Below are 54,964 nucleotides of genomic sequence, written 5' to 3'. Positions count from 1 at the left end.
ATCGAGAGCCGGGTGCCGGGCGGGCACACCTCGCCCATGGGCCAGCTGATCGACGTTTCCTACGCCACCGAGTTTGGATTGGATTCAACGGCGCAGAGCTCGCTCAACATCGTCTACCTGCTCGGCTTTCAGCCGAAGCCTGTCAAGTTCTCCATCTTCGGCACGTCCGACGAGCGCTTTCACATCACCGGAGGAAATCAGCAGCTTCCGGTGGCCATCGCCAATCTGCTGACCACCCGGTCGCCGCAGTGCACGATCAACCTCAACACCAAGATGACAGCCGTCGCGCTGAACGCCGACGGCACCTACACACTGACTTTTGCTCAGGGCAACACCACGTTCACACAGGTCTTCGACCGGGTCATCCTGAGCCTCCCGTTCTCCGTGCTGCGCGGGCTCAACTTCGGCGCTGCCGGATTCGACCCCCTCAAGACCAACGCCATCAACAATCTCGGCTACGGGACCAACTCCAAGCTCCATCTCCAGTTCAACTCGCGCCTGTGGAACCAGTCCGGGCAGCCATGGGGCATCGCCAACAATGGCACCACTTACGTCGACACCGGCTACCAGACCAGCTGGGACGTCACGCGCGGGCAGTCAGGCAGCACAGGCCTTCAGGTCCAATACACCGGAGGGACGATCGGGACCTCCTTCACCAGGGACGATTCTGCTTCCCTTGCGAGCTACGCCAAGAACTTCCTGTCCCAGCTCGAGCCGGTCTACCCCGGCATCACGCCTCTGTGGAACGGGCGGGTGACCCTGGACACTCCCTGGCGCAACCCCAACCTTCTGGGCTCCTACGCGTGCTACAAGGTCGGTCAGTACACGACGATCACCGGCTCGGAGAAATTGCGCTCCGGCAAGTGCCACTTCGCCGGCGAGCACTGCTCCCTCAACTTCCAGGGATTCATGGAAGGCGGCGCGGAGGAGGGCAAACGAGCCGCCCAGGAGATCCAGAGCGACTACGCGTCGAACATTTTCCCGTAAGCCCTTCGTGACCGAGGCCAGGAGCGGGGGCCGGCGGCCTCCGCTCCACGGAATCAGGGGCAACGATGGAGGCGAGGAGGGCAAACGTCAACTCTGCCCCGAAAGACGTTCGCCTGCCTAGACTGGTGACGTCCGGCCAACCCGTGAAATTGGGGGTATAGCGATGTTCGGCACCGTCGCACGGATGCGCGTCAAACAGGGGATGGGATCAGCGCTGGATGACCTGAGCCGGAAATTCGAGAGCCGGCACGTCGACGGCTGGATGGCCACCAACATCTACCGCAGCAAGAATGACCCTGAGGAGTACTGGATCTCGGTCGTCTTCCGCGACGAGTCGAGCTACAAGAAGAACGCCGACGACCCGATCCAGAACGAATGGTTCGGCGAGCTCGTGAAGCTGCTCGAATCGGAGCCCGAGTGGCACGATGGCGACGTCGTGCACAGCGCCCACACCCACTGAAAGGATCACGGCGGGCGGCGGAGAGCGGTCGGGTCGGGCGCGCCGAAGGGTGCTGACCAGCTCGGCAGCCTGAACCAGAAAAGGGTCTGGCCCGGCCGCGACTCGACGCCGACGCGCCCGCCGGCCGCCTCGACCAGCTCCTTGACGACCGCGAGACCGATCCCGGCGCCACCACGGTCGAGATCGCGCGACTTATCGACTCGATAGAACCGTTCAAACACGTGGATCAGATCTTCTGACGGGATGCCGTCTCCGGAGTTGGCGATCGACACGAGAACGCTGTCCTGCTCGGTCTGGGCATGCACCAGGACGGTTCCGCCCTGCGGTGTGTAGCGACCCGCGTTCTGGAGCAGGTTGCTGAGGATCTGCGCCAGCGCGTCGGCGTTGGCGCGCGCCCGCAGCCGGGGTGGCAATCGTGTCTCCACATGGAGGCCGCGGCCGGCGAACGCCGGGCGATGCAAATCGACGAGGCCGGTGAGAATTGGGATCAGGTCAACCTCGACCAGATCGGCGCTCGGGCGACCCCCATCCGCCAGGATGTCAAGCGAGCGTGAGAGCCTGCGTAAGCGGTCGACCTCCTCCTGCAGGGAGGCATAGGAGCCGGGCCCCGCGGCGACCACGCCTTCGCTCATCGCGCTGAGGTAGCCATGAAGGTTGGTCAGGGGAGTGCGCAGCTCATGGGCGAAGTTGAGGATCAGATCGCGGCGGTGCCGCTCCTGGTCCTCGAGGGCGGCGGCCATCTGGTTGAACGAGTCGGCAAGGGACGCGAGCTCGCGCGATCGAGGCCGGGTAACCCGGACGCCGAAGCTGCCGGTCGCGACCCTTCGAGCTGCTTGGGCGACCTCGGCCAGCGGTTGTTCGATCAGTCGCGCCGCCACAAAGGCAAGCGCCAACGCTCCCACCAGGGCGATCGCCGCGGCGATGACGACGACTCGGGTGACCGATGCGTCGAACATCGCATACGAGGTCGCGGCGGCGGTACCGTGCTGCGCCATGAGCGCCTCGAATGTGGCCCGGCCGATTAGGAGCACGCCGCCCACCACGACCCCGGCCACCAGGACGGCGATGGCGATAGCCGCCAGCGCGATGCGGGCCGCGATGGTGTTGATCCGCGCGGGCATCAGCCCGTCCCCGCGCGGTAGCCCACGGCCCGCACGGTTTCCACGAAACGGGGCTCCGTCGGGTCGTCGCCGAGCTTGGCGCGCAGTCGCTTTATGTAGACGTCGATGCTGCGGCCCTGGATCCCGTCGCCGTGGGGATGGAGGCGATCGACGAGCTGGTCGCGAGTCAGAACACGTCCCTGGGCGATGACCAGGGACGCCAGCAGTTCGAACTCGACCGCACTCAGCTCGACGCCCAAGCCGGCGACCTCTACGCGGTGGCGATCGAGATCCAGAGCCAGCCTGCCGCGGCGGAGCCCACCAGAGGGCGCGGGCGGGCGCGCTCGACGCAGCACGGAACGAACCCTGGCCACGAGCTCGGAGGGCGCGAACGGCTTGGCGACATAGTCATCGGCCCCGGCCTCAAGGCCGGATACCCGGTCCGCGATCGAGCTCAACGCCGAAAGCATCACGATCGGGATATGAGCTTCCTCGCGCGCGACGCGAGCCACGGCGCGGCCGTCGAGCTCGGGAAGCATGAGGTCCAGGACGACCAGCGCAGGCTCGCTCTCGCGCAGCAGCCGCACAGCGGCCCTGCCGTCGCCCGCGACCGCAACCCGGTACCCGGCGCGAGTCAGATAGAGCTCGACCAGGACTGCGATCTTCGGGTCGTCGTCGACGACCAGGATCAGCTCCTGGAGCGAGGCCCCCTCGGTCACGCTGTCATCAACCACCGTCTCTCGCCGCACTCAAGAGTGCCACGGCGGAAGGCCGGCTGAACGCCGGCCCCCCCTCGGATCAGTTCCTCAACCGGCTGTGATCGGACACCGGAAGTCCTGGCCCGGCTGGCGCTTGACCATCACGTCGCCGGCAGTCGCCGCCGACGCAACGGCTGCGGCCGAGGTCAGCAGATAAGGCGTGTGCCCGGCGTTGAACGCGACGGTGAAGACCTCCCAATCGCCGCCGTGATACTCGCCTTGCCCCGGCCCCACCCCCGCGATCCCGAGCTGACCAGTGGCGCCGTTGGTGACCTCGTAGAACGGGTCCCGCCCGCTTCCAGGCTCAACGTGTGCCGGCGGAATAACGGTGCCGACGACGATGCCGTTGAGGTACAGGTGGCCGAAGCTTGGCTCGGCCGCGATTGCGCTTTGAGCGCCGGCCGTCGCCAGGGATGCCGCGGCCACGGCCCCCGCGGCGGCCAAGCGAGCCGCGGTGACGATGCTTCGGGTCATGGCCCCTTGCTGGGTTCGAAAAGGAAAGTCCATCGAGTCACCTCCAATGACTGGTTTCCAGATGAGGTGACCGTAGCGATGCAATGTGACAAAGCTGTTACGTTGGGCCAGGCGTGGGATCGGACGTTGGATGAAGGTCGACCTTGCCTTCGACCTTCGGACCCTGGATGGAGATGTCTTTGCCGCGCGCCGGCTGCTGGGCGCTCCGACCATCCTGGTCCTGCTCCGCTACCTGGGTTGACTGTATTGCCAGGAGCATCTCTCGCAGTTGCGGGAATTCGACCTCGAGATCGCCAATTTGAAAGGACAGGTCGCGGTCATCTCGTTTGCCCGTCCTGATCACCTCAAGCGCTTCGCGGAGCAGCTTAGGCATCCCTATCTGTGGCTGGCCGATCCCGAGCGCCGAAGCTACCGAAGTCTCGGGTTCGGACGCAGGGGTCTTTCAGCCATCGCGCCGCCGCGCGTGGTCTGGGACTACATGCGCTTCGCGTTGCAGGGAAAGATCTGGCATCCCAGGCAGTTGGACATGGCCCAGATGGGAGGTGACCTGGTGTTCGATCGCCACGGTAACCTGACGCTCAAACACGCCGGCTCCAGCTCTGACGACCGGCCGTCGGTGGAGGCGGTGATGTCCGCCTTTCGCCGGGCGGCGAGCGCTCCCGACATCGCTGAAAGCTAAGGTGCAGTCTCGCGCCGGCAGCATTCGCAGCCGCGAAACCGCCGGCGCGACATGCTGTCAGGCGCTCTGGGCGAACACCTCTTTCAACGATTTGCCGTAAGGCCAGAAGCGTGCCTTGTCACCCTTCTCCCACTCCTCGCGGAGCCCAGGCGCGCCGAGGTCCCAATCCAGCCGAACCTTGCGGGCGACCTCGCGCAGGTCGTGGCGCAGGTCGTCGTTGGAGGGCCGGCCCCAGTACCAGTAGCCGTTGTACACGCTGTGGATCACCAGGCCCGGCTCGAGCACGAAGGTGTAGGGGATCATGGGGTTGTGGTGAGGGTCGGTGTATTCCTGGATGTCGAGGTCCTTTTGGATCCGCCGGCCCACGTCAGACAGGAAGGGCCAATGCGCACCGACCCCGTCCCGCATCTCGTTGAGTTCCATGAGGCCGTCGGTGGAAATGGTGACGATCTTGGTGTAGGCGACCCGGATCTCGGGTTCGAGCTCAACCAGCAGCCGGTGCTGCTGCCGATCCTTGGGGCAATACGCGCCTCGGGAGAGCACCAGGATCATCGGGTCGGCGCCTTGTAGATCGGAAAGCTTGCGACGAATACCGCGGTGGTCGGGCAGTTCAAAGTCCGGGAATATCGCCCCGGGGCGAATGTCGTCTCTCATACCAATGGGAACGTGCGCGACGGGCCGCTTCTTCCAACCTTCGCCGGTTTCAACAATCAGCTCAGACCGCGGCCGGATGCCGAACGGCCAGATGCACTGATCTCGCGCCGGCGGCCGCGGAACTCGAGGGCCCACGTCCACTCGCTGCCGTCGGCGCTGTGCTCGAAGCGCAACAGCCTGCCTTCCTCGCCGCCCGGCAGAAGAACTGGGAGTCCGCGGTGGGTCTCCTCCGGCCACAGCTCTCGTCGTGATGCCGGATCCAGCGTGATCAGAGCAACCGGGTGATCGCCGGTCCTCTCGAGCGGCGGGGACCACTGGTCGGCACCATCCCGCCTGAAGCGGAGGAAGGCCGGCAGTCCGTGCACCATCAGCGACTCGCCGGGGCGCACCCACGCCTTGCCGAAGAAGCGCCAGTTTTGGCCGTCCCGCGAGGTCTCGACGATCCAGGCCTCGTCGGCTCCAGGTGGGGTCATTTCGGGTAGGCTGCGCCACCGGACCGCCGGCTTTGGTGACGGAGATCACATACCTCGCCGGCCGGCGGGGGGAAGTTTATGCCTGGTGCCGTGTTATGCAGGCAATGGCCCTGGCCGGAATTGACCCGACGCGACCCCGAAATGCCTGTGAGTCGGTATTCTCGGCTCGAACGTGGGAGGGGCCAGGTGCCGTGAGCGAAAGGAACGTCGAGGCAGGAGGTGATCTGGCGGGCCAGATCGCGAGCTTGCATCCGCGCCTGGTGCGCTTCGCCCGGTCGCTGACGCACGACCGAGAGGCGGCGGCAGACCTGGCGCAGGAGACGATGGTCCGCGCCCTCGCCTCGCAATGGCGCTTTCAGCCCGGCACGAATCTCAAGGCCTGGCTCTTCCGGATCATGCGCAACATCCATTTGAACGTCCTCCGTGGGGCCGGGACGCGGCCCGGCCTCGTCTCGATCGAGGAGCTCGTGGTCGAGCCTGCCAGCACCAACCATCACAACCTCAATCCTGTCGAGGCGAGGGTCATCGCGCGTGCGGACCTGAGGCGCATTGCCGAGGCCTATCGAACGCTGCCGCCCGCGTTCGCGATCCCCGTGTACCTGACGGCCGTGGAAGAGCTGAGTTACGCGGAAGTCGCGTCCATCCTCGGCATTCCTCTCGGTACCGTCATGTCTCGCATTTATCGCGGCCGGCGGCTTTTGATTTCCCGGCTGGCGGGAGGCAGATAGGTGAGCGCCTGCGACCCGTATCGCCAATTCGTGGCGGCGCTGGCGGATGGTGAGGCCGAGCTTGTTCCCGCGGCGACGCTCGACCACGTGGAACACTGCGCGGACTGCTCGCGGGAGGTTCAGGCGCACCGGCTGCTCACGTCGAGGCTTCGCGAGGCGAGCGAGCACCTCGACGGCGCCGCTCCAAGACGCCCGCGCGTCTGGGTCCGCACCAGACGATCAGCCGCGATCGCCGCGGCTGCCGCGGCTTTGCTGGCGGTTGCGGCCGTGGCCGCGGTCTGGTCGGGGCTCTCGCGTCCGGATCCGGTGCAGGCTGCGGTGGCGGCCTCATCGCAACCGCTCCAGATCCAGTCAACGGATCCTTCGCAGGTTGGGGAATGGTGCTTCAGGGCCTCGGGCAGAGGGCTACCGGCGATCCAATTGGACGGGATGCGGGTCATCGGGGCGCGGATGGACCGGGTGCCTTCGACTGACATCGTGACCGTGGTGTACTCGGCGCCGGCGGGCGAGCGGGTGAGCGTGAGCTGGCTCGAAGGCCAGGCCCCTGTAGGCTCGGGTGTCGAGACCAGGAGCGCATCCGTCCACCCGGTGCTGATCGTCCACTCAGCCCTGGGCACCGCGGTGATCACCGGGTCCTCGAGCGCGGTGATGTGGAAGGCCGCCGCCGCGATCGAATCGACGGCGACATGGGCCCAGCTGCTGGCCTCAAGGCCCCAGCAGCTGGTCGATCAGCTGCTGTAGGAGCGCGGCATCGAGCTCTCCGCTGTAGACCTGCCGCACGGTGCCGTTCCGATCGATGAACGCGGTCACCGGCATGCCCTGACCTCCCAGGGAGGCATAGAGGTCCGCGTGGCTGGTGTCGAGCAGCAGTGGATACGTGATGCCAAGCTGGCGAGCCAGCGCGAGGCCGACCGCCGCGGTGTCCTGGCTGTCCACGCCGACGACCACGAGCCGCCCGGCGTAGTCGTGCGAGGCCTGCTCGAAATTGGGCATCTCGGCGAGACAGGCCGGACACCACGAGGCGAAGAGGTTCACAACCACCGGCGTGCCGTGCCAGTCGGATAGGCGTGCGCTACCCGAGCCATCCAATCGGGCAAGCTCGAGTGCGGTCGCGGATGGGTTGGGTGCCGGCTGCAGATGACGGTAGCCGAGAACGCCGCCCACCGCGGCGGCGGAGAGGACAAGGGTGAGCAGGACCCCAGCCCGCCACTGACTCATCGGAGGGGGCCGGCGACGCCGCCGATCGGGACCACTCCCAGCACAACACCAGGCGGCGGCGGCTATTCCTCAGTTGCCGGAAATCACAGTGCCGCAGCGGTGTTGAGACTATTGAAACGCCTATGCGGACCAATGGCCGGACCCGGGCGATGGCGGTTGCCATCGCCATCCTCTTTGGGATGGTCGCGCTCTACGTGACGCGCCCGGCCCCCCCGCCCGCGACCACCGGTCCAGGGTTCGTAGGCCAAGATCATCCCAGCCTGCAACCGCCCGACCCCCTGACACCAGACGAGATCGGTTATCAGGTGCCCAGGGACAGGATCAAAGCCATCGACGCCCCCTCCTTCGTGGTCGCCGCCGCCGCCCGGTTCGTCCCCGATCGCACACCTGTGATCGGCGTCGCTCTCGGCGGAGAGTCGAGGGCCTATCCGATATCCGTCCTGAGCCGGGTGGAGATCGTCAACGACCAGATCCGCGGCCGGGCAATCGCCGTCACCTGGTGACCGCTCTGCTACACGGGCATCGTGTATGCCCGAAGCGTCGGCAACCGAACGCTCACGTTTGGCGTTTCGGGCCTGCTGGTGCGCAACTCGCTGGTCATGTACGACCACGAGACGGGCAGCCTGTGGAGTCACCTCACCGGCCGGGCCCTGGCGGGACCAATGGCGGGGGAGCATCTGCAGCTGCTCGCCTCCACTCAGGCGAGCTGGGCGGCTTGGCGCCGCGTGCATCCCGACTCGCTGTTGCTTGAATTCGACCGCGCATTGCTCGGCGATCCTTACGGCCCGTATTACCGGAGCCCCAAGCTCGGCGTCGACCGCGACCAGACCGACTTCGTGGTCGACCCGCGGCTGGGGCCGAAGGAGAAGGTGATCGGGCTGCGGCTGGCGGGCCGCGTCAAGGCGTACAGCCTGGCCGCCCTGGCCAAGCAAAAGGTCGTGAACGATCTCGTCGGCGGGATTCCGCTGGTGATCGTGTTCGACGGCGCCAGCGAGTCCGGGGCAGTCTTCAGGCGTGACCCCGCTGGTGCAGTCCTGAGGTTCCGGCCTGGGCCCGCCCCTCTCGACATGGTGGATGAAGAGACCGGCTCGAGATGGGATGGCCTCGGCGGCCAAGCGGTCCTTGGCCCGATGCGTGACACGGCGCTCCAGCAGATACCGATCACCTACGGGTTCTGGTTCGCGTGGTCGGACGTCTACCCGGAGACCGACCTCTTCGCGTGATGGCCAGCCTCACCGATACACCTGAGTCTGGGGATAGAAGTCGGCCCACCCGAACCAGAAGCTGTAGGTGATGGGCACCTGATCCAGCTGGATCCCGGCATCCGCGCCAGCGGTCGCCCTGCCGGACAGGCCGTCCCACGTTGAGCCGGTCTCGGTATCCAGCATGGACAGCGCCCCCGGACCAGGGGCGAACGTGAGGAGTTTTCCGCCAGGGTCCCTTCGATAGACCGCACCGGACTGCGATGAGCCGTCGAAGACCACCACGAGAGGAACACCTCCGACCGTGTCGTCGACCACACGATCCCGTGCCAGGGCAGTGAACGAGTAGGCCTTCGCCTCGCCGCCCAGGCGGACCCCGAGCACCTTTTGCTTGATCGGCAGCCGGTCGTCCGCGCGCTTGCGTCCGAGGACGCCGGCGTCGGAGGTTTCGTAGTAGCTCTGGTAAGGATCGAACCTGAGCTCATCGGGGTCGACCTCGAGCATCCGGGTCTGGGGGTGCTCGGCTCGCCAGCGGCCCCATGTCGTCTGCTCTGACAGCACCTGCCGCAGGCGCTCCCCGGCCAGCGGTCCCTCGAGCGCCTCGCCGGTCAGGTGGCTCCAGAGCGTACCGGTCTCGCGGTCGAACATGACCAGCGAGTTACGGATGAGCTTGCCGGACACACCGAACGTGAGCGTCTTGCCGTTCACGTCTCGGGCATACACGATGCCCGTGTAGCAAAGTGGTCACCAGGTGATGGCGATGTTGGTCCCGCCCAGACGGTCGTTGACGATCTCGACCCGGCTCATGAAGGCGATCGGGTAGGCGTGCGCCTCGCCTCCAAGGTCGACACCGATCACGGCCGAGTTCGCGCGCACGCCGGCCGTACCGGCAGCGACGAAGCGGGGATGGTCGACCGACTGTATGGCGTCGGGCTCGAGAATGGTTGTGATCTCGGCGCTGCTGAGCTGATCGGGAGTTCCGGGTGGGGCCGCTGTGGGGGCCGGGGGTCGCGTGATGTAGAGCGCCGCCGCGCCGGCCGCGACCGCCACCAGCAGGCCGGCCAGCAACTGGGCTCGCGAGGGTGCGATCACGGCTTCACAGCCCGAACGGATCCACGCTGGGGAGAACGCGGCTCGCGAAGTCGGTGAGGAGGGTGAGGCTGTTGGTCAAGAGCAGGAGCCCCATCGCCGCGAGCACGCCCGCGGAAGCGAGATCGATCGGCCGCCGCCACCGGTTCAGTCTTCCCACCATCGCCGACGCCCTGCCAACCCCCAGCCCGAGCAACACGAACGGAAGGCCCAGACCAACGCAGTAGGCGGCGACCATGATCAGCCCCCTGCCGGTCGTGCCGGTGGTCGCGCCTGCGGTCAGCACCGCCCCCAGCACCGGTCCGACGCATGGAGTCCAACCGGCGGCAAAGGCCAGCCCAAGCAGGAAGCCTCCGATCGGCCCCGAGCGGACGGGAGCCGCCTTGAACAGCCGGTACTCGCGGTCCAAGCCTGGAATTCGAACCAGGCCCGCCACGTGCAGAGCGAACACGATGACCAGGGCGCCGGCGATCGGAACGATCGCCCCGCGAACCGGCTGCAACAGCGTCCGAAGCGCGTAGAAGAGCGTGAGAAAGACCAGGCTGACGCCGGCCACAAAGGCCACCGCGTTGACAGTCCCTGAGGCTCGCGACGTGCGGTGAGCGCCAATGCCGGCGGCGGAGCGGACGAGGTAGGAAACGTACACCGGTACCAGCGGAATTACGCAGGGCGACAGGAACGAGGCGGCGCCGGCCGCCAGAGCGAGTGGAACGGTGACGTTGTCCAAGGTCATCGGTTCAGCTGAGCTTCTGGATCTCCTGCTCGAGCAGCTCGGGGGTGAGGGCTCCGAGCTGAATGAGGTCGACGCGGCCGGTCTTGTCCAGGAAGACGGAGACCGGGAGGCTGGAGGTGACGTTGTAAGCGAGAGAGATCTTGCCGGGATCGCCCGGGTCGTAGACGGCCGGGAAGGTGAGCCCCAACCGATGGTAGAAGCCAACTCCGTCGCCAGTTTCCAAGCCGTTGACGCCGACGATGACGAACCCGTCAGCCTGATGCCGTTCGTACGACTGCTCCATGAACACCAGCTCATGCGCGCACTGCGTGCACCACGAGGCGAAGAAGTTGACCAGCACCGGCCGGCCCTTCAGGCTCGACAGGGTGAGTTGGTGGCCGTCGAATGTGGTGGCGGTGAAATCGGCCGGCGGCTGGCCGCGCACCAGAGCGCCCTCCGCGACCGTTGGAATCGGCAGCGGTGGTGCCTGGTGGTTGATGCCGCTTGCGATCAGCAGCGCCACGGCCGCGACCGCGACCGCCAGTCCGCCGCAAATCCAGGCCAAGGATCGCCACTTGAACCTTGCCCGCAGGGCGCGCCTTTGGGCTGGCCTTGTTCGCTCGCCCACGGGGTGAGCGCCCCCGCGATCTCGATGGGCCCGAGCCAGGTTTTGCTTGCGCCGACGCGCCATACCCCTGCTAACACCCCTGCAAGTCGCGGATTCCCCTCCGAGCACCGGCGGCGCCGGCAGCCGCGCCCTTGCCACCCTTAAGGGGCAGGGAGGAGCGCTCCCTGCTGGCCGGCGTCTCGGTGGTACTTGCAGAAGAAGTGAACGGGTTTGCCCGCGACGGTGACCTCGACCTTCACCGTCTGGCCTGGCGGTATGTCGACGTCGATGCTCTGTTCGGGCACTGAAAAGTTGTGTAGGAGGTGCCCGCGGTTGTGCAGGGTCAAGGTGACGGTGCCCTTCGCACCAGTGAGGCAGGTGGGGGAGAAGTACTCGTCATCGACAGTGATGGTTCCGGCCGCGGCCAGGGTGGCGGTCCCTTTGTCATTCACTGCTCCCGGTAACCCGGCCACCGCCGCACACGTGGGAGCGAAGGAGGACTGGCCGGCGGATTGCCCTCCCCCGCATGCGAGTGTCGCGAGCAGCGCGGCCCCGAGCACGGCGCCGGCCCGCAGGTACGCGATCAGGGTCACGAGGCGACCGTCACCGCAACCTGAGCGTTCACATCAGGATTGAAGGGAACGTGGCCGTTGTCGACCAACAGCGCGATCAGGGTGTGCTGGCCGGGGGTCATGCCAGCCGTGGTGGCGTGGAACGTCTGGGTGCAGTTCATGGCCAGCATCGTTCCCATGCCCATCATGGCGCCCATGTCGGAATCCACATTCAAATGCCAGTGGCCGTAACCGGCGACGTCAGGCTTGCCAAAGAGGTCACAACTGAGGTTGAAGTTGGTGACCTGAACGGTTACGTCGAACGCGCCCTTGAGCACACTCCCGGCGGCCGGGCTCAGGATCTTGATCGACTTCGGGCCGCTGAACGTGGCGTCGGTGATCGCCGGAAGCGGGTTGGTGGGTTCGTAGTCGAAGGTGATCGACTTGGCGTTCGCGGTGATCTCGGAGTGGTCGTTTTGCGCCGGGATCACGGTCAACGTGTGCTTGCCCAGCTTGACGTTCTGCATGGAGATCAGGGCGGCGGCGGACGTGCAGAACATGTTCACGAGTGACTTGTCGAGTTCGATGTGGTAGTGGCCAAAGCCCGCCACATCCTTGGTGCCCGCACCGTTGCACGTGTTGGTGAAGCCGGTTGCCTGGACTTGGACGCCAACGATGTTTCCGGTGACCACAGCCCCGTCGGCTGGTGAGAGGATGTCCACCTGCATGCTCGCGGCGCCCGGCTGCATCATCATGGCCTCGCCGCTGGCCATCGGGCTCATGTGCTCCGAGGATGAAGAGGATAAAGAGGAGGAGCTCCCGCCACAGGCGGCGATGAGCAGCGGCGCGGATAGGATCGAGGCGATCAATCGGCGGGACACTGGCATGGGCAGTCCTCCAAACACGCGGCCAACAACGCGGCATGCGCCGGTCTTCGAAGGACAACACGCCGGCGCCGGGTCCATTCCCGGGTCAGCTCAGGCGGCGAATCGTGCGCAGGGCGTGGCCGCGAATGCCGGTGGCGGCGGCTTCAAAGGCAGCCTCCGCGGCCAGCTGCTGAACAGCGGAGCCGAAGGTGGGGTAGGCGTGGATGGTCGAAGCAAGATCGGATACGGTCAGTCCGCGGTCGATGGCGAGTGCCAGCTCGTTGATGGTTTCTCCCGCTGCTCTCGAGACCGCCGTCGCCCCGATGAGCCTCCCGCCCGCCCGTGTAACCAGCTTGAGGAAGCCCTCGCGCCCATCCTCGGTCTGCGCCCGATCGACGAGCTCGAGCTCCAAGCGGTGAACTTTGACGTCGCCGAGCTGGGCGCGCGCCTCGGCCTCGCTGAGGCCGGCCTGTGCGACCTCCGGATCGGTGAAGACCGCCCATGGGATGTTCGAGCGCAACCCCTCCTGGGCTCCTGGGAGGAGCGCGTTGCGCGCCGCCACGTACCCCTGCCAGGCGGCGTAGTGGGTGAACTGGAAGCCTCCAGTGACGTCGCCCGCCGCGTACACATGTGGATTGGTCGTGCGCAGGTTCCTGTCGACGCGGATCGCTCCCTCGTCTACCTCGACGCCGGCGTGCTCCAGGGCCAGGGCGGCGACGAATGGTCTGCGTCCGGTCGCCAAGAGCAGGGCGTCGGCTTCGAGCCGCGAAGCCCCGACCTCAACCACCACCCCTGCGGCTTGTGCCGCCACGCGGGTCACAACCGCAGACGTCTGAACGGTGACTCCCTCCGAATCGAGGCGGCGCCGGATGACCGCGCCGGCTTCCGGGTCCGCATCCGGCAGCACCGAACCGCGCTGGTCGATCACGGTGACCCGGGAGCCGAATCTGGCCAAGGCCTGTGCGCTCTCGACGCCGGTCGGGCCGGCTCCGACGACGATCAGGCTCGCGGGCAGGCGCTCGAGGTCGAACAGAGACTCGTACGTGAGGTAGGTGACACCGCCGAGTCCCGGAATCGGCGGGATGGTCGGGTGCGCGCCCGTGCAGACGACGAAATGTTCACCGTGCACCCTGCGATCGCCGACCTCCGCCGTCTCGCGGTCGAGGAAGCGGACCGGGCCGATCGCGACCTCCACTCCACGCTTCGCCAGCGCCTCCGGCGTTTCGTACGAGTAGACCCGGGCGATGACGGCGTGCACCTCGGCCATCACGCGCGCGAAGTCCAACCGGAGTTCTGGAGTCCCGATACCCATCGCGGCGGCGCGGCGCCCTTCGTGAGCCAGTCGGGCGGCGCGGATCAGGGCCTTGGAGGGAATGCAGCCGGTCCAGGTGCAGTCGCCCCCCAGCCGCTCCGCGGCGATGAGCACCCTGGCTCCGATCTGGGCGGCGAAGCCCGCGGCGGTCAGGCCGGCCGACCCGCCGCCGATCACGACCAGGTCGTAGCGATCGGCTCTTGAGACACCGGCCACGACCCCATCATCGATGAAACCCCGGCGGAGAACGTGATCTCCGTCACGCCTCACACGCAGGCGGCGACTATCGTGGCGGCGTGGTTCGCCGAGCGGACGGAATCGGCCCGCCAGTCACTCCCATGCCGTGGCTCGCCACGCGCAAGGCCATCGTGCGACCCGATGCCGGTCGCCAGTTCGTGGACGATGTCCTCGGCGAGCTGGCCGCCCACAGGTTTGGCCCTCTCGCGTGGGTCCGCTTCTTCGGCCGCAGCCTCGTCCGTTCGGCCGGTCAGATTCGGATCCGGCCGGCCGCCGCGATCGAGGTGACCGCTCTTCATCTGCTCGCGGGTGCCGGCGGCAGCCGGCGGTGGGCGCTGGCGTCCTGGTGGCTGTGCATCACTCACCTCGGCCTACTCGGCGAGCGTTCCTCTTTGGGGTGGCCGAATCGACTGACCCTGCTCCGAGCCCTGCTACCCGCGCTCCGGCCGGATTCTCGCTGGACGTCGCTGGTCGCTTTGGCGACCGACCTCGCTGACGGCCGCATTGCCCGACAGGGGAGCGAGTCCGCGTTCGGGGCCTTCGCCGATCCGATCGCCGATGGTGCCTTCTGGTGCTGGTTGGCGTTGCGCTGGGAGTCGAACCGATGGCTGCGCTGGGCGCCGATCACTCTGTTCGCGGTGTCCGCGGCGGGAATTTCGGCCGCGTATTTCGGGCGCGGCCGCGCCATCGACTACCCCAGACCGATCGCAGTTCGCTACGCGTCGGCCGCGGCCCAGATCCTGCTCACGCTCCGCACGCTGCGTTCAGCCGGCTCGTGAGCAGCGCCTTTCATCATCGACCGGGCCAACCTGGTGCCGGCTTGGCCGCCAACAGCAGGGCGTAGCCGAGGCGGCGGTCTTCGATGGCCCGTGCCGCGCCCCTGGCCAGCGACGTTGCGGCCGCCAGGTCGATCCCAGGCAGATCCAGCTTGCCCAGAGTCGACGCGAGCTGAGCCCCGACGAGCCGGCGGCGGATGCCGTCAACCAGGGTGGCGAGCGCGGTGTCGTGATGCTCGACCAGCTCGACCACGAAACCGCATGCCTCAAGCGTCGAGCGGTATTCAGCGACCGGCCGAGCGTCGGCGATGCAGGCCACCCAGCCGAGCAGGCCCACGAGCTCGGCCGGTAGCGGCCCCGATCGGACCAGGTCGGCGAGGCCGAACCTGCCGCCCGGACGGAGCACCCGGAAGATCTCCCGCGCGGCGGCGAGCTTGTCGGGAAATGTGCAGAACGAGCACTCACAGATGACGGCGTCGAACGACGAGTCGGACAACGGCAGATGCTCGGCATCCGCGGACAGGAAGCGCGCCCGCGCCGGCACCGCGCTTGCAGCGGCCTCACGCCGTGCCGTGGCGATGCTCGGCTGCGCGTAATCCACGCCCGTCACCTCGCAGTCGAGTTCGCCGGCGAGCCATAAAGCCGAGCTGCCGTAGCCGCAGGCCACGTCGAGCAGCGCCCGGCCCGGGCCGAGGCCGAGAAGACGGCCCAGGCGCCGGGTCAGCTCGAGGCCGCCAGGATGCAGCGATTCGCCGGCCAGGGTCCGGACCCAGTCGTTGGAGTACAGCTGCGCGCAGCAGGCCTTGAGCTCCCTGGCTTCGACCATACGAACGCCCTCGTTCATGTGGACCGCTCCGAACTGAAGTCGAACCTGATCGGCGCCGGCTCGAAAGCCATCCCGCGGCGGGCTGCTTGCCGCCTCCCACGCTCGCGCTCCGCCAGCTGGGCGCGCGCCTGCTCGCGGTAGCCGACGTTGTTGTAGGCGCAGAAGGGGATCTGATGGCCGCCGGGGAGCAGGATCTCCTTGCAGCACTTCATCACGTTCTTCTGGTTGAAGGTCCAGGGGTCCATGAAGTCCTGGAGCATGACCATGAACATCCGCTCCCGGACATCCTCCCAGCCGGCGCCGGGCAGGCCGCAGGCCGCGCAGGCGGTGGCGAAATTCTGGGCGGCCCTGTCCCCGCCAGGAACGGCGGAGCTGCTCCAGAGTCCCTCCAGAGCCTGGCGGATCGCCTGCTCGTCGGGAAGGACCCGGTTGGCGATGTAGTCGAGGTAGTCGTCCACGTCGAGCAGGCGGGTGATGGGAGTCACCTTGTCGCCCTCGACCACGGCGTAGGTGACCGAGTTGCAGGTCGGAAAACAGCAGGGCACCGGCACGAAATCCGAGATCTTGAAGAGACCTTTGGTCTGCTCCTCCAGGCCCCGCAGGATGTCCGGGATGGTGAGGCGGCAATTGGGGTCGTGGTCGAGGTGGCGTCCCGCATGGAAGGCGGGCTGGAAGTTGACGCCGAAGACCGCCGGGTGGGCGATGGCGAATTCGACGATCCGGCCGACCTCGTGTTCGTTCACCCCCCGCTCGACCGCCGGGACGAGCACGACCGGACAGCGGGCTTCGGCCAGGCGGTCGAGCGCTCTCAGTTTCTCGGGCAGGATGCCGGCTTCCCCGCGCAGCGCCTCATAGGTCCGCTCTTCGAAGCCGTCGAACTGGAAGTAGATCGCCGGCCTGATCTCGGCCAGCTCGGCCAGGAAGCGGTCGTCGCGGGCGATCCGCTTGCCGTTGGTGTTCAGCATGACATTCCGGATGGGCCGCTCCTTGGCCGCGCGCAGCATCTCCACGATCTGGGGATGGATGCTTGGTTCGCCGCCCGAGAACTGCACCACCTCGGGGGCGCCCTCGGTCCGCACGAGGTTGTCGAGGATCTCCTCCACCTCGGCGAGCGTCAGGTTGAAACCGTGCCCGGCGTTGGCGAAGCACAGCGGGCAGCTCATGTTGCAGGCGCTGTTGACCTCGATGATGCCGAGGCAGGTGTGCTGCTGATGCTCCGGACAGAGGCCGCAGTCGTGCGGGCAGCCTTCGCGGACCTCGGCGTTGAAGGCCAGGGGGATGGTCCCCGGTTTGTTGAAGCGCGCGAGCCGGACATAAGCATCCGAGTCGCCGTAGACGAGCGCCTCGAAGGTCCCATGCTCGGGGCAGCGCTTGCGCATGAAGACTTTTCCGGAGCGCAGCAGCACCTGGGCATCGATGACCCTCCGGCAGGTGGGACAGATGCTTCGTGTGAGCTCCAAGAAGACGTGGTCGGCGTCCTTCTTCACCCCCGAGACGACCACGTCGGCCATGGGGCTTAGCTTATGAGGTCGAGCTGGGTGGCACCGTGACGGGCATCACGGTCGGCTTGAGGCGCTCCATAACCTTCCGGGATCCAAGCCCGAATGCGCGACGCCGATCAGCCTTCGCCGGCCAGCAGCGCGGCGCCGACCAGCGCCACAAGGAGGCCGGCGAGCTGCCGGCGCCTCAGCCTCTCCTTGAGCAGCACCACCCCGAGGATTCCGGCCAGGGCGGGGCTGGTGGAAACGAGCGGAACGACTACGGCGGCCGGGCCTGAGGCCAAGGCTGAAAGGTATCCGATCGTAGCGATGCCGGCGATCGAGTACGCGAACACGGTGTAGAGGGCCGGCCGGCCGCTGAGCTCCTGTAGCGTCCACCGCCAAGGAGGCGCCAGTGCGAGTCCGACGAGCACCTGCACACCGGCGCCCATCAGCAGCAAGGCGGAGGGACCGGCGGGCGTCACGACCAACTTGGCGACGAAGGCTCCCAGCCCCTGCAGCACGAGCGATGCAATCGCCAGCGCCATCCATCCCGGCTTCTCCACGTCCGTCTTGCCGCCGGGCGCGCTGAGCAGCGCGACCCCGGCCGGCGCGATTGCGATCCCTGCGTAGGCGAGCCAGCCGGGGCGCTCGCCGATCAGTCCGATGGCGAGCGCGGCGGTCAGTGCCGGGCTCAGAGCGGTGACAGGGGAGACGACTCCCAGGGGTCCACGGCGGATGGCCTCGGTCGTCACCCAGAAGGTGACCGCCATGAGACAGGCGAGGCCCAGCGCGGGGAGCAGCTCGCTCGCGGCGGGCGGGTGGAACAGCAGGTAGGGTAGATACACGAACAGCGAGATCGTCGCGCTGAGCAAGTAAAACTTCGCCGTCGTCAGGGTCTTGAGCGCGATCTTGCTCAAAAGCCGCTGCAGCGACCAGGCGACAAGCGCCATAGCGGCCAGCGGCAGCCAGACATGCATTCCGCTCTCGACCTTAGGTGCTCGGCGCCCTTGCTGGCCCTGGATCAGGCCGCCGTGACCGTGGAAAGGCGGGATCGGCCGTGACCGATCCCGCCAGTGCGTCAGCGGCTATGCGGCCACAGACGGCCGCGCCGCCTGGTAGCGAAGAGTGCGCAGGGGGCCGTATGCGGCCAGCGCGCCGAGCACGACTCCGAACATCAGGTGGGCGACCACCCACGACCACTCGGGGTTGGCCGAGAGGAACGAACCACTGGTCCCGCTCAACACGCCCCGAAGCAGAACCCAGTACATGGCCGCGTAGACGATGACTCCGTACGCCATGCCACCGACCACGGCGGCGGGACCGTGAAGACGGATCGCTCGGGCGATGGCGATGAAGACGGCACCGATCACGACCGAGTTCATCATGTGGCCCATCAGGCCGGCGAGCAGCGGCACCAGCTGAAGGTTATGACCGGGCGACCCGATCCCGATCGATTGCGCGATGCCTTGTGGCGGCGCCCAGAGCGTGCTCGTGAACAGCCCGACCACCATCGCCCACATGGCGAAGACCAGCCCGGCGATGAGGCCGGGCAGAACCCACTTGAGCACCGTCCGGGTGCCCGACTCCTGCGACATCTTGATACGTCCTCCTTGCCCTGAGGGCCTGTGATGTCCCCAGCATCAGACCGGTCCCAGGTGGTCTTCCGTGATGCGCATCACGGTTGGCCGTGACCGCACCATGGATCCTTGGTAGGCATGCAGCCGGCACCGACAGGGAGGACCAGTACGCTGGTCGGCATGGGCGACAAGCTCGGCTTCATGCGGCGGCTCAACCTCTTCGAACAGATGAGCGAGGCCGAAGTCGAGCAGATCTCACGAGAGCTGAAGATGCGTCACTGCCGCGCCCACGAGACGGTCTTCGAAGGTACCCCCGACCGCGTCTACCTGCTGAAGGCCGGTCACGTCCGCCTCTACCGCCTTTCGTCGGAGGGAGAGGACGTCACGACGGCCATGCTCGAGCCCGGTCAGCTGTTCGGGCTGAGCGCTCTGTTCGGCGGCGGCAACGAGGATCTGAGCGCCGAGGCGCTCGACGATATCTATGTCTGTGAGGCGGGCGCCCCGGACTTCCTGGCCATCCTCGCTCGCCATCCTTTGTTGATGGCCAAGGTGATGATGGCCATGGCCAAGCAGATGTTCCGTCTCGAGCGGACCATCGAGGGCCTGGCCCGAGAGCCGGTCGACAGCCGGCTCGCCCGCCTCGTCGTGGACATGCTGGGCGCCGCCGAGAGGTTGCCGGAGGGCCAGCTGTTGCCGGTCCTGGGCCGCGAGGAGATGGCGAAGATCGCCATCACGACCAGAGAATCGGTCTCCAGAACCCTTTCCGCCTGGTCGAAAAAGGGCATTGTCGAGCTGCGCGGGCGCCGCATCCTGGTCCGCGATCCTGAGCGCCTTCGCCGGCTGATTCACATCTCCGATGATTGAGCACGCGGCTCGCCTCGATCCGGTCCCGGCGGTCACCATTTCGCATCGCAAGGAGTTGATGAATGGCGGACATCAAGGTGTATGGGGCGCCGTGGTGCCCCGACTGCAAGCGCTCCAAGAGATTCCTCGCCGAGCACCGGGTGCCCTACCAGTGGATCGACATCGATGACGACGCCGAAGGTCTGCGTTGGGTCGAGGAACTGCAGAACGGCGGCCGCACCATTCCCACGATCGTGTTCCCGGACGGCGGCCATCTGCTCGAGCCCTCAGACGAGGAGCTTGCGCGCAAGCTCGGGCTGAAGCTCGAGGCCGACCGCGAGTTCTACGACCTCGCCATCGTCGGCGGTGGTCCAGCCGGCCTGGCAGCGGCCATTTACGCCGCCCGCGAGGGCATCGACGCCGTCATCATCGACCGCAGCGCGCTGGGCGGGCAGGCCGGCGTGACCGAGCGCATCGAGAACTACCCCGGATTCCCGGAGGGAATCGGAGGCGCGGAGCTGGCGGACCGGTTCGTCGCGCAGGCGCGACGCTATGGGATCGAGCTCGTGGCGGCGGTGGGCGTGGAGGGGATCGCCCCGGAGGAAGGCGATGTGCTGCTTCGGCTGAGCAACGGCCAGCAGGTCTGCGCACATGCGGCTCTGCTCGCCACCGGATCCTCGTATCGCAAGCTGGGCGTCCCCGGGGAGGAAGGCCTGATCGGCGCCGGCGTCCATTTCTGCGCCACGTGCGACGGCCCTTTCTACAAAGGCGCGGAGGAGCTGCTCGTGGTCGGCGGCGGCAACTCGGGGCTGGAGGAGGGGTTGTTCCTCAGCCAGTTCGCCAAGCGGATCCGCATCGTCGAATTCGCCCCCGAGCTGAAGGCCTCCAAGCTGCTGCAAGACAAGGTGCGGTCGCATCCGCGGTTTACGGTCCACACCAACACGCAGGTGGTCGAGCTCAAGGGCGAACCCAAGTTGAAAGAGGTGGTGGCGCGTGATCGCGCCACCGGAGCCGAACACCACTGGAATCCGGCGGCCGCCTTTGTGTTCATCGGGCTCGATCCCAACACCGGCTTCCTCGAAGGCGCGGTGGAGCTCGACCGTTGGGGTTTCGTGGTCACCCAGGAGCACCGCACGTCGATGACAGGCGTCTTCAGTGCCGGGGACGTGAGAGCCGGCTCAACCAAACAGCTGGGCGCCGCCGTCGGTGAGGGCATCGCCGCTCTGCTCGACATTCGCCAGTACCTGCAGGAACACCATCACGTCATCCCGCACACGGTCAACGCGTAGGACGAAATGTGATCCGCGTCACATGGTGTGTATCGTTGGCGACATAGGCTGGCCTCATGGCATTCCTGAGCCGGCTCATCTCTCCAAGGTCCCAGCCGCCGGCGGCGAGGCTTTATCGCGCCACCTGGAATGGCGCGGTCCTGGCCGAGAGCGCCGATACGGTTGTCGTCGAGGGCAATCACTACTTCCCGCGCGCTGACGTGCGCGCTGAGAATCTTCGACCGAGCACGACCCACACGACCTGCCACTGGAAGGGTGTCGCTAGCTATCACGACGTCGTCGTGGGCGACAGGGTCAATCGAGACGCTGCGTGGTACTACCCCAAACCCAGCGCGGCCGCCGATCGGATCAAGGACCGAGTTGCGTTCTGGCACGGCGTCACAATCGAGCCGGTCGCGGGATAATGACGTCATGGCTGCGATCAGGGGCTTTCAGCTCGAGGCCGACGCCAGCGCGCGTGAATGGCTGAAATCGCACCCCTCAGCCGAGCCGCGGGTCATCGCATATGACGTCCATCGGTGCTGCGGAGGCGGCAAGATCTGCCAGGTGAGCGTCCGCGGGCTGTCGCCAAAGGATGATCCCAGGGAGTTCGTGACCGGCACCCTGGAAGGCGGCGCCCGGTTCCTGATCGATCGCAGGGCGGCGGCCCGGTTGCCGTCGCGCTTCGGCCTCACGGTGCGCGGGCTGGGTCCCTTGAAGCACCTCGACCTCAACCTCGACGGCGAGCAGTGGGGAGAGCTTCTCTATCGCTGATCCGGGGTCTCAGCCGGTTCCGCCTCGCTCGCGCCGGGCCCGGAAAGTCGCGATTGCCGCCTGGCGGTAGCGCTCGGCCATCTCAAAGTAGCGTGCGGCGTCATCGACGATGTCCGGGTCGTGTTCCTTATGGCGCCGGCTCAATGCGAGGACCGCGAACTTGGCCCCTCTCATATACGGCTCCAACTGCTCCAACGGCAGAGGTCGGTCTCCGCGCGCCATGTCAGTCACCTCCGCGAACGGAATCGAGCAACTCGTCGTCAGCCGGCCGGTCGGCGTAATCGTTGCCGACGTATCTCCACGCCACGCGGCCGTCACTTCGGACTGCAAAGATCGACGGCCTGGCGATGCCGCCCTCGCCATCGGTCCACACGCCCCATGCCTTGATCACGCGACCCTCGGGATCACTGAGCAGCGGAAACGGCAACAGCAGCTTGTCGACCATCGCGCGGTTGTTCTCGACCGGATCGACCGAGATGCCGGCGAGGCTCACGCCCTCATTGACGAAGCGGTCCCAGGTTCTTGCGTACGAGGCCAACTGCCCGTTGCAGTAGGGTCACCAATCACCGCGGTAGAAGACGAGCAGGACGGGTCCACGGGCAAGGTGATCGGCGAGGTGCCAACTCTTGCCGTCTTGGTCGGATAGCTCGAAGTCGATTGCCTCGTCCACGTCACTCCTTTTTCCCGCTCGCCGGATCGACGACGATCGGGTCTCCGATCGCTCGTGCTTGGTCTAAGCCTAACCGTCCAAGCGCCACGCTCATTCACTGGGGTAGATTCCCACTGCCATGGCCGGTCGCGACCGCAAAGACATGCTGCTCGAAGCCGGGCTCACGCTGGCTTCTGAGCTGTCGCTGCCGATCGTGCTCCAGAGGATCGTCGACATCGCCGCCCAGGTCACGGACGCCCGCTATGGGGCTCTGGGTGTGCTTGGAGAGGGGGGCACGCTGAGGGAGTTCATCACCACCGGGCTCTCGGATGAGGAGAGGCGGCTGATCGGCGCCCTGCCCCGTGGCCGGGGCGTGCTCGGGTTGCTCATCCATGAACCGCATCCGGTCCGCATCCGGAACATCGGGGACCATCCACGATCGGTTGGGTTCCCGCCGAATCACCCGCCGATGCACTCGTTCCTCGGCGCGCCCGTCCAGGCGATGGGCCGGGTGTTCGGCAACATCTACCTGGCCGAGAAGCGCGGCGCCCACGAGTTCAGCGCCGAGGACCAGGAGTCCCTGATTGTGCTCGCCACACAGGCGGGCGTCGCCATCGCCAATGCGTTGCTCTATGAAGAGGCACGCACTCGAGAGCGATGGCTCCGCGCTCTGCGTGACATCACCAACGAGATCTTGGCCGGGGCTGGAGCCGACTCGCTGCTGGAGGACATCGCGGAGCACGCTCGCGATCTCGCCGAGGCCGACGCCGCCACCATCGTGAGCGTGAGCCACAGCCCCGGCCAGCTGATCGTTGCCGCCGCGGTCGGAGCGTATTCGAGCGAGTTGAAGGGACAACGGCTGCCGGCTGCGCGGTCGATCTCGGGTGAGGTTATGCGCACCGGCAAATCGCTGGCTTTCGATGACGTCAGCGCCGACCCCCGCGCGTATCAGCCGACCGTCCGACTCGGACGCCATGGGCCCGCCCTTTTCGTCCCCCTTCGAGTGCGCGGAGGCGCCACCGGCACGTTGCTGGTCGCCAACCTGAAAGGCGGGCGCGGCTTTGACGACCGGACGGTCCGTCTCGTAGAGACGTTCGCCGACCAGGTTTCCGTGGCCATCGAATACGCGCGGGCGCAGGCGGACTTGAGGCGGCTGGGGCTGATGGAAGAACGGGAACGCATCGCCAGAGAGCTGCACGACGGGATCATCCAGTCGCTGTTCGCGGTCGGCATGGGTCTTCAGGGGACAGGGCAGCTCACCGGCTCGCCAGAGGTGACCGCGCGCATCGAGGGCGCGGTGGGGGAGCTCGACCGCTCGATCAGCGACCTGCGCAACTACATCTTTGGGCTGCGGCCGGGAATCCTCGCCGACCGTCAACTCGACCAGGCGCTGCGCGCGTTGGGAGAAGAGGCCCAGGCCCGCTCGCAAGGTCAGGTCGAGGTCGAAGTGGACGCCGGGCTCGCGGCGAGTCTCTCGGCGAGTTCCCATGAGATCGTCCAGCTGACGCGCGAGGCGCTGTCCAATGTCGCCCGGCACGCCCAGGCCAAGCGCACCACCATCCGCCTGGCGCGGCACGGGTCCAATGCCGTTCTTACAATCGAAGACGACGGCGTCGGCTTTGACACCGGCGCCGAGTCCCGGGGCAACGGCATGGCCAACATGCATGGACGCGCCGCAGGGCTGGGGGGGACCATGCGGATCACCAGCGAAGTGGGAAAGGGCACCCGGTTGCGCGTGACGTTCCCGGCTGCGAACCGGGGAGCCGAACGGACTCCTTCTCGCGGGACCAAAGACCGTGCGGTACGGCGCCCCCGGTTGCGAGCATAGGGCGATGGCGTCGAATCGCATTCGCCTCCTGCTGGTGGACGATCACGAGGTCGTCCGAGATGGCGTCAAGGCGCTCATCGCCGCCCATGACGACCTTGCCGTCGTCGCCGAGGCCGCCTCGGTGCGTGAGGCGATCGAGCAGGCGGAAAGGACGAAGCCTGACGTGATCGTGATGGACGTCCGGCTGGCCGACGGCAGCGGGATCGAGGCCACGCGCGAGATCCGCGCTCGCCTCGAGAACACCCAGGTCCTGATGCTGACATCGTTCGCGGACGACGAGGCGCTGTTCGCCTCGATCATGGCGGGCGCCGCGGGTTACGTGCTCAAGCAAATCAGGGGCGGCGAGCTCATCCGGGCCATCCGCCAGGTGGGGGAGGGTAAGAGCCTTCTGGACCCGGAAGTCACGCGAACGGTGCTGGAGCGGCTCCGCAGGGGCAAGACCATGCGCGATGAGAAGCTGGCGCGCCTGTCGGCGCAGGAAGAGCGCATCCTCACCCTGATCGCGAAGGGTAGGACCAATGGGCAGATCGGCAAGGATCTGAAGCTCGCCGAAAAGACCGTCAAGAACTACGTCTCGACCATTCTGTCCAAGCTGGAGGTGGCGCGCCGGGCGGAGGCGGCGGCCTACCTGGCTCGGCATACGATGACGCCAGGCTCTTAGCCAGGCGGAGCGAGGCCCTCCGATGGCGAAGCCAGGCGGCACAGCGGCGTTTCGAGGCGCTTGGCGATCGACTCGGCCAGCTCTTGGACCGTGCCTTCCGCGACGTTGTGCATGAGCACCTCGTCCAGGTGCTCGCCGAAACGGCCGAGGGGCGGTTCATAGACGCCGCTGACCGTCAACCTCGTCACGTGCCGATCCAGCGGCGCCAGCTCGATCCTGCCCACGAGTGAAGGAAAGAGCCTCCACGGAAAGGTTGCACTCCAGCTGAGTGGGATGACCATCCGATCACCGGCGGTCACGGGGCCACCCAGGTCGACCGCGACCGTCTTGCGAAGGGGCAAGCCGGCGATCCACGGCCCGACTGGGGACCGGTTCTGATCGTCAAGGCGCGGGAACCATCTGCGGGGCCCGCCGGCCAGGACGGCGCTGCACACTTCCACCGGACGGCCGACGTGGACGGAGTGCTCAACGAACATGACCTGAGTATCCAGGCGTCGGGATCGGACGTCAGGTGCCGGAGGTCCCGGCGTCGCTGGGCCGAAGGGCCCACACAAGGCTCGGTTTACTCGCCAGCCTTGCGGTTCGCGCCCGAAAAGCGCTGGATCACCGAACGCACCGGATCGAAGTAGACGTCGTCCATGCGCTCCTTGAGCGGGATGATCGCGTTGTCGGTGATCTTGATGTGCTCGGGGCAGACCTCCTGGCAGCACTTCGTGATGTTGCAGTAGCCGACGCCGGCCTTGCCCTTGAGCAGCGGCCGGCGGTCGAGCACGTCCTTCGGGTGCATCTCCAGGCTTGCGATCCGGACCATGAAGCGCGGGCCGTAGTAGACGCCCTTCAGGTCGTGGCTGCGCAGCACGTGGCATACGTCCTGGCACAGGAAGCACTCGATGCATTTGCGAAACTCCAGCGAGCGTTCCACGTCCTTCTGCTGCATGCGCCACGGCTCGCTCCCGGAGGCGTCCTTCTCGGATGGAGTGAACGGAGGGATCTGCTTGTTGACCTCGTAGTTCCAGCTCACGTCGGTGACCAGGTCCTTGACCAACGGGAAGGCCTGCATCGGCCGGACCGTCACCTGGTCGCCGTACTCCGCGATCGGCGTCTTGCACATGAGACGTGGGAAGCCGTTGATCTCGGCCGAGCAGGAACCGCACTTGGCGGCTTTGCAGTTCCAGCGCACGGCCAGGTCCGCGGCCATGTTGGCCTGCACCCACAGCACCGCGTCGAGGACGACCATGCCCTCCCGTACCGGGACGCGATAGGAGACCAGCTCGCCACCGGCGGCGTCGCCGCGCCAGATCTTGAGGTCCAGGTTCGTGAGCTCCATCTACTCGGTCTCCTCGGGCGTATAGGTGGCGTAAGAGCGCTGCACGGCGTCGGCGAGATAAGCCGGCAGGGGTGGTTTCGGCTCGGCCTGGACGTGCATGCCGTGAGCTGTCTTCTCGACCACGAAGTTCACGGCGGCGAGCTTCTCGTCCGTCTTCGGAAAGTCGGAGCGGGCATGGGCGCCGCGGCTCTCCTTCCTTTCCAGGGCGGACCGCAGCAAAGCCTCGGCGTTGAGCAGCATCGACACCAGGTCATGCGCGGTGTGCCAGCCGGGGTTGAATGCCCGCGTCGTCGAACCTCCCGTCCCGCAGCTCTGGGCACGCGCACCGAGTTCCTCGATCTTCTCCAGGCCGGCTTGGAGGCCCGGCGCATCCCTGACGATCGGTGCGTGTTGCGTCATCACGTCCTGGATCTCCGCCTGCAGCTTGAACGGGCTCTCTCCGGCGGGGCGGTCGAAGGGCGCCATGAGGGCGGCGATCGCGCTCTCCACCTGCGCCGGGTCGATCTTCGCTTTCGCCGTCTTCGGATTCGCCTTGGCGGCGGCGGCGGCCGCGTCGCCGGCCCGCTTGCCGAAGACCAGGAGGTCGCTGAGGGAGTTCCCGCCCAGGCGGTTGGCTCCATGCAGCCCTGACGCGACCTCGCCGGCGGCAAACAACCCGGCGACCGTGGTGGCGCCGGTCTCGGGATTCACCCGCACGCCGCCCATCGCGTAGTGGATCGTCGGCGCCACCTCCATGGGTTGCTTGGTGATGTCGACCTTGGCCAGCTTGAGGAACTGCTCATACATCGAGGGGAGCTTGCTCTTGATGAACTCGGGCTTCTTGTGCGTGATGTCGAGGTACGCGCCACCGTGGGGAGTCCCCCGGCCGGCCCCGACCTCTGAGTTGATCGCGCGCGCGACGATGTCCCTGGACGACAGCTCCATGCGCTCGTGGTCGTAGCGCTCCATGAAACGTTCCCCGTCCTTGTTGCGCAGCACGCCGCCTTCGCCGCGCACGCCCTCGGTGACGAGGATGCCTCGCACCCCGGCCGGCCAGACCATCCCGGTCGGATGGAACTGGACCATCTCCATGTCGCGCAGCTGCGCGCCCGCTTCGTAAGCGAGGGCGGTACCATCACCCGTGCTCTCCCACGAGTTGGACGTGACGCGGTACATCTTGCCCGCGCCGCCGCTTGCCAAAAGGAGCGCCGCGCAGCGGTACTGAATCAGCGAGCCGTCTGCTCGCCTGTAAGCGAGCGCCCCGGTCACGCGCCCGTCGGACGTCAGGAGCTTGAACACGTTTGTCTCCATGTGGACGTCCACTCCGCTGGTGTGCACCGCGCGGTCCTGGAGGGTGCGGATCAGCTCCAGCCCGGTTCGGTCGCCGATGTGGGCGAGGCGTGGATAGGTATGGGCGCCAAACGGTCGCTGGTGTATGCGGCCCTGCCAGGTACGATCGAAAAGGGCGCCCCAGCGCTCGAGCTCGATCACCCTCTCCGGTGACTCTTTGGCGTGGAGTTCGGCCATCCGCCAGTCGTTGATGAGCTTGCCGCCCTTCATCGTGTCCGCGAAGTGAACTTCCCAGGTGTCCTGGTAGGCCACGTTGTGCAGGGCCGCGGCGACGCCGCCTTCGGCCATGACCGTGTGCGCTTTGCCGAGCAGCGACTTGCACACGACCAGCACGCGCGCGCCCGCCTCCGCGGCGGCGATTGCGCCTCGCAGGCCGGCGCCGCCCGCGCCCAAGACGAGGACGTCGGTCTCGACTGTCTCGTAGTTGCTCGAGCTCAGGCGATCCACCTCGGGTCGTGCAGCACTCCCGACAGCAGGAGCCGGATGTAGATGTCGGTCGCGGCGACTGAGAAAAGGCTCGCCCAGGCCCAGCGATCGTGCTTGATGTTGAGCACGGACACCCCCCGCCACAGCCGGTGGCGGGCGCGAGCCGCCGCTGTGCAGGAGAAGCAATCGAGCTCGCCACCGGCCAGATGGCGGAATGCATGGCAGCCGAAGGTGTATGCGGACAGCAGGAGGACGTTGGCTAGCATCAGCAGGCTGCCGAAGCCGATCCCAAAGCGTCCGCCGAAGTCGAAGGCGAAGATGGCGTCGAACCACAGGAACGCGACCTGCACGACCGTCGCGTAGAAGGCGAAGCGATGCAGGTTGTTGAAGACCCATGGAAACGCGGTCTCACCGCGATAGCGCCGGCCGTTCGGCTCGGGCACCGCGCACGAGCGGGGATGTCCGAAGAATGATCGGAAGTAGGCCTTGCGGTAGTAGTAGCAGGTGAGCCGGAAGGCCAGCGGCGCCCACGCCACCCAGATGCCCGGCGGGATGGGACCGACCTTGATCAGGGGGGAGTAGAACGGGCTGAGGTATGGCGCGTAGTAGCCGTTCGTCTGGAGGAAAACGACCCAGATGGCGAAGATGCCGAACAGGCTGAGCGCGACCACGACGAAGGCGGGATAGAGCCAGTTGGGCAGGACGCTGTACGGGTTGCGGACCGCCAAACGGTCCACGCGAGCCTGGTCAGCGGTTGGTGAAGACAGCGCCACGTCGGGTCTTATCTAACTACGAATCGCATGTGCGACGCCGGCCGCGCGCGGTGAACAGGGTGATTTACGCCCTGGGCGGAGGCGAGAAAATTGGTTGCCGCGGGCGGTCCGGCAAGGCAATTTGCGCAGCGGAGGCGCCGTATGCAAGCGGCGGCTCCGGCGGGCTGAGCCCGCCCGAGCCATGCCGTGCGGAAGAGCTGTCACGCCGCGATCTTATGCGCGGCCCTGACTGACTCGGGCTTGCGCCCGGCGATGAAAAGCTCGAAGACGAGGGCGCCGAGAACCGCCAGCGCCGCGATCAAGAGTCCGATGCCGGCATACGTCGTGTAGACGCCGATCGTCCACCATCCGTAAGCATTCAGCAGCATCGAGCGGAGCGTTTCGCCCTTGAAGAGGGTCGCCACCTGCCCCTGCAGCTTGGCGTTCGTCGGGTCGGCGCTGGCCTGTGTGCTGACCTGCGCATAGGTCTGGCCGCCCGCCACGCCTTGCAGGTGCCTTCCGATGAATCCGTTCGCGTAAGCCTGGCCTTGTCGCCGTTGTCCACCTGCTGCCCCGCGTACCGCTGCAGGTCGGGGAACTCGCTCGGGCTGAGCGCCGGGCTGCCCGCCCGCGGGAAGTCGATCTTCTGCGCGACGAGCTCGTCGTGCACCATGCCGGTCACGAAGCTGCCCTCGTAGAAAAGCCAGCCCGAGGCGGCCGCCAAGACGACGACCAGGATCGATTGAAGGATCACGATCCGCCACCGAATTGCCGCGTTCACGTCATTGCCTCCTTGACCAGCCCTCGATGAGGGATTTAACTGAGCTGTTGACGGCTCTTGATTGCAGTCAACTGGTCGGCCGGTCGCAAGACGACTGCCGTTGGGCCCTGCTGGCTTAGGGTCCGAAGGCCCGCTCGGTCGGGACTCTCGGCCCGCGTGCCGGCGGTTGGGGGACACCAGACTCGAGCCGATGCCCGCGACCAGCCGCGGCGATCACCTGCGCGTTCGTCGGTGCACGGCCAGGAGCCCCTGCCGGAAGGGGACCTCAGGCCCTAGTGATCCGACCGAGGGGGCGGTCCAATGACGTCGGGACTGTTGGAGAAGGAGACCGAGGCGATGGACTCACCGGCGACCTACCTGCATTGGGGCTTCATCCTCATCTCAATACCGAACCTGGTCGTGATCGGCACCATGATCGTGCTCTTCGCCATCGCGCTCGTGGCTCCCTTTCCGCATGGGGGCGACGGCGATGACTGAGACAGCCACACCGGCCGCGGTGGCCCGACCAGCCGCAACCTGGACGCTGAGGGTCCGCCGGGCCGTCGACCGGCTCCTGCCCACCGAACACCTGCTCCCCGACCGTCAGCCCTACTACGTCGGCTCGTGGGTCTATGTGTTCGGCGTGGTCACCATCGCCGCCCTCGTATGGGTCGTCGTCAGCGGCGTCGTGCTGTCGTTCATGGGACCGCAGTGGTGGCATGACTCAACGCTTGGGCGGTTCTTCAACAGCCTCCACTTCTGGTCGGTGCAGCTCTTCTTCATCTTCATGGTCCTGCACCTCTGGGGCCAGTACTTCATGGCCGGCTGGCGGCATGGACGCGCCGCGACCTGGATGATCGGCGTCGTCATCTTCGGCGTCAGCATCCTCACCGCCTTCACGGGTTATCTGTCGCAGCAGAACTTCGATTCGCAATTCATCGCTATCAACGCCAAGGATGCGATGAACGCCGCCGGGGCGGGCGCCTTCTTCAACGTCCTCAACTTCGGCCAGATGTACGGCCTGCACGTGATGCTGCTCCCGATCGGAGTCACGTCCCTGGTCGCCGTCCACATCGTCATGGTGCGCATGCGCGGAGTCGTGAAACCGATCGACGCCGAAGGGGGGGCTCGGCCATGAAGGCCATGGCGACGACGCAGGACGAGTACTACCGAGGCGTCCGGATGGTCCCCTACGACCTGGTCAAGGAGCTGGTCCTGGCGCTGGCCGGCATCGGCGTGATCGCGCTCGTGCTCGCGGCTGCGCTCTCGTCGCCGGACGTCCCCCCGGTCACCATCGCAAGCTGGGCGCAGGGCGACGCGGTGGACTTCGTTACCACCGCCGCCAACGAGCTCGCCGGCTCGACCACGAGCGCCGGGTACGGCGCTCCTTACAACACCGCGGGTCCCGGCCAGAGCTGGGGGCCGATCGCACCCCAAGAATGGTTGGGCGCGCGCATCCCGATCGATCCGGCCGACAGCTTCGTGATCCAGCCACTCCAACGTGCGAGCTTCAGCAACACCGCTCTGGGCACCGCCTTGAGCCAATGGCGGGCTGCGACCGCGGACCAGCGGGGCAACTGGCTTGACGCCTATACCAAGGCGCTCCCCAAGGCCGCCGTCACGGACGGCACGGTGGTCGTCGCCGATGGCGACTACGGACCGCTGCCGCTGATGATGTCCGACCTGCTCGGCGTCGGGCAGGCGGGCGGCCTCGACGGCCTGCTTCTGATCAACGGCCGCTTCTACCAGACCGACTACACGCAGGGGCTGCTCTTCATGGGCGATGGCGGCTACCTGGCCGGCCTGGCGCAGCAGGCGAATCTGACCGGCAGCCTGTGGGGCATGATGAACGAGACCGGCCGCTACCCCGGCCAGACATGGCTGTGGCTGTACACGATGTGGTACCAGGTGGCGCCGTTCACCAGCACGAGCGGCCTCCTCGGCCTCAACGCCGCGAACGCGGACCTCGGAATCATCATCCTGATGACGGCGCTGACGATCGCGCTGGCGCTGGTGCCATTCATCCCGATCCTTCGTGACCTCCCGCGCTGGCTGCCCGTCCACAGGCTGATCTGGCGGCGGTACTACGCGCCCAAGCGAGCCGCCATCCGCCCCTGAGAACACCGGCGAACGCTCGGCGCCCGACGTCCCGGCGACTTTCGGGCGTGGATCCATGCGCTCCGCGCTGGCGGCCCATCCAAGCGAGCTTTAACCTGGAAAGACAGGTCTCGGTTCGAGTCACTTTTACCTGGAGGAAGAGCAATGCCTGATGTGAAGAACCCGCTCCTGAAGGCGCATCAGTTCTTCCGCCAGGGACCGGCTTCGGCCGAGGGCTGGAGTCAGCTGGTCGCCAAGGATCGGGAGTGGGAGTCCTTCTATCGAGACCGCTGGCAGCACGACAAAGTCGTGCGCTCGACACATGGCGTCAACTGCACCGGCTCCTGCTCCTGGAACGTCTACGTCAAAGACGGCATCATCACCTGGGAGTCGCAGGCGGTCGACTACCCCTCAACCGGGCCCGACATGCCCGAATACGAACCCCGGGGCTGCCCTCGCGGCGCGTCCTTCTCCTGGTACACCTACTCCCCGCTCAGGGTGAAATACCCCTACGTCCGCGGCAGCCTGCTCGGCATGTACCGGGAGGCGCTGGCCCGGCACGAAGACCCCGTTGCCGCCTGGGCCGAGATCGTCGAGGATCCCGAGAAGGCTCGGCTCTACAAGTCGCAGCGAGGCAAGGGCGGATTCGTTCGCGCGAGCTGGTCGGAAGCGGCGGACATGATCGCCGCCGCGCACGTGCACACGATCAAGAAGTACGGTCCCGATCGGGTGCTCGGCTTCTCGCCGATCCCCGCCATGTCCCAGGTGTCCTACGCCGCCGGCACCCGATTCCTCTCTCTCATCGGCGGGGTGATCCTGAGTTTTTACGACTGGTACGCGGACCTCCCGCCCGCCTCGCCCCAGGCCTTTGGCGACCAGACCGACGTACCGGAGTCGGCGGACTGGTGGAACGCGGGCTATCTCATCATCTGGGGCACCAACCTGCCGATCACTCGCACGCCGGACGCGCACTTCATGACCGAGGCGCGCTACCGAGGCCAGAAGGTGGTGGTGGTGTCGCCGGATTACTCCGACCACACCAAGTTCGCCGATCACTGGCTGCCCGCCCAACCGGGCACGGACGCCGCGCTCGGGATGGCCATGGGCCACGTGATCCTCAAGGAGTTCTACGTCGACCGGGAGGTCCCCTACTTCCAGGAGTACGCCCGGCGCTTCACCGACCTGCCGATGCTGGTCACGCTGCGGGAGCGGGAAGGGGCGTACGTGCCGGATCGCTTCCTGCGCGGCTCCGATCTCGCCGCTGCGGAGGACAACGGAGATTGGAAAACCGTCGTCTTCGACGAGGCGACCGAAGCGCCCGCGGTGCCCAAGGGCTCGGTCGGGCATCGTTATGGCACCGAGGCGGGGAAGTGGAACCTCGACCTCGAGGCGATCCAGCCCGCACTGAGCCTCTACGGCCGGCGGCAGGACTCGGTCGCGGTCGACCTGCCTCGCTTCGACATCGGCGTGACCGAGGGCGGGAGCAGCCTGCGACGGGGTGTGCCCGCGCTGCGGATCGGCGCTCACCTGGTGACCACGGTTTTCGACCTGCTGCTGGCCCAGTACGGCGTGGCGCGAGACGGGCTGCCCGGAGATTGGCCGAAGGGCTACGAAGACCCCGAGCCCTACACCCCGGCGTGGCAGGCGGAGATCACGTCAGTCGAGGCGCAGCTGGCAACCCGAATCGCTCGGGAGTTCGCGCGCAACGCGGAGCTCACGCGCGGCCGCTCCATGATCTGCATGGGCGCCGGGACCAACCACTGGTATCACTCGGACCTCATCTATCGCACCTTCTTGAGCTTGCTCATGCTCTGCGGCTGCGAGGGGGTGAATGGCGGCGGCTGGGCGCATTACGTCGGCCAGGAGAAGGTGCGGCCGCTCACCGGCTGGCAGACGATGGCCTTCGCCCTGGACTGGACCAGGCCCCCGCGCCAGCAGGCATCGACTCCGTTCTTCTACATGGTCACCGACCAGTGGCGCTACGAGGCCTTCAACGCCGATGAGCTAGCCTCGCCGCTCGGCCGCGGCCTCTTCCGCGGGCGTCAGTTCGCGGACTGTTACTCGCTGGCCGGAAGGCTGGGTTGGACCCCGTCATTTCCGAGCTTCGACCGCAATCCGCTGAAGATCGTGGAGGAGGCCCAGCGCGCCGGCGTCGAGGCCAAGGACTTCGTCGTCCGGGAGCTCCAGGCGGGGAGGCTGCGCTCGGCGACCGAGGACCCTGACGCACCCGAGAACTGGCCGCGCGTGCTCACCGTGTGGCGCTCGAATCTGCTCGGCTCCTCGGGGAAGGGTCACGAGTACTTCCTGAAGCACCTGCTCGGCACCATCGATCCCGCCGTCCGAGCCGACGAGACCGCGCCCGAGCTGCGGCCGGAGGAGGTGGTCTGGCGGGAGCAGGCGCCCGCCGGCAAGCTCGACCTGATGACGACCATCGACTTCCGGATGACGTCCAACTGCCTGTTCTCAGACGTGGTCCTGCCGGCCGCGACCTGGTACGAGAAGTACGACCTTTCGTCCACCGACATGCACCCCTTCGTGCACGCCTTCAACCAGGCGATCCCGCCGCCCTGGGAGACCAAGACCGACTGGGACGCCTTCAACCACATCGCCGACGCCTTCTCGCGGCTGGCCGCCGAACATCTTGGCGTCCGCCAGGACCTGATCGCTGCCCCGCTCCTTCACGACACGCCCGATGAGATCGCTCAGCCGCTGGGGCGAGTCCTCGACTGGAAGAAGGGCGAGTGCGATCCCGTCCCCGGGAAGACGATGCCCAAGCTGATCGTCGTCGAGCGTGATTACGGGGCGGTCGCCGCCAAGATGCGCTCGCTGGGCCCGCTCCTGGAGTCGCTGGGCAACCAGGTCAAGGGGGCGAGCTGGAAGCCCATCGAGGAGATCGAGTACCTGGCGCACAAAAATGGCGTCGTCCGCGGTGGTGTGGCCGACGGACGTCCCCGGTTCGATCGGGCCGAGCAGGTGGCGGACGCGATCCTCGTCCTCTCCGGCACCACCAACGGCAGGCTGGCCGTCGAAGGTTTCCGTTCGTTGGAGAAGACGACCGGCCTGGTGCTCACCGACCTCGCCGCGCCTCGAGAAGGGGATCGAATCACCTTCCAGGACGCGCAGGTCCAGCCGCGCACCGTCATCACCTCCCCTGAGTGGTCCGGGATCGAGGCCCACGGCCGGCGCTACTCGCCCTTCACGATGAACGTCGAGAAGAACAAGCCCTGGCACACGTTGAGCGGGCGCCAGCACTTCTACGTCGACCACGAGTGGATGCTGGAATACGGCGAGAGCCTGCCCGTCTTCAAGCCACCCCTCAACTACCAGCGGCATTTCGGCGATCAGGGCACCGGCGACGCGGGCCGCCTGGAGGTGACGCTTCGCTACCTGACGCCCCACTCCAAGTGGTCGATCCACTCCGAGTACCAGGACAACCTGCACATGCTCACCCTCTTCCGCGGCGGGCCTGTGATGTGGCTGAGCCAGGAGGACGCGGCGTTGCTCGAGGTCCGCGACAACGACTGGATCGAGGCCTTCAACCGCAACGGTGTCGTCAGCTGCCGCGCCGTCGTCACCCACCGCATCCCGAAGGGAGTCTGTCTGATGTATCACGCCAAGGACCGCCATGTGAACGTTCCCCTGACCGAGCTTCGGGGCAACCGGGGAGGGACGGACAACTCCCTGACCCGCGTGGTCTGGAAGCCGACGCACCTCATCGGCGGCTATGCGCAGCTTTCGTTCGCCTTCAACTACTACGGCCCCACCGGGTCGCAGAGGGATGAGGTGACCGTGATCCGCAAGCGGCAGGCGGAGGTGGTGTTCTGATGCGGATCAAGGCCCAGATGGCGATGGTCATGAACCTCGACAAGTGCATCGGCTGCCACACCTGCAGCGTCACCTGCAAGCAGGTCTGGACCAACCGCCCCGGCACCGAGTACGTCTGGTTCAACAACGTCGAGACCAAGCCCGGGCTCGGCTACCCAAGGCGCTGGGAGGACAACGACAAGTGGCGCGGGGGCTGGGAGCTTGACAAGCACGGCCGGCTTCGCTTGAAGGCGGGGGGCCAGCTGCGCAAGCTGCTGACCATCTTCTGGAACCCGAACCTGCCGACGATGGACGATTTCTACGAACCCTGGACCTACGACTACGAGATGCTGACGACGGCTCCGCTCTCAGACCGGGACCCGGTGGCGAAGCCGCACAGCCAATTGACGGGAAAGCAGATGAGCGTGCGCTGGGGCCCCAACTGGGATGACGACCTGGCGGGAGCGCCCCAGAATGCGCCTGGGGACCCCGACCTCCGCGGCATCCAGGAGCACGTCAAGCTCGCCTACGAGCAGGCCTTCATGTTCTACCTGCCCCGCATCTGCGAGCACTGCCTGAATCCCTCCTGCGTCGCTTCGTGCCCTTCGGGGGCCATGTACAAGCGCAACGAGGACGGCATCGTCCTGGTCGACCAGGACAAGTGCCGCGGCTGGCGCTTCTGCGTGTCGGGCTGTCCCTACAAGAAGGTCTATTTCAACCACAAGACAGGCAAGGCCGAGAAGTGCACGCTCTGCTACCCGCGCATCGAGGCCGGGCTCCCCACCATCTGCTCGGAGACCTGTGTCGGCCGCATCCGCTACCTGGGCCTGGTCCTTTACGACGCCGACCGGGTGCTCGAGGCCGCTTCCACGCCCGACGAGAAGAAATTGCTGGACGCGCAGCTGTCCGTCTTCCTCGACCCGGAGGACCCGGCGGTTCGGGAGCAGGCCGGCAAAGACGGCATCCCCGACGATTGGATCGAACACGCTCGCCGCTCACCGGTTTACGCGCTCGCGATCCGCTATGGGGTGGCCCTTCCCCTTCACCCCGAGTATCGGACCCTTCCCATGGTCTGGTACGTGCCGCCGCTCTCCCCGGTCGTGAACGCGCTCGAGGGCGACGGCTTCGAAGCCAACCCGGACGACGTGTTCCCGGCCATCGACATGATGCGGATCCCTGTCGACTACCTGGCCAACCTGCTCGCGGCCGGCGACGCGGACCGCATCCGGTATGTGCTGAAGAGGCTGGCGGCGATGCGCACGTTCATGCGCAAGAAGCAGGTGCTCGATCAAGAGGACGCGGCGGCGGCCCAGGCGGTGGGCATGACCACGACCGACCTCGAGGACATGTACCGGTTGCTCGCGATCGCCAAGGCGGAGGATCGCTACGTCATTCCCCAGGCCCATACGGAGCTTGCTCAGAGGCTGGTCGAACAGCCCGGCACCTGCGGCCTGGACTTCGACGGCGGGCCCGGCAACTGCGGAGCCCTGCCGCGGCCCGCCAAGAGCCTCAACGAGAACTTCATGCTGACCAAGAGGCTTCCCGTCGTGGGGCCGGAGGGAGGCCGGCAATGAGGCCCACAGGCGGCCGCCGTCAGCCGCCCTACAAGCTGCTGTCGCTGCTGCTCCAGTATCCGGACGAGGAGATCTGCGGGGCCCGAGCTGAACTTGCCCAAGCGATCCGAGAGCTGCCTCGAGGTCCCGAACAGAAGGCTCTGGAACGCTTCTTCGCGCACTTCAGCGTGACCCCGGTTGATGAGCTGCGTCAGCAATACGTGGCGACCTTCGACCTGCAAAAGCGTTCCAGCCTGTACCTGACCTTCTACACCGAGGGCGACACCCGGAAACGGGGGATGGCGCTGCTCCGCCTCAAGCGCCTGTACGCGGCCGCCGGGTTTCGCCTGGGCGGCCGTGAGCTTCCGGACTACCTGCCGGTGATGCTCGAGTTCGCCGAGCTCGCGCCCGCCGGGCATGGGGCCCAGATCCTGGCCGAACACCGGACCGGGCTCGAGCTGCTGCGCATCCACCTGCGCGAATCGGAGAGTCCGTACGTGCACCTGATCGAGGGCGTTTGCGCCGGCCTTCCCGGTCTGGCCCTCCCGGAGCTGGAGTCCGTGCGCCGGCTGCTCCAGGAGGGCCCGCCCAACGAGGAGGTCGGGCTCCAGCCCTTTGCCCCGCCCGAGGTGATGCCCTCGATGGGGGCGCGGCGATGAGCGCCGCCGGGCTCTTCATCTGGGTGGTGCTCCCGTACGCCGCCATGGTCCTGTTCGTCGCCGGTCATGTCTGGCGCTACCGCCACGACCAGTTCGGGTGGACCAGCCGGTCCACGCAGCTGCTGGAGAGTCGCTGGCTCGCCTGGGGGAGCAACCTGTTTCATTACGGCGCCCTGGCCGCGATCGGAGGCCACTTCCTGGGCATCCTGATCCCTGCCCAGGTCACCGCCTTCATCGGCGTCTCCGAGGCCCGCTATCACGTGATCTCAGCCGGCGCCGGATCGCTGGCCGGCATCGCCTGCGTGGCCGGTCTTGTGATCCTTGTCGTGCGGCGCGCCTACTTCCCGCGTGTCCGGCGCACCACCACCGGCATCGATGTCGCGGTGTACGTCCTGCTGGCTCTGCTGATCGGGCTCGGGATGGCCGAGACCTTCTTCTACAACACACTCGGCGGGGGCTACGACTACCGGGCCACGGTGGGAGTCTGGTTCCGCGGGCTGTTCGTGCTTTCACCCCAGCCCCAGCTGATGGCCTCCGCCCCGTTCGTCTATCAGCTGCATGCCGCGTCCGCCTGGCTGCTCTACGCGCTGTGGCCCTTCAGCCGCCTGGTCCATGCCTGGAGCCTGCCCTTCCAGTACCTGGGCCGGCCTTACATCCTGTATCGCAGCCGCTACGCGGCAACGCGCAGATGAGTGGTGGGGAGCCGGGGCCGGAGCGGGTGCCGGGGGCCGGCGCCGAGGCCGAATCGGCAGGCCTTGACCTGTTGCTCAGGATCGTCCAGGAGGAGGTGCGATCCAAGGCTTGCCCGGCCTGTGCCGCTCCGCTGGCGGACTGCGAGATGAACCTGCGCGAGCCGGAGCTGGATCGGGTCGTGGTCGAGGTCGCATGCCGCTCATGCGAGCGAACGCTGCTCATGACCATCGCCCCGGACGGCGAGTCCGGCGTGGCAACGGTCCGCTGAGGTCCTCAGACGAGGCTCACGAGCTGGGAGCGGACGCCTTCCTTCTTGGGCTGGGAACACCTCGTCGTCCGTGCCGTGCGACTCGGCGCAGGCGCGCGATGCAAAGGGTGGGCTCGACGAACGGCTCCAGGCGCCAGGCCTGAAGTGGCGCACCCATCTCGGCGATCGCGCCCTTGAGCATCCCCAGGTGCACGGAGCAGACCACCTCCGGGTTGGACTCAGCGACCTGCCGGAACGGGCAGTGGTGGAGCAGGATCTTCCGCTCGTCACCTTGACCCGTGGACTCGGCCATGAAACCCAGCTCGGTGAAGAGCTGGGTCACCTTGCCCACAGCCTCGTCCGCTGAGATCTGCGCGAAGGGCTTCGACCTCTCGGTCAGATAGCTGCCCCAGGCGCGCCCCGCATCCTCGGCCACCGCCTGAGGCCGGTCCCCGCTGGCGACGTAGCTCGCCAGGATCTGGGCCAGCAAACGATAGCCACCCTCCTGGCCTTCCGGTGCATCCGCTGCCTCGTACAGGACGCGCGGGCGCCCGCGCCCGGCAGCCGGGGCGCTCACCGCCTTGACCAGGCGGGCCTCCATCAGCTGCTCGGTGTGCGAGCGGATGGTGTTGGGGTGGAGGCCCAGCCGGCGGCCGAGCTCACGGGAGTCCATCGGGCCGCCCGTCCGCAGCTCCTCCAGGATCCGGGACCGGCTCACGTCGGCAAGGGCCCTGTGGATCCTCAGAGCGGGGTCGGCCTGCACGGTTGAATTATACGACAGCCATAGTAAATAATAGAAACATGGTGAGTGTCGGGGGGAACGTATGCCAGGCGTGAGCGGAATCAAACCCAAGCGCTCACCCGAGCCGGATCTGCCCGGCCGCTACCTGGCCACGGGCCTGGGCGCCTTCCTCCTCTTCGCCGTCGGGGTGCCGCTTTTGGCCCCGGACCTGGTGCGCACCAATGACGAGCCCAGGGTCTTCGCCCTGACCCACGTCGCGGTGCTGGGCTGGATCACGATGACCATGTTCGGCGCCCTCTACCAACTGTTCCCGGTCGCCCTCGGCGGGACCGTCCGGTCGCCACGCCTGGGCCGCTGGAACTACTGGGTGCTGCTGGCCGGCGTCGCGGGGTTCGTGCCAAGCTTCTACCTGGACTGGACGCCAGGCGTCGCCCTGTTCGGGTGCCTGGTGGTCGGCGGCGTCCTCCACTTCGCCTTCCAGATGCTGCGCAGCTTCCCCTCCGTGCAGTACTGGCACCCCATGGCCTTTTACGTGCTGGCCGCATTGATCTGGCTGGTCGCGACCATCGGCTTCGGCTTGGTTTACGCGCTCAACTGGCATTTCCGGTGGTTCGACGTCAGCGATCCGATGCTGGCGGCCCACGTCCACATCGGCCTCGCCGGCTGGCTGGGGCTGACCCTGATGGGCGTCTCCTACAAGCTGACGGAGCTGTTCTCCCTCGCTCACGGTCGCGGCTGGATCCTCACGTTCGCGAACCTGGCGGCGTGGAACGTGGGGCTCCTGGGGCTCACCCTCAGCCTGCTGTTCGCGGCCGGTACACCGCTCGTAACCGGCTTCGCCGCTCTGCTCGCGGCCTCGGCCCTGCTTCACGTGCTGGATGTCGGGCTTCTGCTGCGAACCCGGCGGCGCCGGAAGCTCACCGTTGATCAGTGGCACGGATTCGCTTCGCTCGCCGCCCTTCTGGTGGCCGCGGCTCTCGGCGTGCTCCTGGCCTCGGGCCACATCCCCGGCCGCAACTGGGTGGTTGCCTACGGCTATGCGGCGCTGGCCGGCTGGTTCGGATTTGCCATTCTCGGCAAGTCCTACAGGATCCTGCCCTTTCTCAGCTGGCTCCACCGTTTCAGCGGCCTGGCCGGACAGAGGCCGGTGCCGCTCCTCCGCGAGCTCGTCGACGAGCGCCTGGCCTGGGTTTCGTTCTCGCTGCTGGTGGTCGGATTCGCCGCTGTGCTGAGCGGGTTGCTCGTCGGCGATGCCGTGGTCGTCCGTGGTGGCGGCATGGTCTATGCCGCCGGGGCGCTGGTCTTCGCCTTCAGCGCGGCCGGGTTGGTGCTTCCGCTCGCGCTGCGGCGGCGCCCGGCGGCGCCGGCGAACGGGGCGGCGGCATGAACGACGCTCGCATCCAGATCCTCGACGAGATGGTTGAAGCCGAGGCCTGGCAGCAGCTTGAAAACGTCTATGACCCTGAGCTGGGCGTCAACCTCGTCGACCTCGGCCTCGTCTACTCGCTGGCTGTGAAGGCGGGTGAGGTTCACGTGCGGATGACGCTCACCACCCCGGGCTGCCCGATGAGCGACAGCATGCCGGAGGCGGTCGAAAGGGCGCTCCTGATGATCCCGGGCGCCTGCAAGGTCGCCGTCGACCTGGTCTGGGAGCCCCGCTGGGTGCCCGAGATGATGTCCGAGCGCGCTCGTCGCGAGCTCGGTTGGATGTGATTGGAGGTGTGTTGGCGATGGCGACGTTGGATGTGCGGCCGTTGATGGCAGCCGGCAAGGAACCGTTTGACGCGATCATGGCAGCGGTCGGCGCCCTGGGTCCAGACGAGGAGCTCGAGCTCCTGGCCCCCCTTGACCCGGTGCCCCTGTATGCGGTCCTCGGCGCTCAAGGTTTCGGCCACGAGACCGAGGCCCTCGGTGGCGGAGAATTTCGCGTCGTCTTCCGCCGGGAGGTGGGCTGAGATGGCGGTCAAGCCGCCGCGTCCGCTGGTCGGCCGCGCCGCCGACCTCGCCGAGTTCTCGACCGCAGGCTTCGGCCGCCGGACGCTGGTCGAGACCCAGCGCCTGCGGGTGGTGGTGGCCGCGCTCGAAGACGGCCAGGAGATCCCGCTCCACGCGCCGGCGCTCGACCTGGTGATGGCGATCATGGAGGGGACCGGCCGGGTGACGGCGGGTGACACTGCTTTCTCCGTTCGCGGCGGAGACGTGGTCGTCGTCCCCGCGGGCGAGACCCGCGGCCTGCGAGCGACTGGCGGGCGGCTGGTCGCCGTCAACGTCGTCAGCCCGCCGCCCGGGTCTGGCGACCACGCCGCCTCGGCCTCCGCCTGGCCCGCCGACGAGGAGGCGCCTGACGTGGCCGCTCTCATCCTGGAGGAGCACGGCGGGCTCTTCGGCCGCCTGGAGGATCTGGGCCGCCTGGCCGCCGAGGTGCAGACGCTGGACGAAGCCGCTCGGCGCACGCGCCTGGCCGTCGCGCTCGAGTTCCTCCGTGACGGGCTGCTGCCGCATGCCAAGGAGGAGGAGCGCTCCGTCTACCCGGCCGTCGACAGGGTGCTGAGAGCCGTCGGCGGGGCGACCAAGACGATGACCATCGACCATCGCTTCATCACCGAGATGATCGACGAGCTCGAGGGCATCAGCCGGGGACCGTTCTCCGAGCCGGTTTGTGAGCAGACGTCGCGGCTGCTCTACGGCCTGCAGTCGCTGCTCAAGGCTCACTTCACCAAGGAGAACGAGGCCTACGCCCCGCTTTTGAACCGCCTCTCACCGGCCGAGCGGCGGGAGCTCCACGACCATCTCTCCGGCGGAGAGCACGGCCACCACCACCCCAAGGAGGTCTGAACCATGGCTTACGTCATCGCCCAACCCTGCATCGGCGTCAAGGACGCGTCGTGCGTCGAGGTCTGCCCCGTGGACTGCATCAAGACCGACGCCGCCGCCGACCAGTACTACATCGACCCCGACGAGTGCATCGATTGCGGCGCCTGCGTGGATCCCTGCCCGGTCGACGCCATCTTTCCCGAGGACGAGGTCCCACCGCAGTGGACGCAGTTCATCGCCGTCAACGCCGACTACTTCAAGACGGCCGGGAGGTAGGTGATGTCAGATCTCGCCTTCAACAGCAAGCTGACCTGGTCGGTGGAATCCGGCTCGGGCTTGATCGAGGTCGGCGGCCAGGCCGTCGAGTTCTCGGTCCCGGCATCGATGGGCGGGCTCGGCGCCGGGACCAATCCCGAAGAGCTCCTGCTGAGCGCGGTCGGCGCCTGCTACACAGCGACTCTCTCCGCGCTCCTGGCGGCGGCCCGCTTGCCGATTGCGTCCCTGGCGGTGCGGGTCGAGGGCATCGTCGCCGACTACCCGGGTCCGAAGGCAGGGTTCTCCGCGATCATCGCGAGCCCTACTTTCACGGGCATCGAGGGCGGCCGGAAGCCCGAGTACGAGAGCGCCGCCGCGAAGGCGCGCGAGCGCTGCTTCATCGGCAAGCACCTGGGGCCGCAGGTGAGCTACCGGGTGGGAGAGGTCCAGTTCGCCGAAGCCCCGGCGCCGGCCGGCAACGTGCTCGACGTTCGCACTCTGCCGCCACCGAGGCGCCACGAGCTCATCTTCAACCGGCTGGCCGAGCTGGCGGGCGGGGACGTGATCACGCTGGTGAACGACCACGACCCCAAGCCGCTGCACTACCAGCTGGAGGCGACCCAGCCCGGCCGATTCAGCTGGGATTACGTGGAGCAGGGACCGGAGGCGTGGCGCGTCCGCATCGCACGGATCGCGTAACCCCGTTCGGCCTGCCCGAGAAGGGACCTTCGGCCCCGTTGCGCCTGGGGTCCAGGCGGCAGACTCGGGGCATGGCACCTCCCGTCTGTAGTTCAGGTGAGGATTTGGAGATGTCCCGTCTCATCCAGCCGCTGAGGGATGAGCTGGCGCAGGCCCATGCCTGAAAGCGACCCGATGCGGCAGCTGAAGGCGCTGTCGCTGGCCACCGTCGCCTTCTTCACCTGCTTTTATGTTTGGGCCCTGTACGGGCCGCTCTCGCCGGTGCTTCAGCAGGACCTCGGGCTCACAGAAGTTCAGGTCGGGTGGCTGGTTGCGATTCCGGTCATCCTCGGTTCCCTCATGCGGGTGCCGATGGGCGTCCTGACCGATCGGTACGGCGCGAGACGGACGTTCCCGCCGTTGATGGGCTTCACCACGCTGACCCTGCTGGCGCTCGCCGTCTGGCATCTCAGCTTTGCCGGCCTGGTCGCGTTCGGATTCCTCATGGGTTTTGCGGGCGCGTCCTTCGCCGTGGGGGTGCCCTTCGTGAGTCGCTGGTATCCGAAGGCAAGGCAGGGGTTCGCCCTTGGGGTCTACGGCATGGGGATGGGGGGCACGGTGCTCACCGGTCTGACCGCGCCCTTCATCGCCCAGACGTGGGGCCTGGCCGCGCCGTTCATCGCCGGCGCCGTCCTGGTCCTGGCGGTCGGGCTTGGCTTCCTTTTATTGGCCGAGGAGCCGCCCGCCCCCCGGCCGGCCGCCGCGCCTTGGCTCGCTCCCTTCAAAGTGATCGCCGGCGAGCCTCGTGCATGGGCGTTCACCCTCTTCTATTTCGTCGCCTTCGGCGGATTCGTGGCGATGTTCCTCTACCTGCCCCAGCTGCTGGTCGGCGTCCACGGGCTGACCCGGCCGGACGCCGGCGCCCGAGCGGCCGGCTTCGCATTTCTGGCCGTGCTGGCGCGCCCGCTCGGCGGCTACCTCTCCGACCGTTTCAGCGCCCAGCAGGTCCTGTACGTGAGCTTCATCGGGACGGCCGTCCTGGCAGGCGTGCTCGCGCTCGAGTACCAGAGCATGGTGCCGCTGACGATCAGCTGCCTGACCATGGCCGTGATGCTCGGTCTCGGCACCGGCGCCGTCTTCAAGCTGGTCGCGGGGGAGTTTCCCGCCCAGGTCGGGGCGATGACCGGAGTCGTCGGGGCGGCAGGCGGGCTGGGCGGCTTCTTCCCGCCGCTGGTCATGGCCTCAGTGAAGTCGGCCACCGGCAGCTACACGATCGGTTTCGCCCTGCTGGCCGCGGCCGCGCTGGTCTGCACCGCGATTCTTCGGGGGATGAGGTCAAGCGCCCCGTCGAACCTGACCGTGCCTGATCGCACGTGACCGGCCCGGCCGGCCTACTTCCCGACCCGGGGCCACCGGCTCCCTAGGCCGCGTTGCGGGGCGCCCTGGCGGAGGTGTGGCGGGAGATCGAGGGCGCGGTCTCGGCCGTCCGGTCCGCGACCCGCGAGCAAATGCCGCTCGCGCTGGCGGCGGTGGTCGATCTGCTGGTCGGTGAAACGATCCCGCGCATGCGCGCCGAGGCGGCATTCCTGCTGCCGCTCATCGCCGCCCTCCCACAGGTCAGCGAAGGCTGATCGCGGCGCGGCCTCGAGCTCAGCCGGCTTGCCGAATCGCTCTCGATCCTGGCGCTACCGCCGCGGAGCTCCGACCTCGATCTGGTGACGCGCAAGACCTCGGAGCTCGCCCGCCTGCTGGCCGCGCAGCGGGAGTCTGAAACCAGAGCCCTCGTCGGGCTTTGCGGCCTGCATCTCGACGCCGGCGCAATCCGTGGAGTCGGTGAGCGACTCGAGGGGGCGGCGGCGGCCGAGAGCGGATCTCTATTGAGGGTGGAAGAACCGCCACGCTTGCCGACCGAGGCGATTGTGATCCGCCACAATCCCAAGCTCGCTCGCGTCGTTCCGGTGCGGGACGCGGACCGCCCGCCATCCATCCGCAGATTGCTTGGGGCGCTGAGCACGGGGTGGAGGTGAAGGGAGGAGGCTCGGGCCGATATGTGTATGCTATGAGCATGCTGACTGAACGACTCCAGGTCTTGATCACACCACAGCAGCGGCGGCGACTCGTCTCCGAGGCCGAGCGCCGGGGCTCGACGATCGGGGGGCTTGTACGGGAGGCCATTGATTCGGTTGTCGGCGGGGTTTCGGCGGATGATCGCCAGCGCGCGGTTGAAGAGATCGCCGCGATGCACCCCGTGAGATTCGTGGCCCCAGATGATCTGGACCGGTTGATCGAGTCCGAGCACCGACGGCCGGCGAAGCGGGTTTCGAAAACGACCCGCAGGTGACCTTCTTCGTCGACGCCAACATCCTGGTCTACAGCGCCAGCGCCGGTCGGTACCGCTCCCCCTGCCTCGAGATACTCAGGGCCATTGCCGTGGGCGGCGCCGACGGCAAGACCTCGCCGGCCGTGATGGAGGAGATGTGGTTTCTCGAGCTGTCGGCCAAGGCCGGCGATCTGAGAGGTCTCACTCGCCGCAGCTACACGGTTCTGGCGCCGCTGCTCCCGGTCACCGACGAGATCTTCCTCGCCGCCCTGTCACTCCGAGCTCCAAACCTCGGCGCGAACGATCGCATACACGCCGCCACATGCCTCAACAACGGCATACGCACGATCGTCAGCGCCGACTCGGGGTTTGATGGCATCGCGGGCCTGCGTCGAGTGGACCCGCTCGATGAACGAGCCTGGAAATCTCTGATCGCATCGCGCTAGTGCGGCGACCAGGACCCCTGCCGTGACTCAATCGTCGCGCTTGGCTTGCCATTTGAGCGCGCTGGGTGCGTAAGACCCATTCGCGCGCCGCCGAAGGGTCGTCCACGAGTGCTGCTGGGCCGGCGTGCCGAGACCGACGATGTCTCCGACCTCGATCCACTCAGGATCCAAGGACTGGGCGTGGGTGATCGCCTCCTCGCGCGAAGCGAAGGTCTCGGTTTCGACCTCGCCCGCATGCCGGATCACCTCGACCTCCCATCCCTGCCGGTGGGCCACTCGCACGAACGTGCTCATGTCCAGAAGATAGCAGTGGCCGGGCTGGGGTCGACCGGCGACGCGGTCGCTAATATGAGCCGTCCACGTCTGCGCGGCGTCGAATAGGAAGGTCGATGCATAGCGTCCGCAATCCAGCGCCATGAGATTCCTCGACCTGACGCAGGACTTCTCGCTGCACACGCCGGCGTTCGCGGGCTACGCCGGACCGGCGATCCGATGGATCAAGCGCCTGGCCTTCGACAAGGCCGGCGGCCAGGAGATCACGATGACGCTTCACGTCAGCACTCACCTGGACGCCCCGGCGCATTTCCTCTCCGGCGGCAAGTTCATCGGCGAGCTCGGGCTGGACTTCCTCATCGGCCCCGCCTGCGTCGTCGACCTGGAGCGCATGGGGGTGGGCGACTACGAGCTTTACGGGCCGGAGCACTTCGAGCGCTGGGAGAGGGACACCGGTCATCGGATCGAGCGTGGCGACATCCTCGTCATCCACACCGGCTATCACCGCTACTATCCCGAGAACTGGGCCGATCGCACGCAGGTGGATGAGACCAGGTACTTCATCCGCCACCCTGGGCCGGCTCGCGCCTTCGCCGAGTGGGTGCTGGAGCGCGGCGTGCGCTGGATTGCGGTCGACGCCGGGAGCGCGGACCACCCGATGAACACCGTCATCCGGCGCATTCGCGCCGACGAAGCCGAGGAGGCGGAGAAGAAGCTGGGCCGCAGCCTTGGCGAGCTCTTCCCGAAGGACGACTACCAGATCATGCACACCCTGCTCTTCCCGCATGACGTCGTCCACATCGAGAACCTGGGCGGGCAGATCGACCAGGTGCTCGACCAGAAGATCTCGTTCGGCTGCTTTCCCTGGCGCTTCCAGGGAGGCGAGGCAGCCCCCTGCCGCGCCGTGGCCATCCTGGAGTGAAGCCGCCTCCGTTCGAATACCACGCCCCGACGACGATCGCGGAGGCGTGTGCGTTGCTCGCCGGGCTGGACGACGCCAAGGTGCTGGCGGGCGGCCAGTCCCTGGTTCCGCTGCTCAACTTCCGGCTCGCGCGCCCGTCGCACCTGGTCGACATCAACCGGGTAAGAGGACTGGACGCCATCTACGAGCGCGATGGGGGTGTTGCTGTCGAAGCGCTCGCCCGCCAGGCCGATGTCGAGGATTCCGAGGTGGTGGCGCGCGTCTGCCCGCTGCTGTCCGCAGCCATGCGCCTGGTCGCCCACCGCGTCATCCGCAACCGCGGCACCTTGTGTGGCAGCCTCGCCCACGCGGATCCGGCTTCCGAGCTCCCGGCTGTGCTGCTGGCGTTGGGCGGCCACGTCGTCGCCCGCTCGACGCGCGGCGACCGCGTGATCTCCGCAGAGCAGCTCTTTCGCGGCGTCATGGAGACCGCGCTGGCGCCGGAGGAACTGCTGGTCGAGGCGTGGTTCCCGGCGGTTTCGGGTGCTTTCGCGATCACCGAAGAGTCGCGGCGGCACGGCGATTTCGCGCTCGCCGGCGCCGTGCGCGCGGCCGAGCGCCTGGCGCTGTTCGGCGTCGCGCCCACGCCGGTGCTGGCCGATCCCAAGGACCCCGGCCGTGGGCTGCAACCGAGCGGCGACCTCGAGGCCACGCCCGAGTTTCGAGTTCACCTGGTGCGGGTCCTCGCGCGTCGGGTCTTCGCGGCGTGAAGGTCAACGGCGTCACGTACGCCCCGCCGTCGGATCCGCGCCGGCTGCTGTCGGATCACCTGCGCCACGACCTCGCCCTGACCGGCACCCATGTCGGCTGCGAGCACGGCGTGTGCGGCTGCTGCACCGTCCTGCTGGACGGCGCGCCGGTGCGGTCCTGCCTGCTGTTGGCGGTTCAAGCCGAGGGTCACGACGTGACGACCGTCGAGGGCCTGGCTGCTCCCAGCGCACCCCTGCACCCCGTGCAGCAGGCCTTCCACGAATGTCACGGCCTGCAGTGCGGCTTCTGCACGCCCGGCTTTGTGATGTCGGTGGTCGGGCTGCTCCGGCAGCATCCCGAGCCCACGCCCGAGCAGGTCGAGGAGGGCATCGCCGGCAACCTCTGTCGCTGCACCGGCTACGCGTCGATCCGCCGCGCGGTTCGCCGGGCCGCGGAGCTGTCGCAGCGGCCGGGCGCGCGCGGGGCGCGTTCAGGATGATCACCAGGTGGTTCGGCGCCAGGGTGCCGCGGGTCGAAGACGATCGCCTGCTGCGCGGATCGGGCCGCTTCACCGACGACATCGACGGAGGCGCGCTCGAGGGCTGCCTGGTGCGATCGCCGCACGCCCATGCCCGCATCCGCTCGATCGATGTGAGCGCGGCGCGGCGGGCGGCCGGGGTGACCGCCGTCTACACCGCCGCGGACCTTCCGTTCGGCGATACCGACCTGCCGATTCTCATCCCACACCCCAACCTCACCCACGGCCGGACCCAGAGGTGCCTGGCATCCGACGTCGTGCGCTACGCCGGCGAGGCCGTGGCCTTCGTGGTCGCCGAAGACCGCTACCTCGCGGAGGACGCGGCCGACCTGGTCGAGGTCGACTACGAGCCGCTGCCGGTCGTGATCACGCCGGAGGCGGCCGCCCGCGCCGAGCGCCTGGTTCACGACGACGTCCCCGGCAACGTGGCGGCCGAGATGATCCAGGAGGTGGGCGAGGTGGAGGGGGCGCTGGCCGCCGCGCCGCATCGCCGGCGCCTGCGCCTGCGCTTCGAGCGAGGCGCCGCGAGCCCGATGGAGGCGCGTGCCGTCTGGGCACGGTGGTCGGCCTCCGAGCGCAGGCTGACCGTCTACGACTCCACCCAGTCGCCAACCTCGATCAGGGGCGGCCTGGCCGTGCTGTTCGGGCTGCCCGAATCGAGCGTCGAGGTCATCGCACCCGACGTGGGTGGGGGTTTCGGGCCCAAGATCATGCTCTTCTACCCGGACGAGCTGCTCGTGCCGTGGGCGGCGATGCAGCTCGGCCGCCCGGTCAAGTGGACCGAGGACCGGCGGGAGCACTTCACGGCCGTCAACCACGAACGCGGGCAGGTCCACGAGGTCGAGGTCGGCTTCGACGGGGACGGCCGCGTGCTCGCGCTCAGCGACGATTTCATCCACGACGCCGGCGCCTACACGCCGTACGGGATCATCCTTCCCATCATCACGGCGGCTCAGGTGCCGGGCCCGTACCGCGTGCCGAACTATCGCGTCCGCTTCCGTGATGTCTACACCAACGCCACCCCGACCTCGCCATATCGCGGGGCCGGCCGGCCCCACGCCTGCTTCGTGATGGAGCGGACGCTCGACGCCATCGCCACCGCACTGGGACTGGACCGGGTCGAGGTTCGCAGGCGAAACCTCATCCAGCCGGATGACTTTCCCTACGAGCTGGGCGTCGCCTGGCAGGACGGCAACGAGGTCATCTACGACAGCGGCAACTACCCGGCGCTGCTCGAACGAGCGGTCCAGATGCTCGGGCCCCGGCCGGCCGGGGACCACGTCGGGATGGGGCTTGGCGTTTACGTCGAAGGCACCGGCGTCGGGCCCTACGAAGGCGCCCACGTCCAGGTCCTGGTCTCGGGGAAGGTCGTGGCCGCAACCGGCGTTCCGAGCCAGGGCCAGGCTCACGCCACGGTCTGGGCGCAGGTGGTTGCCGACCAGCTGGGCGTGGACGTCGCCGACGTCCAGGTGACGAGCGGCGACACCCGCCGTTTTCAGTGGGGTGTGGGCACCTTCGCATCGCGGAGCGCGGTCACCGCGGGCAACGCGATGGCCGTCGCCGCCGGCATGGTGGCCGAGAAGGCGAGACAGATCGCGGCCGAGCATCTGGAGGTGGATCCGGCCGACCTGGAGCTGGCCGGCGGCCGGGTGCGGGTGAAGGGCTCACCCGACCGGGGCATCTCGCTGGCCGCCGCGGCCGTGCTCGCGAACCCCGTCCGGTACGCGTTCGGAGGCGGCACCGATAAGGCCACCCAGTTCGCCGGCAAGGCGCGCCCGGGGCCGCCGCTGCGCGAGGGCGAGCAGCCCGGACTCGAGGCGACTGGATTCTTCAGCCCGAGTGGATCCACCTGGGCGTCGGGTTGCCACGCGGCGTATGTGCGGGTCGACCCACAGACGTACCGGCTCCAGATCCTCAAATACGTGGTCGTCCACGACTGCGGTCGCGTCATCAACCCGCTCGTGCTCGAGGGTCAGATCGAAGGCGGTGTCGCGCAGGGCATCGGGGGCGCGTTCTACGAGCGGCTGGCGTACGACCAGGAAGGTCAGCTCCGAAATGCGTCCTTCATGGAGTTCCTGATGCCCTACGCCACCGAGGTGCCCGAGATCGAGATCGACCACATCGAAACGCCGTCACCGCTCAACCCGCTCGGCGTCAAGGGGGCGGGGGAGGCGGGAGTGATTCCCGTCGGCGCCGTCATTGCGTCGGCGGTCGAGGAGGCGCTCGGAGTGCCGATCACCGAGATGCCGCTCTCACCGCTGAAGCTCTACGAACTGTCCCGCAGCGCCACGTAACCGGGCCCGCGGTCGAACAGCGGCCGCTCGCGCCCGGGTCGCCGCAGCTCGACGATCCGCCCGTCGCGGATGATCACGCCGTAGTCGCGCTCCGCGGACTCCGCGGAGACCAGGCCGCGCGCGACGTCCTCGAGGACCAGCTCCGGCTCTCGCTCGAACGGGTCGCCCCAGCCGCCGCCGCCGGTCGTGCGCAGGCGCAGCAGCGTCCCGGCGTGCAGCGGCACATCATCGTTCATGCCCGGCAGCGCGGACCCGTCCACCGAGGCCTCGTACGGCAGCCCGGCCAGGCCGCCGGCGACGCCGTAACAGCCGAGCCGCCCCCGGTCCGCGGTGGAGACGAACCACGCGTCGCGCAGCAGGCGTATGTGCTTGTCGTAGCCGAGCCCGCCCCGGCGCCGGCCCGGCCCGCCCGAGTCGGTGGCCAGGGCCAGCTTCTCGATGAGCACGGGAAAGCGCGTCTCGGCGAACTCGGCGGGCAGGTTCTTGGAGTCCGGCACGATGTGGATGGCGTCCGATCCGTCGGCGTAGAAGCGGCCACCGGAGCCGCCGCCGAGCACCTCGCGGAGGAGATACCACCGGCCGTCCTCGTCGGTGCCGTGGATGCCCCAGTAGCGGATCGTCTCCTGGTCGGCCGGCATCCGGCCGCCCACCGCCTGCGCGATGCAGCCGGCGAAGACGCCGAGGAGGCGCAGGATCAGGAATGAGCGGGCGTTGGTCGGGGCCGGGAACTCGGGAGTGACGAGCGTGCCCTTGGGCGGGAAGCGCAGCTCCAGGAGGTCGCAGATCCCCTCGTTGATGTCGAGCTCGGCCGCCCGCTCGGGCGATGGGGCCAGGTTGCGCAGGATGCAGGCCATCCACTTGCGCAGGAACAGGCCGTCGGCGTAGTCGCCGGCGTGGTTGATGGGGCCCTTCGCCTGGGGCCCGGTGCCGGTGAGGTCGCACACGATCTTCTCGGACGTCTTGGTCATGGTCATGTGCAGCACGTGCAGCCGCGGCGGATCCACGCCGTCGTGCTCGATGTAATCCTCGAACTCGTAGGTCCCGTTGGGGATCTTGGGCAGGATCTCGCGCCGAAAGGTTTCGGCGCACCGCCGCACCAGCGCGTCGAAGCTCGCTTCCACGGCCTTCGTGCCGGCGCGTTCGAACAACTTCTGCAGCTGGCGTGCGCCCATCTGGCAGGCGGCGACCTCGGAGTCGAGGTCGCCCGCGAACGACTCCGGCGTGCGTGAGTTGCGCACGATCACGCGGTACACGTCATCGTTGCGGACCCCGGCTTTGAAAAGGCGGACCGGCGGCACCATCAAGCCTTCCTGGAAGGCCGACGTGGCGTGGGCCGGCATCGAGCCGGGGACCATGCCACCGATGTCGTCGTGGTGGCCGAAGGCCTGCACGAAAGCGACCACCTCGCCTTCGTGGAAGACCGGGACCGTGGTCGTCAGGTCGGGCAGGTGCCCCACCGATCCCTCCGACAGATACACGTCGTTGTGGTAGAAGACGTCGCCTTCGCGCATCTCCTCGATCGGGAAGTCGCGCACGACGGGCTGGACCATGGCCGAGTACGAGCGGCCGGTCAGCTTGCGGCAGCGGCGGTCGTGGACGCCGGCGCGGTAGTCGTGCTGGTCGCGGATCATCGGCGAGCGGGCGGTGCGCTCGATCGCCGCCTCCACCTGGGCCTCGATCGAGTGCAGCGTGCCCTCCACGATCTGGAGGAGGATCGGATCCACCTCTTCGACCGGCGGGGATGTCCGGCCGCCGGCGGCCAGGGTGGGGGGGCGGAGCCGGCTCACCTCGTCAGCACCAGGTTGCCCAGGCGGTCGACCTCGAGGCTGAAGCCGGGATCGACGACCGTCGTCGAGCCGTACTCGTCGATGATCGCGGGACCGTCGGCGCGGAAGCCGGCCGGCAGCGCCTCGCGTCGATAGACGGCGAAGCCGCCGCGCTCGCCGCTCGGCCGGCCCGAACCCCCGGCCGCCCGCGCCGGACGTGTCAGCTCGAAACCCAGCCGCGGCCGGTCGATCAGCCCGATGCCGGTGAGCTTCCAGTTGACGAACTCGACCACGTGGTCTCCATCTCGGTAGGCGTAGCCGTAGATGCGCTCGTGCGCCGAATGGAAGCGTTCCAGGGCGCCCGCGGCATCGAACGCGCCCGACACCGGGATGGAGATCTCGTGCGCCTCTCCCAGGTAGCGCGTGTCGACCGAGCGCTGCAGCACCATTCGCGACTCGGGCACGCCCTGCGCGGCCAGCGACTCGCGCGCCGCCTGCTCAAGGCTCTCGAACGCGCCGGCGACGGCCGCCTCGTCGACCCCGTCGTGGCGCTGGACCCGCGTGATCACGTAGTCGTCCTTGAGGTCGACCGCGAGCAGGCCGAATGCCGAGACATTGCCGGGGCTGGGCGGCACCAGCACCGTGCGCAGCCCGAGCAGCTCCGCGATCTGCGCCGCCTGCAACGGACCCGCGCCTCCGAATGCCACCAGGACGTCCCCGCTGGGATCGATGCCGCGCTTGACGGTCAGCTGCAGCACGGCATTGGCCTGGTTGTGAGCGGACAGCTGGAGGATCCCTTCGGCCGCGCGCTCGAGGGTCAGGCCGAGCCGTGCGGCGATCGCTTGCACGCCTTGGGCGGCCAGCGACGCGTCGAGCTGGATCGAGCCGGCGATCGCGGCCGGCAGACGCCGCAGGACGACGTGGGCATCGGTCACCGTCGGTTCCCTGCCGCCCGCGCCGTACGCCATCGGACCGGGCACGGCCCCGGCGCTTCGCGGCCCGACCCGCAGGCCCCCGTCCGGCGCGATCCACGCGATCGAGCCGCCGCCGGTCCCGATCGAAACGATGTCGATCATCGGCATGCGGACCGGGAACGGTCCGATGCGGCCGTCACGCGTGAGCTGCGGCTCGGCCGCCTCGACCAGGCAGACGTCGGTGGAGGTGCCTCCGGTGTCGAGAGTGATGACCCGTTCGTAGCCCGCCTGGCGCGCCAGCCAGCTCGCGCCGAGGGCTCCGGCCGCCGGGCCCGACAGGGCGGTCGATATCGGACGGCGCGCCACCCCAGCGGCGGACAGGACGCCGCCGTTTGATTTCATGATCAAAAGCGGGGCCTGGGGCGCGATCTCCTCGAGCTTGCGCTCGGCGCGCGCGAGGTACCCGTTGACATGCGGTTTGACGAAGGCGTCGACCAGGGTCGTGACCGCCCGCTCGTACTCGCGGTACTCGGGCCAGACCTCGCTCGAGATCGAGACCAGCACGTCCGGGTTCTGCTCGAGCAGGACGTCCCGCATCCGCCGCTCGTGCGCGGGGTTCGCGTAGGCGTGAAGGAAGCAAACCGCCACCGCCTTGATGCCCGACTCCCGCACCCATCGCGCCGCGGTGCGGGCGTCCTCGTCGTCGAACGGCGTGAGCACGGCGCCGCGAAAGTCCAGCCGCTCCGTCACCTCGCGGACCCGCTCGAGCGGAACGATCCGATCGGGCTTGACCCAGAAATAGGAGTTGCCGTAGCCGGAGGGGACGCTCTGGCGTGCGATCTCCAGCACGTGGCGGAACCCGCGCGTGGTCAGGAGCGCCAACGAGCTGAAGCGCTGCTCCAACATGGCATTGGTCGCGACCGTCGTGCCATGCGCGACCGACCGCGGCGTCATCTTCGGCGCACCCCGCACCCCCCCGGCCTGGTCTTGACCCTCGAGCAATTGGCGGATGCCCTCGACCAGCGCGCGGGCGGGATCGTCGGGGGTGCTCGCGACCTTCAGCTGCGTGGCGCGCCCTGAATCCTCCAGCAGCACCAGGTCGGTGAACGTGCCGCCGGTGTCGACGCCGATCCTCATCGCCGGCCTATTCCAGCCCGGGCGGCCGCTGGTGGCCGAAACCGGGCTGAGCCTCGAGCACCTCGGCGAAGTCGAGCAGCTCCCATTCCCGGCCGAAGCGCCCGACCAGCTGCACACCGACCGGCAGTCCGTCGTGCGTTCCGGCCGGGATGGAGATCGCGGGCACATGCGCGAAGCTGACCGGCAGGACGAATTGGGTGTAACGAGCCCAGTCCTCACCGAGGAACGCCGGCACCTCCCCGATCGGCATCGGGGGCAGGCCGAGGGTGGGTGTGAGCAGGAAATCGAAACCGGACTGAAGCGGCCTCGCGACGGTCTGCTGGGCGGCCAGGGTAGCCCGCTCAAAGGCGCGGAAATAGTCGATCGCGGTCAGGCTTCGGCCCTCCTCGGCCTGCTGCCGGACGCCCGGCCCGAACTGGCGCAGGTCGGCCGGAAAGCTGGCCATGCTCGCCCGCCGCACGACACCATAGCCCTCGGCCACCGGCCCCGGATCCCACTCGATCCTTTCTATGTGATGGCCGGCCGACGCCAGAGCGTCGGCGGCCCGGCGGCAAGCATCGCGGCAGGCGGGATCGGCGCCCGATTGGCTGGATTCCGCCACGCCGATGCGAAGGCCTCGCCTGACCGCCGCGGCCGGCGGCGGGGAGGATGCGCTCAGCACCGAGTAGAGGAGCCGGGCGTCGGCCACGGTCCTGGTGA

Annotated in this window: 65 protein-coding genes (2 of these 65 only partly in view); 36 read left to right on the top strand and 29 right to left on the bottom strand. The window is 67.7% G+C overall.

Translation table 11 applies throughout. The features are described 5' to 3' along the window. Together EPN29_10995 and EPN29_10990 are read left to right on the top strand one after the other, a co-directional pair. On the top strand, positions 1 to 987 hold the 3' portion of the coding sequence (locus EPN29_10995; GenBank protein TAN31736.1) for an FAD-dependent oxidoreductase. Its footprint begins 696 nt before the window's first position; only the last 987 of its 1,683 coding nucleotides appear in the window; its start codon lies off the left edge, out of view; the stop codon is at positions 985 to 987. Positions 988 to 1,150: 163 nt separating this feature from the next. Further along, positions 1,151 to 1,447: a hypothetical protein gene (locus EPN29_10990; protein ID TAN31735.1), complete on the top strand. Its 297-nt coding sequence runs from the start codon at positions 1,151 to 1,153 to the stop codon at positions 1,445 to 1,447. Between the two features lie 5 nt (positions 1,448 to 1,452). On the opposite strand, the gene EPN29_10985 is transcribed toward EPN29_10990, so the two are convergent. From EPN29_10985 to EPN29_10975, 3 genes are read right to left on the bottom strand one after another with little or no spacing between them, the layout of a single operon-like run. Then, the gene (locus EPN29_10985) at positions 1,453 to 2,568 is read right to left on the bottom strand and encodes a HAMP domain-containing histidine kinase (GenBank protein ID TAN31734.1); all 1,116 of its coding nucleotides are present in this window, start codon (positions 2,566 to 2,568) and stop codon (positions 1,453 to 1,455) included. Continuing rightward, positions 2,568 to 3,296 (bottom strand): response regulator transcription factor, encoded by a 729-nt coding sequence (locus EPN29_10980; GenBank protein TAN31733.1) that lies wholly within the window; start codon positions 3,294 to 3,296, stop codon positions 2,568 to 2,570. Before EPN29_10980 ends, EPN29_10985 begins: the two co-directional genes overlap by 1 nt. Positions 3,297 to 3,353: 57 nt before the next feature. Further along, on the bottom strand, positions 3,354 to 3,779 hold the full coding sequence (locus EPN29_10975) for a hypothetical protein (GenBank protein ID TAN31732.1): 426 nt from the start codon (positions 3,777 to 3,779) through the stop codon (positions 3,354 to 3,356). A gap of 241 nt (positions 3,780 to 4,020) precedes the next feature. On the opposite strand from EPN29_10975, the gene EPN29_10970 reads away from it, so the two are divergent. Further along, positions 4,021 to 4,458 carry a redoxin domain-containing protein gene (locus tag EPN29_10970; protein ID TAN31731.1) on the top strand — a complete coding sequence of 146 codons (438 nt, stop codon included), beginning with the start codon at positions 4,021 to 4,023 and terminating at the stop codon, positions 4,456 to 4,458. A gap of 57 nt (positions 4,459 to 4,515) precedes the next feature. On the opposite strand, the gene EPN29_10965 is transcribed toward EPN29_10970, so the two are convergent. Then, entirely contained in the window at positions 4,516 to 5,100 is a 585-nt protein-coding gene (locus EPN29_10965) for a redoxin domain-containing protein (protein ID TAN31995.1), read from the bottom strand. Positions 5,101 to 5,168: 68 nt separating this feature from the next. Further along, positions 5,169 to 5,585, bottom strand: coding sequence for a hypothetical protein (locus EPN29_10960; GenBank protein ID TAN31730.1), 417 nt, complete (start codon positions 5,583 to 5,585; stop codon positions 5,169 to 5,171). A gap of 35 nt (positions 5,586 to 5,620) precedes the next feature. On the opposite strand from EPN29_10960, the gene EPN29_10955 reads away from it, so the two are divergent. Continuing rightward, positions 5,621 to 6,313 (top strand): RNA polymerase sigma factor, encoded by a 693-nt coding sequence (locus EPN29_10955; protein TAN31729.1) that lies wholly within the window; start codon positions 5,621 to 5,623, stop codon positions 6,311 to 6,313. After that, complete coding sequence (locus tag EPN29_10950) at positions 6,314 to 7,054, top strand: hypothetical protein (protein TAN31728.1); 741 nt, start codon at positions 6,314 to 6,316, stop codon at positions 7,052 to 7,054. On the opposite strand, the gene EPN29_10945 is transcribed toward EPN29_10950, so the two are convergent. Then, positions 7,019 to 7,531, bottom strand: coding sequence for a TlpA family protein disulfide reductase (locus EPN29_10945; protein TAN31727.1), 513 nt, complete (start codon positions 7,529 to 7,531; stop codon positions 7,019 to 7,021). The genes EPN29_10950 and EPN29_10945 overlap by 36 nt on opposite strands. Positions 7,532 to 7,653: 122 nt before the next feature. Here EPN29_10945 and EPN29_10940 point away from each other — a divergent pair, with 122 nt between their 5' ends. Both EPN29_10940 and EPN29_10935 read left to right on the top strand, forming a co-directional pair. Then, positions 7,654 to 8,034: a DUF3179 domain-containing protein gene (locus EPN29_10940; protein TAN31726.1), complete on the top strand. Its 381-nt coding sequence runs from the start codon at positions 7,654 to 7,656 to the stop codon at positions 8,032 to 8,034. An 18-nt stretch (positions 8,035 to 8,052) separates the two neighbouring features. Continuing rightward, positions 8,053 to 8,754 carry a DUF3179 domain-containing protein gene (locus tag EPN29_10935; GenBank protein ID TAN31725.1) on the top strand — a complete coding sequence of 234 codons (702 nt, stop codon included), beginning with the start codon at positions 8,053 to 8,055 and terminating at the stop codon, positions 8,752 to 8,754. 9 nt (positions 8,755 to 8,763) lie between these two features. Here the strand turns inward: EPN29_10935 and EPN29_10930 are convergent, their stop codons facing one another. The 7 genes from EPN29_10930 to EPN29_10900 all read right to left on the bottom strand — a co-directional run bounded on the left by EPN29_10930 (position 8,764) and on the right by EPN29_10900 (position 14,086). Further along, positions 8,764 to 9,459 (bottom strand): DUF3179 domain-containing protein, encoded by a 696-nt coding sequence (locus EPN29_10930; protein ID TAN31724.1) that lies wholly within the window; start codon positions 9,457 to 9,459, stop codon positions 8,764 to 8,766. Between the two features lie 18 nt (positions 9,460 to 9,477). Continuing rightward, on the bottom strand, positions 9,478 to 9,846 hold the full coding sequence (locus EPN29_10925; GenBank protein ID TAN31723.1) for a DUF3179 domain-containing protein: 369 nt from the start codon (positions 9,844 to 9,846) through the stop codon (positions 9,478 to 9,480). Further along, complete coding sequence (locus tag EPN29_10920; protein TAN31722.1) at positions 9,830 to 10,555, bottom strand: cytochrome c biogenesis protein CcdA; 726 nt, start codon at positions 10,553 to 10,555, stop codon at positions 9,830 to 9,832. The genes EPN29_10925 and EPN29_10920 overlap by 17 nt, the downstream gene beginning before the upstream one ends. Before the next feature lie 4 nt (positions 10,556 to 10,559). Next, a complete protein-coding gene (locus EPN29_10915) occupies positions 10,560 to 11,225 on the bottom strand; it encodes a TlpA family protein disulfide reductase (GenBank protein ID TAN31721.1) in 666 nt (221 codons plus the stop codon). A 77-nt stretch (positions 11,226 to 11,302) separates the two neighbouring features. Continuing rightward, positions 11,303 to 11,734 (bottom strand): hypothetical protein, encoded by a 432-nt coding sequence (locus EPN29_10910; GenBank protein ID TAN31720.1) that lies wholly within the window; start codon positions 11,732 to 11,734, stop codon positions 11,303 to 11,305. After that, positions 11,731 to 12,657 carry a DUF4399 domain-containing protein gene (locus tag EPN29_10905; protein ID TAN31719.1) on the bottom strand — a complete coding sequence of 309 codons (927 nt, stop codon included), beginning with the start codon at positions 12,655 to 12,657 and terminating at the stop codon, positions 11,731 to 11,733. The genes EPN29_10910 and EPN29_10905 overlap by 4 nt, the downstream gene beginning before the upstream one ends. A 7-nt stretch (positions 12,658 to 12,664) precedes the next feature. After that, entirely contained in the window at positions 12,665 to 14,086 is a 1,422-nt protein-coding gene (locus tag EPN29_10900) for an NAD(P)/FAD-dependent oxidoreductase (protein ID TAN31718.1), read from the bottom strand. 122 nt (positions 14,087 to 14,208) lie between these two features. Here EPN29_10900 and EPN29_10895 point away from each other — a divergent pair, with 122 nt between their 5' ends. Continuing rightward, on the top strand, positions 14,209 to 14,886 hold the full coding sequence (locus EPN29_10895) for a CDP-alcohol phosphatidyltransferase family protein (protein TAN31994.1): 678 nt from the start codon (positions 14,209 to 14,211) through the stop codon (positions 14,884 to 14,886). Positions 14,887 to 14,899: 13 nt separating this feature from the next. Here EPN29_10895 and EPN29_10890 read toward each other — a convergent pair whose 3' ends face one another. From EPN29_10890 to EPN29_10875, 4 genes are all read right to left on the bottom strand, one after another. Continuing rightward, complete coding sequence (locus EPN29_10890; protein TAN31717.1) at positions 14,900 to 15,727, bottom strand: class I SAM-dependent methyltransferase; 828 nt, start codon at positions 15,725 to 15,727, stop codon at positions 14,900 to 14,902. Beyond that, complete coding sequence (locus EPN29_10885; protein TAN31716.1) at positions 15,724 to 17,220, bottom strand: radical SAM protein; 1,497 nt, start codon at positions 17,218 to 17,220, stop codon at positions 15,724 to 15,726. Before EPN29_10885 ends, EPN29_10890 begins: the two co-directional genes overlap by 4 nt. Before the next feature lie 107 nt (positions 17,221 to 17,327). After that, positions 17,328 to 18,167, bottom strand: coding sequence for a DMT family transporter (locus EPN29_10880; GenBank protein ID TAN31715.1), 840 nt, complete (start codon positions 18,165 to 18,167; stop codon positions 17,328 to 17,330). Positions 18,168 to 18,275: 108 nt separating this feature from the next. Next, positions 18,276 to 18,785, bottom strand: a complete 510-nt coding sequence (locus tag EPN29_10875) for a hypothetical protein (protein TAN31714.1) — start codon at positions 18,783 to 18,785, stop codon at positions 18,276 to 18,278. Positions 18,786 to 18,905: 120 nt separating this feature from the next. Here EPN29_10875 and EPN29_10870 point away from each other — a divergent pair, with 120 nt between their 5' ends. The 4 genes from EPN29_10870 to EPN29_10855 all read left to right on the top strand — a co-directional run bounded on the left by EPN29_10870 (position 18,906) and on the right by EPN29_10855 (position 21,652). Continuing rightward, a complete protein-coding gene (locus tag EPN29_10870; GenBank protein TAN31713.1) occupies positions 18,906 to 19,631 on the top strand; it encodes a Crp/Fnr family transcriptional regulator in 726 nt (241 codons plus the stop codon). Positions 19,632 to 19,693: 62 nt separating this feature from the next. After that, a complete protein-coding gene (locus tag EPN29_10865; GenBank protein TAN31712.1) occupies positions 19,694 to 20,899 on the top strand; it encodes an FAD-dependent oxidoreductase in 1,206 nt (401 codons plus the stop codon). Positions 20,900 to 20,955: 56 nt separating this feature from the next. Beyond that, the gene (locus tag EPN29_10860; GenBank protein ID TAN31711.1) at positions 20,956 to 21,303 is read left to right on the top strand and encodes a DUF427 domain-containing protein; all 348 of its coding nucleotides are present in this window, start codon (positions 20,956 to 20,958) and stop codon (positions 21,301 to 21,303) included. Between the two features lie 7 nt (positions 21,304 to 21,310). Further along, positions 21,311 to 21,652 carry a hypothetical protein gene (locus tag EPN29_10855; GenBank protein ID TAN31710.1) on the top strand — a complete coding sequence of 114 codons (342 nt, stop codon included), beginning with the start codon at positions 21,311 to 21,313 and terminating at the stop codon, positions 21,650 to 21,652. Between the two features lie 223 nt (positions 21,653 to 21,875). Here EPN29_10855 and EPN29_10850 read toward each other — a convergent pair whose 3' ends face one another. Both EPN29_10850 and EPN29_10845 read right to left on the bottom strand, forming a co-directional pair. Further along, positions 21,876 to 22,190, bottom strand: coding sequence for a redoxin domain-containing protein (locus EPN29_10850; protein TAN31709.1), 315 nt, complete (start codon positions 22,188 to 22,190; stop codon positions 21,876 to 21,878). An 18-nt stretch (positions 22,191 to 22,208) separates the two neighbouring features. Then, on the bottom strand, positions 22,209 to 22,349 hold the full coding sequence (locus EPN29_10845; protein TAN31993.1) for a redoxin domain-containing protein: 141 nt from the start codon (positions 22,347 to 22,349) through the stop codon (positions 22,209 to 22,211). A gap of 91 nt (positions 22,350 to 22,440) precedes the next feature. On the opposite strand from EPN29_10845, the gene EPN29_10840 reads away from it, so the two are divergent. Together EPN29_10840 and EPN29_10835 are read left to right on the top strand one after the other, a co-directional pair. Continuing rightward, positions 22,441 to 24,129: a GAF domain-containing protein gene (locus tag EPN29_10840; GenBank protein TAN31708.1), complete on the top strand. Its 1,689-nt coding sequence runs from the start codon at positions 22,441 to 22,443 to the stop codon at positions 24,127 to 24,129. 4 nt (positions 24,130 to 24,133) lie between these two features. Then, positions 24,134 to 24,790 carry a response regulator transcription factor gene (locus EPN29_10835; protein ID TAN31707.1) on the top strand — a complete coding sequence of 219 codons (657 nt, stop codon included), beginning with the start codon at positions 24,134 to 24,136 and terminating at the stop codon, positions 24,788 to 24,790. Here the strand turns inward: EPN29_10835 and EPN29_10830 are convergent. The 5 genes from EPN29_10830 to EPN29_10810 form a co-directional block, all read right to left on the bottom strand. Beyond that, the gene (locus EPN29_10830) at positions 24,787 to 25,266 is read right to left on the bottom strand and encodes a hypothetical protein (GenBank protein ID TAN31706.1); all 480 of its coding nucleotides are present in this window, start codon (positions 25,264 to 25,266) and stop codon (positions 24,787 to 24,789) included. The genes EPN29_10835 and EPN29_10830 overlap by 4 nt on opposite strands. 86 nt (positions 25,267 to 25,352) lie before the next feature. Continuing rightward, positions 25,353 to 26,117: a succinate dehydrogenase/fumarate reductase iron-sulfur subunit gene (locus tag EPN29_10825; GenBank protein TAN31705.1), complete on the bottom strand. Its 765-nt coding sequence runs from the start codon at positions 26,115 to 26,117 to the stop codon at positions 25,353 to 25,355. Further along, positions 26,118 to 27,884: an FAD-binding protein gene (locus EPN29_10820; protein ID TAN31992.1), complete on the bottom strand. Its 1,767-nt coding sequence runs from the start codon at positions 27,882 to 27,884 to the stop codon at positions 26,118 to 26,120. Beyond that, a complete protein-coding gene (locus EPN29_10815; GenBank protein TAN31991.1) occupies positions 27,881 to 28,600 on the bottom strand; it encodes a succinate dehydrogenase in 720 nt (239 codons plus the stop codon). Before EPN29_10815 ends, EPN29_10820 begins: the two co-directional genes overlap by 4 nt. A 245-nt stretch (positions 28,601 to 28,845) precedes the next feature. After that, on the bottom strand, positions 28,846 to 29,127 hold the full coding sequence (locus tag EPN29_10810) for a hypothetical protein (protein TAN31704.1): 282 nt from the start codon (positions 29,125 to 29,127) through the stop codon (positions 28,846 to 28,848). A 747-nt stretch (positions 29,128 to 29,874) separates the two neighbouring features. Here EPN29_10810 and EPN29_10805 point away from each other — a divergent pair. The 7 genes from EPN29_10805 to EPN29_10775 all read left to right on the top strand — a co-directional run bounded on the left by EPN29_10805 (position 29,875) and on the right by EPN29_10775 (position 38,458). Beyond that, on the top strand, positions 29,875 to 30,522 hold the full coding sequence (locus EPN29_10805; protein TAN31703.1) for a cytochrome B6: 648 nt from the start codon (positions 29,875 to 29,877) through the stop codon (positions 30,520 to 30,522). Between the two features lie 44 nt (positions 30,523 to 30,566). After that, on the top strand, positions 30,567 to 31,502 hold the full coding sequence (locus EPN29_10800; GenBank protein TAN31990.1) for a hypothetical protein: 936 nt from the start codon (positions 30,567 to 30,569) through the stop codon (positions 31,500 to 31,502). 144 nt (positions 31,503 to 31,646) lie between these two features. After that, positions 31,647 to 35,306 (top strand): nitrate reductase subunit alpha, encoded by a 3,660-nt coding sequence (locus EPN29_10795; GenBank protein ID TAN31702.1) that lies wholly within the window; start codon positions 31,647 to 31,649, stop codon positions 35,304 to 35,306. Then, positions 35,306 to 36,859, top strand: coding sequence for a nitrate reductase subunit beta (gene narH / locus EPN29_10790; GenBank protein TAN31701.1), 1,554 nt, complete (start codon positions 35,306 to 35,308; stop codon positions 36,857 to 36,859). The genes EPN29_10795 and narH overlap by 1 nt, the downstream gene beginning before the upstream one ends. Next, positions 36,856 to 37,497 (top strand): nitrate reductase molybdenum cofactor assembly chaperone, encoded by a 642-nt coding sequence (gene narJ / locus EPN29_10785; protein TAN31700.1) that lies wholly within the window; start codon positions 36,856 to 36,858, stop codon positions 37,495 to 37,497. The genes narH and narJ overlap by 4 nt, the downstream gene beginning before the upstream one ends. Next, positions 37,494 to 38,189: a respiratory nitrate reductase subunit gamma gene (narI, locus tag EPN29_10780; GenBank protein ID TAN31699.1), complete on the top strand. Its 696-nt coding sequence runs from the start codon at positions 37,494 to 37,496 to the stop codon at positions 38,187 to 38,189. The genes narJ and narI overlap by 4 nt, the downstream gene beginning before the upstream one ends. After that, complete coding sequence (locus tag EPN29_10775; GenBank protein ID TAN31698.1) at positions 38,186 to 38,458, top strand: hypothetical protein; 273 nt, start codon at positions 38,186 to 38,188, stop codon at positions 38,456 to 38,458. The genes narI and EPN29_10775 overlap by 4 nt, the downstream gene beginning before the upstream one ends. Before the next feature lie 16 nt (positions 38,459 to 38,474). On the opposite strand, the gene EPN29_10770 is transcribed toward EPN29_10775, so the two are convergent. Beyond that, positions 38,475 to 39,290 carry an ArsR family transcriptional regulator gene (locus EPN29_10770; protein ID TAN31697.1) on the bottom strand — a complete coding sequence of 272 codons (816 nt, stop codon included), beginning with the start codon at positions 39,288 to 39,290 and terminating at the stop codon, positions 38,475 to 38,477. Here EPN29_10770 and EPN29_10765 point away from each other — a divergent pair. From EPN29_10765 to EPN29_10715, 11 genes are all read left to right on the top strand, one after another. After that, positions 39,271 to 40,566: a hypothetical protein gene (locus EPN29_10765; GenBank protein TAN31696.1), complete on the top strand. Its 1,296-nt coding sequence runs from the start codon at positions 39,271 to 39,273 to the stop codon at positions 40,564 to 40,566. The two genes, EPN29_10770 and EPN29_10765, sit on opposite strands and share 20 nt — an antisense overlap. Before the next feature lie 29 nt (positions 40,567 to 40,595). Further along, complete coding sequence (locus tag EPN29_10760; GenBank protein ID TAN31989.1) at positions 40,596 to 40,892, top strand: DUF59 domain-containing protein; 297 nt, start codon at positions 40,596 to 40,598, stop codon at positions 40,890 to 40,892. A gap of 17 nt (positions 40,893 to 40,909) precedes the next feature. Continuing rightward, entirely contained in the window at positions 40,910 to 41,134 is a 225-nt protein-coding gene (locus EPN29_10755) for a DUF2249 domain-containing protein (protein TAN31695.1), read from the top strand. A gap of 1 nt (position 41,135) precedes the next feature. Then, entirely contained in the window at positions 41,136 to 42,014 is an 879-nt protein-coding gene (locus EPN29_10750) for a hypothetical protein (GenBank protein ID TAN31694.1), read from the top strand. 3 nt (positions 42,015 to 42,017) lie between these two features. Continuing rightward, entirely contained in the window at positions 42,018 to 42,269 is a 252-nt protein-coding gene (locus tag EPN29_10745; GenBank protein ID TAN31693.1) for a ferredoxin family protein, read from the top strand. 3 nt (positions 42,270 to 42,272) lie between these two features. Further along, complete coding sequence (locus EPN29_10740) at positions 42,273 to 42,947, top strand: DUF2249 domain-containing protein (protein ID TAN31692.1); 675 nt, start codon at positions 42,273 to 42,275, stop codon at positions 42,945 to 42,947. A 138-nt stretch (positions 42,948 to 43,085) separates the two neighbouring features. Further along, the gene (locus EPN29_10735) at positions 43,086 to 44,303 is read left to right on the top strand and encodes a NarK/NasA family nitrate transporter (protein TAN31691.1); all 1,218 of its coding nucleotides are present in this window, start codon (positions 43,086 to 43,088) and stop codon (positions 44,301 to 44,303) included. A gap of 53 nt (positions 44,304 to 44,356) precedes the next feature. Next, positions 44,357 to 44,557, top strand: a complete 201-nt coding sequence (locus EPN29_10730; protein ID TAN31690.1) for a hypothetical protein — start codon at positions 44,357 to 44,359, stop codon at positions 44,555 to 44,557. An 84-nt stretch (positions 44,558 to 44,641) separates the two neighbouring features. Continuing rightward, on the top strand, positions 44,642 to 44,953 hold the full coding sequence (locus tag EPN29_10725) for a hypothetical protein (protein TAN31689.1): 312 nt from the start codon (positions 44,642 to 44,644) through the stop codon (positions 44,951 to 44,953). Between the two features lie 62 nt (positions 44,954 to 45,015). Continuing rightward, entirely contained in the window at positions 45,016 to 45,267 is a 252-nt protein-coding gene (locus EPN29_10720) for a hypothetical protein (GenBank protein ID TAN31688.1), read from the top strand. Next, positions 45,264 to 45,692 carry a PIN domain-containing protein gene (locus EPN29_10715; GenBank protein TAN31687.1) on the top strand — a complete coding sequence of 143 codons (429 nt, stop codon included), beginning with the start codon at positions 45,264 to 45,266 and terminating at the stop codon, positions 45,690 to 45,692. The genes EPN29_10720 and EPN29_10715 overlap by 4 nt, the downstream gene beginning before the upstream one ends. Before the next feature lie 27 nt (positions 45,693 to 45,719). Here the strand turns inward: EPN29_10715 and EPN29_10710 are convergent, their stop codons facing one another. Further along, the gene (locus tag EPN29_10710) at positions 45,720 to 45,986 is read right to left on the bottom strand and encodes a hypothetical protein (protein ID TAN31686.1); all 267 of its coding nucleotides are present in this window, start codon (positions 45,984 to 45,986) and stop codon (positions 45,720 to 45,722) included. Between the two features lie 121 nt (positions 45,987 to 46,107). On the opposite strand from EPN29_10710, the gene EPN29_10705 reads away from it, so the two are divergent. Genes EPN29_10705 through EPN29_10690 form a run of 4 tightly spaced genes read left to right on the top strand, consistent with a single transcriptional unit; the run spans position 46,108 to position 50,448 of the window. After that, positions 46,108 to 46,887 (top strand): cyclase family protein, encoded by a 780-nt coding sequence (locus tag EPN29_10705; GenBank protein ID TAN31685.1) that lies wholly within the window; start codon positions 46,108 to 46,110, stop codon positions 46,885 to 46,887. Continuing rightward, entirely contained in the window at positions 46,884 to 47,636 is a 753-nt protein-coding gene (locus tag EPN29_10700; protein ID TAN31684.1) for a xanthine dehydrogenase family protein subunit M, read from the top strand. Before EPN29_10705 ends, EPN29_10700 begins: the two co-directional genes overlap by 4 nt. Further along, the gene (locus EPN29_10695; protein TAN31683.1) at positions 47,633 to 48,115 is read left to right on the top strand and encodes a (2Fe-2S)-binding protein; all 483 of its coding nucleotides are present in this window, start codon (positions 47,633 to 47,635) and stop codon (positions 48,113 to 48,115) included. The genes EPN29_10700 and EPN29_10695 overlap by 4 nt, the downstream gene beginning before the upstream one ends. After that, positions 48,112 to 50,448, top strand: coding sequence for a xanthine dehydrogenase family protein molybdopterin-binding subunit (locus tag EPN29_10690; protein ID TAN31682.1), 2,337 nt, complete (start codon positions 48,112 to 48,114; stop codon positions 50,446 to 50,448). The genes EPN29_10695 and EPN29_10690 overlap by 4 nt, the downstream gene beginning before the upstream one ends. Here EPN29_10690 and EPN29_10685 read toward each other — a convergent pair. The 3 genes in view from EPN29_10685 to EPN29_10675 are tightly spaced (at most 7 nt apart) and all read right to left on the bottom strand, a layout consistent with a single transcriptional unit that may run on beyond the window. Then, positions 50,421 to 52,235, bottom strand: coding sequence for a hydantoinase B/oxoprolinase family protein (locus tag EPN29_10685; GenBank protein TAN31681.1), 1,815 nt, complete (start codon positions 52,233 to 52,235; stop codon positions 50,421 to 50,423). The two genes, EPN29_10690 and EPN29_10685, sit on opposite strands and share 28 nt — an antisense overlap. Further along, complete coding sequence (locus EPN29_10680) at positions 52,232 to 54,265, bottom strand: hydantoinase/oxoprolinase family protein (protein TAN31680.1); 2,034 nt, start codon at positions 54,263 to 54,265, stop codon at positions 52,232 to 52,234. The genes EPN29_10685 and EPN29_10680 overlap by 4 nt, the downstream gene beginning before the upstream one ends. A 7-nt stretch (positions 54,266 to 54,272) precedes the next feature. After that, positions 54,273 to 54,964: the 3' portion of an amidase gene (locus EPN29_10675; GenBank protein TAN31679.1), read on the bottom strand. The gene runs 607 nt beyond the window's last position; the window shows 692 of its 1,299 coding nt (coding positions 608-1,299); its start codon lies beyond the right edge, outside the window — the gene reads right to left on this strand; the stop codon is at positions 54,273 to 54,275.

Source organism: bacterium (genome assembly GCA_004299235.1).
Classification (GTDB): Bacteria; Chloroflexota; Dormibacteria; order Dormibacterales; family Dormibacteraceae; genus SCQL01.
This window is presented reverse-complemented; position numbering and strand designations above follow the sequence as displayed.

Coding starts and splice junctions, on each gene's coding strand:
- EPN29_10990 (TAN31735.1), top strand. CDS start 1,151: ATGTTCGGCACCGTCGCACGGATGCGCGTCAAACAGGGGATGGGATCA.
- EPN29_10985 (TAN31734.1), bottom strand. CDS start 2,568: ATGCCCGCGCGGATCAACACCATCGCGGCCCGCATCGCGCTGGCGGCT.
- EPN29_10975 (TAN31732.1), bottom strand. CDS start 3,779: ATGACCCGAAGCATCGTCACCGCGGCTCGCTTGGCCGCCGCGGGGGCC.
- EPN29_10960 (TAN31730.1), bottom strand. CDS start 5,585: ATGACCCCACCTGGAGCCGACGAGGCCTGGATCGTCGAGACCTCGCGG.
- EPN29_10945 (TAN31727.1), bottom strand. CDS start 7,531: ATGAGTCAGTGGCGGGCTGGGGTCCTGCTCACCCTTGTCCTCTCCGCC.
- EPN29_10940 (TAN31726.1), top strand. CDS start 7,654: ATGCGGACCAATGGCCGGACCCGGGCGATGGCGGTTGCCATCGCCATC.
- EPN29_10920 (TAN31722.1), bottom strand. CDS start 10,555: ATGACCTTGGACAACGTCACCGTTCCACTCGCTCTGGCGGCCGGCGCC.
- EPN29_10915 (TAN31721.1), bottom strand. CDS start 11,225: ATGGCGCGTCGGCGCAAGCAAAACCTGGCTCGGGCCCATCGAGATCGC.
- EPN29_10905 (TAN31719.1), bottom strand. CDS start 12,657: ATGGACCCGGCGCCGGCGTGTTGTCCTTCGAAGACCGGCGCATGCCGC.
- EPN29_10895 (TAN31994.1), top strand. CDS start 14,209: ATGCCGTGGCTCGCCACGCGCAAGGCCATCGTGCGACCCGATGCCGGT.
- EPN29_10890 (TAN31717.1), bottom strand. CDS start 15,727: ATGAACGAGGGCGTTCGTATGGTCGAAGCCAGGGAGCTCAAGGCCTGC.
- EPN29_10885 (TAN31716.1), bottom strand. CDS start 17,220: ATGGCCGACGTGGTCGTCTCGGGGGTGAAGAAGGACGCCGACCACGTC.
- EPN29_10880 (TAN31715.1), bottom strand. CDS start 18,167: ATGCATGTCTGGCTGCCGCTGGCCGCTATGGCGCTTGTCGCCTGGTCG.
- EPN29_10875 (TAN31714.1), bottom strand. CDS start 18,785: ATGTCGCAGGAGTCGGGCACCCGGACGGTGCTCAAGTGGGTTCTGCCC.
- EPN29_10870 (TAN31713.1), top strand. CDS start 18,906: ATGCAGCCGGCACCGACAGGGAGGACCAGTACGCTGGTCGGCATGGGC.
- EPN29_10865 (TAN31712.1), top strand. CDS start 19,694: ATGGCGGACATCAAGGTGTATGGGGCGCCGTGGTGCCCCGACTGCAAG.
- EPN29_10860 (TAN31711.1), top strand. CDS start 20,956: ATGGCATTCCTGAGCCGGCTCATCTCTCCAAGGTCCCAGCCGCCGGCG.
- EPN29_10855 (TAN31710.1), top strand. CDS start 21,311: ATGGCTGCGATCAGGGGCTTTCAGCTCGAGGCCGACGCCAGCGCGCGT.
- EPN29_10840 (TAN31708.1), top strand. CDS start 22,441: ATGGCCGGTCGCGACCGCAAAGACATGCTGCTCGAAGCCGGGCTCACG.
- EPN29_10835 (TAN31707.1), top strand. CDS start 24,134: ATGGCGTCGAATCGCATTCGCCTCCTGCTGGTGGACGATCACGAGGTC.
- EPN29_10830 (TAN31706.1), bottom strand. CDS start 25,266: ATGTTCGTTGAGCACTCCGTCCACGTCGGCCGTCCGGTGGAAGTGTGC.
- EPN29_10825 (TAN31705.1), bottom strand. CDS start 26,117: ATGGAGCTCACGAACCTGGACCTCAAGATCTGGCGCGGCGACGCCGCC.
- EPN29_10805 (TAN31703.1), top strand. CDS start 29,875: ATGACTGAGACAGCCACACCGGCCGCGGTGGCCCGACCAGCCGCAACC.
- EPN29_10800 (TAN31990.1), top strand. CDS start 30,567: ATGGTCCCCTACGACCTGGTCAAGGAGCTGGTCCTGGCGCTGGCCGGC.
- EPN29_10795 (TAN31702.1), top strand. CDS start 31,647: ATGCCTGATGTGAAGAACCCGCTCCTGAAGGCGCATCAGTTCTTCCGC.
- narH (TAN31701.1), top strand. CDS start 35,306: ATGCGGATCAAGGCCCAGATGGCGATGGTCATGAACCTCGACAAGTGC.
- narJ (TAN31700.1), top strand. CDS start 36,856: ATGAGGCCCACAGGCGGCCGCCGTCAGCCGCCCTACAAGCTGCTGTCG.
- narI (TAN31699.1), top strand. CDS start 37,494: ATGAGCGCCGCCGGGCTCTTCATCTGGGTGGTGCTCCCGTACGCCGCC.
- EPN29_10775 (TAN31698.1), top strand. CDS start 38,186: ATGAGTGGTGGGGAGCCGGGGCCGGAGCGGGTGCCGGGGGCCGGCGCC.
- EPN29_10760 (TAN31989.1), top strand. CDS start 40,596: ATGGTTGAAGCCGAGGCCTGGCAGCAGCTTGAAAACGTCTATGACCCT.
- EPN29_10755 (TAN31695.1), top strand. CDS start 40,910: ATGGCGACGTTGGATGTGCGGCCGTTGATGGCAGCCGGCAAGGAACCG.
- EPN29_10750 (TAN31694.1), top strand. CDS start 41,136: ATGGCGGTCAAGCCGCCGCGTCCGCTGGTCGGCCGCGCCGCCGACCTC.
- EPN29_10745 (TAN31693.1), top strand. CDS start 42,018: ATGGCTTACGTCATCGCCCAACCCTGCATCGGCGTCAAGGACGCGTCG.
- EPN29_10740 (TAN31692.1), top strand. CDS start 42,273: ATGTCAGATCTCGCCTTCAACAGCAAGCTGACCTGGTCGGTGGAATCC.
- EPN29_10735 (TAN31691.1), top strand. CDS start 43,086: ATGAGCTGGCGCAGGCCCATGCCTGAAAGCGACCCGATGCGGCAGCTG.
- EPN29_10710 (TAN31686.1), bottom strand. CDS start 45,986: ATGAGCACGTTCGTGCGAGTGGCCCACCGGCAGGGATGGGAGGTCGAG.
- EPN29_10705 (TAN31685.1), top strand. CDS start 46,108: ATGAGATTCCTCGACCTGACGCAGGACTTCTCGCTGCACACGCCGGCG.
- EPN29_10690 (TAN31682.1), top strand. CDS start 48,112: ATGATCACCAGGTGGTTCGGCGCCAGGGTGCCGCGGGTCGAAGACGAT.
- EPN29_10680 (TAN31680.1), bottom strand. CDS start 54,265: ATGAGGATCGGCGTCGACACCGGCGGCACGTTCACCGACCTGGTGCTG.